Here is a 57,671-nt window from a genome sequence, read left to right as displayed (position 1 = left end):
AAATCATCCAAGCAGCCTCGCAAAGTCCACTTGGGATTGTCGCACTAACTATTTTAGTGATTGCAGTAATTGGCATCATCTTTTTCAGAAAAGATGGGGTGCGAGTAAGAGTTTCGATTTTTGTTCTCCTGCTCGTAGGTCTTGGTCTTCTTGTTTGGGCGGTCTTGGGAACAGAGAGATCGTCAAGAAAGGAAGAATCAAAAGCCTCACCCATTCCTGTAAATTCCCCGCTTTCGATTCCGACAGAAACGCCAGCGCCGTTACTGAAACAAACGCCTTCTGCAAGGTTAATTCCGCGTGGAATAAAGCGACTGCTTGATGAATCGAAAAGTACGCCCACTCCACCACCAACGTCTAAAAGCATAACGAACTCCCCAATTATCAGCTCGCCTGGGTCGGTTCAAAACACTGGCGACAATGTGACGATCAATCAGACGCCACCGGCACGAAGTTTTACACCCACACAAAGACAAAGATTACTTCAACGATTGAGGCAATGGCCACCAATTAACTTCCACTTGTCTGCTGTACAAGGCGATAAGGAAGCCAATAGTTTTGCACTTCAAATAAAAAGTCTTCTTGAAGAAGTAGGATGGACGCAAAAATCTTTCGGGCAGTTCATACCTGGAGGGAGTAGTCCAATAGGAGTGCTCATCATAGCAAGAGACCAAGCAAGCGCACCAAAGGCTGGAGCGGCGTTACAAGAAGAACTAACAGCATTAGGCGTCGAATCCCCCGGAAGTTTGGACGCTGGAATGCCTGATAACACCATAAGGATTATCGTTGGGCACCGGCCAAACTAATAATATAACGGCGACTATGGCTGCACCGCGTGCACGCCAATCACTTCCCCAACCTCTTTCCTGCCCTTCGGCTCCTCCCACCGAATCAACTTCAAATCCAACACAAAAATCGCATACAGGGCCGGCACCAAAAGCTTCGTCACATAATTCGCCAGAATCAGCCCGCCGATTTGCGCATAACACAGGCCTTCCCACAGCGGCCCGCCATTCAACGCCAGCGGGAACAGGCCGAAGACCGTCGCGCCGACCGTGATGAAGACCGGGCGCAAACGCGCGATGCCTGCGTCTAGCAAGGCCTCGCGCAACGGTTCGCCTTCTTCGCGCCGCTCTTCGACAAAATCGAAGAGGACGATGACGTGCGAGACGATGACGCCGATGAGCGAGGCGATGCCTAAAAACGCCATGAAACCGAACGGCGTGCGCATCACGACCAGCGCGCCCAGTGCGCCAACCAGACCGAACGGAATCGCCGAAAAGACCAGCAGCGGTTTGATTGCGTTTTTGAATTGCACCGTCAGCGCCAGAAAGATCGCCAGCACCGAAATGCCCATCACCGTGCCCAGCGATTTGAAGCCTTTGACGCGCTGTTCCTGCACGCCGCCGATTTCCAGCTTGTAACCGGGCGGCAAGTTGCGCGCGAATTCGTCGAGCTTTTCCTGCGCGGCCTTGTTGATTTCGCCGGGCAGCGCGCCGGGCACGGGCAGGCAGGCGACGGTGATCGTGCGGAATTGATTGCGGCGGATCAGCTTGGCCGTTTCGAGTTTGTAAGCCAGCTTGGAAATTTGCCGCAACGGCACGCGGTTCGCGCTCATCATCGAATAAACATAGAGGTTTTGCAGGTCGGACAGCCGCGCGCGTTCGTCGGTGCGCAAACGCGCGACCACCGGGATCGTCTGTTCGCCTTCGCGCAATGACGTGACTTGCAGGCCGTTGATGCCGCCTGCCGAAGAGACGGCGACATCCAGGTTGGTGACGTTGGCGAGGTTGGCCTTGTCGGCATCCACCTGCAAATCGGCGACGAAGCTTTCGGCGCCCCAATCGTCGCGCACGCGGTCGGCGCTGGGGATGGCGCGGAAGATGTCTTTGACCTGTTCGGCGTAGGCGCGCAGCGTTGGGATGTCTTCGCCGGAGATGCGCACCTGAACGGGTTGCGCGATGGAGCGCCCGATTTCGAGTTGGCGCACGTCAATGCGCGCGCCGGGGATGTTTGCCGCGAGCGCCCGTTGCAGCGGGGCGACCAGCCGCGCCGTGTCGCGCTTGTCTTTGGCCTGGATGATGATTTGCGAGTAGTTGAGTTGCGGCTGTTCGGGCGCGACCGAGTACCAGAAACGCGGCCCGCCCCCGCCCACAAAGGTCGTCAGCGATTCCAGCACGTCGCGTGGTTGTTTGTTTTTGTCGGGATTGTCTTTGCCGAACTGCTCTGCCGTTTGGCGAATGATCGCTTCGGCGCGTGCGGCGATACGGTCGGTCGAGGCCAGCGGCGCGTCTTCGGGCAGGTACACGTCTAGGTACGACAGATACGACAAATCCTTCGGGAAGAAATCCAGCCGCAGTTGTTTGAAGAGCACGCCGCCAGACAGCAGGAACGCGAACGAGAGGCCGAGCACCAGCCAGCGATGTTCGAGCGACCAGAGGCCGACGCGGTAATAGAGGCCAGTGAAGCCACGCTGTTTCTGTTCGGCCAAACTGCGTTCGGGTTTCGTGCTCGGTTTCAATAAGTAAAACGCGAGCAGCGGCACAAAGGTCATCGAGACGATGCGCGAGGCGACCAGCGAACAGGCAATGACGACGGGCAAGCTGTAAATGAATTCGCCCAGCAACCCTTCGACCAACAGCAAGGGCAGGTAGGCGACGATGTTGGTGATCGTCGCGTAGAAGATCGCCTTCGCCAGTTTGGTTGGCCCCAGCCAGGCGGCGATGCGCGACGGCGTGCCTGTTGCCAATTCGCGTTTGATCGCATCGTTCGCCACGACGGGATCATCCACCAGCAAGCCCAGCGCGATGATGAGCGAGGCGACCGAGACTTGCTGAATGTCCAAGCCCAGCAGCCGCATCATCCCAAACGTCATTGCCAGCGTCAGCGGAATCGAGGCCGCCACCAACGCCGCCGAACGCCATTCGCGGAAGCCGATCAGGCAGATCATCACCACCAGCACGACCGCTTCCCAGAGGCTGCGCGTAAAGAGGCCGACGTTTTCTTTCACCTGCAAGGGCTGGTCGGAAGTGCGCGCCAGCACCAGATCGCCGGGCAAGCGTAGTTGCAGCGTCGCCAGCGTTTCATCAATGGCCTGACCGAATGCGGCAATCTGTTCGCCCTTGCGCATCGAAACGGCCAGCGTGATGGCGCGCGTGCGTTGCCATTGGCCGCTGCTGGCATCGCGCGCCGTGTAGTAGTTCAGATAGCGCGGCGGGTCTTCGTAACCGCGCGTGATTTCAAACAGGTCGCGCGCGTAAACGGGCGCGCCTTCCGCCGTGGCGGTGATGATCGTGTTGCCGATTTCCTGTTCGCTTTTGAATTCGCCCGAAGGTTTGATCCCTAAGTTTTTGTCGCCGATTTCGAGCACGCCGCCGGAGGTCGTGATGTTGCGTGCGCCCAGCAGTTGTTGCAGCACGTTGGTCTGAATGCCGTAAGCGGCGAGGCGGTCTTGCGAATAGTCAAGAAAGACGCGCTCTTTCAGCGTGCCCGCGCGGCGCACTTTCGAGACCAGCGGGATGGCTTGCAGCGTGCGCGCGATCAGGTCGGTGTAATCGTCCAGTTCGCGGTAGCTGTATTTATCCGCCGCGCCTTGCTGCAATTTCGCTTCGATGTCTTTCACATCACGCCAATCGCGAATGATGACGGGTTGCCAGACTTCAGGTTGAAAGCCAGCGATGGGCAAGCTCTCGCGCAGGAACTTGCCGGTCTGCTCGAGCAACTCTTCGTCGTCATGAAAACCATCGAAGTCTGCGCCGATAAAGCCTGAGCCATTAAAGCCGCGCACGTTGTCGGCCACGCCGGATTCTTTGAGGAAGCGCGCCAGTTCATCTTGCGCCGCTTGCACACGGCGCGGCGGAATCGTCGTTGGCAAACCGATGACCAGCGCGGCGCGGTCGCCGGCTTTCGGGCGTGCGCGTTCGATAGCGGCGCGCACGGCTTGCGCGCGTTGTGTCAGCAACACGCGGTCGGCGCGCGGGCTGGCGACGGTCAGCATCAACGCGGCGGTGTCGCCGAAATCCTTTTGGAATTCAATCGGCCCCGCGCCCGGCGGCAGGTCGCGGATGCTGTTGAGTTTCAAATTGAGGTCGTCAAATTCTTTGCCGATGTCTTTGAGGCCTTCGAGCAGCGTGACGTAAACGACCGCGACACCATTGCGCGAGATGGATTCGACCTTTTCGACGCGCGCGTTCTGCGCGAGCTTCTCTTCGAGCTTGCGCGTGACTTGCTGTTCGATCTTCTCTGCGCCCGCGCCCGGCCAGGGGCAAATGGCGACGGCGACGTTGATTTGAAACTCCGGGTCTTTGCGCTTCGGCATTGCCGAGTAGCTGTACACGCCCCAGACCAGCGTGAGCACGAGGAAGACCCAAGCGAGTTGGCGCTGCTCGGTAAAGAAGCGCGCGGTGTTGCGCGTGTTTTGCAGATCGTTGTTGGGTTGCATGAATCTTGCTCCAAATCCTGAAAGCGCGAACCACTCAAATTCAACCGAACCGCGCGGCAGCGGGCGTTCAGAGTTCCGCCTTTAGGCGGCGGCGTGCCGCAGGCGCGTTTTCGGCGCTACGCGCCGCCGCCGCCTAAAGGCGGAACTCTGAACACCCGCGCGCCAGTGCGTACCTTTCAGCCATTGTTCCGAACTCGGCTATTCCGTCACTTTCACTTGCTCGCCTTCTTTGATCAGCGTGGCGCCGACGATGACGACTTGATCGCCGGGTTGGATGCCTTCGGTGACGGCGACGAGATTGCCATAGGCCTCGCCGAGTTTGACCACGCGGCGATGCGCGATGCTTTTGCCGTCGCGCGGCGTCACGACGACGACGGTGTAGCTGCCCGGTTTGCTCGGATCGCTGACGATGGCGTTGAGCGGGACGATCGTGACGGCGGGCTGTGTTTCAGCCTGAGTGTCCGGCACTAACAAAGACGCGATCATGCCAGCGCGCAGTTGCGAGGGCGGGCGCGGGATCGTCAATTCGACCTCGAACACGCGCGTGCGCGCATCGGCGGCGGCGGCGATGCGCGTGATCCAACCGCGAAATTCGTGGCCGGGCAAGGCTTCGGTCGTCAGCGTCAGCGCGGTGCCTTGTTTGAGTTTGGCGACGGTCACATCGGGCACGCCGAAGACGGCTTTGACCGAGGCCGATTCGGTGAGCGTGATGAGTGGCGCGCCAGGGGCGATGAGCGCGCCCGCTTCGGCATTGCGTTTGAGCACGAAGCAATCAAAGGGCGTGCGAATCACCGCGTCGTTCTTGGCGAGTTGCGCTTCGGCCAGCACGGTTTTGGCGCTGTTGATGCGGGCGTTGATGACTTGGGTTTGGGCGCGCGCGGCCTCGACTTTGGCCTGGGCGGTTTCGTGGCGCGTCTTGGCCGCGTCGAATTCGGGGCGCGTCAGGCTGTTGGCTTCGAGCAGCGCGGTCGCGCGGTCGAGATCGCGTTGCGTTTGTCTGAGCGCGGCTTCGGCTTCGTTGAGTTGGGCCTGCGCGGTGTTGAGCGTGGCGCTGGCTTCGGCGACTTGGGACTCGGCGGCTTTGATTTTGTTGGCGAATTCGTCTTCGCGCAAACGGGCGAGCACGACGCCTTTGGCGACCCAATCGCCTTCCTGCACGCTGCGCTGACGGCCATCGGCGCCGCGCACTTGCAGTAACTCGCGCAAATAACCGCCGGTTTTGAACGCCAGATCAAGCTGCGCCGCCGGGCGAATCGTCGCGGAATAGCGCGTGCCCTCGCCTGCGCTGCCGCTGGGCTGAAACTTTTGCGCGCCGGTCACACGCACGGGCGTGAGCGGTTTTTCGTAGGCGGTGGCTTTGTTGCAAGCCGTATTGGCGGCAGTGAGCAGCAAGAGTATGACAAATTGGAATCGCATTTTGCTTCTCCCAAAACCTCTCCCACGAAGACACACGAAGGAACACAAAGAGTCTTGGGTCGTTCTTCGTGCTTATTCGTGTGCCTTCGTGGGAGGGTTCTTTAGGGTTCTCCCAAAGCTTTTTCAAAGTCGGCGCGCGCGGTCAAAAACGCCAGCAGCGCCTGTTGGTATTGATGATTCGCGTCGGCGACGGCGGCTTGGGTTTGCAGCACGTCGCGGAACAGCGCGCTTTCCTGTTTGAACTTGTTCGTCGCCACGCGCAGCTTTTCAATCGTTGCCGTTTGCGCGGCTTGCGCGACGCGCAACAAGGCGCGCGCTTCGGTCAGCTTGCGGAAGCGCGTATTCACATCAAGCAGGATTTGCGTTTCGGCTTCGCGCGTCAGGTTGGCGGTTTGTTCGATGGTGCGGCTGGCCAGCGCGAGTTCGCGTTTGCGGCGGCCCCAATCAAAGGGTTCCCATTTCAGCGACACGCCGATGCCGGTGATGGTGCGCGGGACGAATTCCAAACCGAGCGGGGCGAAGGTGCCCGCCGTCAAACTGACTTCGGGTAAGTCTTCGGCCTGTTTCAAACGGCGCGCGACGGCGGCTTGTTGCTGTTTCAAACGCGCTTCCTGCAATTCGGCGCGATGTTCGAGCGCGCGTGTTTGCGCAGCTTTCAGATCGAATTCAGCCAGCGTTAGTTCGGCGGCGGGCGCGACTTCAAACTCGGCGAGCAACTCGCTGCCGCGCAATTGATTGAGTTGTTCCTTTTGTGCGGCCAGCGTGTTGCGCAAGCGCAGCGTTTCGTATTCGTCGTTGGCGAGTTGCGTTTTCACGTCTAAACCATCGGCGGCAAGTACGACTTTTTGCACGACGTATTCGCCCACGACGCGGTCGAGTTCGCGGTGCAGCTTCAACGATTCTTCCAAGGCGGCCAGCGCGCTTTGCGTTTGCAGCACGGCGTAATAAGCGCGTTTGACCTGGTTGGTGACGTTGCGGCGCTGGGCTTCGAGCTTGGTTTCGGCCAGGCGTTGATTGAGCGTTTCGAGTTCGATGCCCAGGTTGATGCGGCGCAATTGCGTGATGGGTTGCGAGGCGCGCGCGGTGATAAAGGCCGTGGGCCGAAAGCCGCTGCCGACTGTCGTGTCGCGTGTGGGGAAAGCCGTGCCACCGGGCAACAGGCCAAGACTGCCGCGACCAAACCGGAAATCAATCGGTGCGAAGGGTTGCAGGCCGAGCGCGCTGATTTCGAATTCGGGCAGGCGGCGCGTGCGGGCAATCTCGATGCGTTCGACGGCTTTGGCGATTTCAAGCTCGTCGTTTTTGATGAGGCGGTTGTGTTGTAGTGCTTGCGTGGTTGCCTGGTCGAGCGTGAGCGCGTCTTGGGCGAAAGTAGACGTGGCGAGTAACAAGAGCGCCAGCGCCAGCCAACGTAGGGGCAGACCTGTGTGTCTGCCCCGGTCGAGTTTGACGCCTACGAAGAGTTTGAGACCATCAACAGGTTTGTCATCGCCAATAGGTCTGAGGCCACCGGGGCAGACACACAGGTCTGCCCCTACGCTTTTCTCTAAACGCATCATTCCTCCCTCCTCGTCTCTGCAAAGCTGCGAATCGCTGACAGGATCGCTTCTTTGTTATGCGCGACGGCCTCTGCGCCTTTGGCGAGCACGGCTTCGAGCGCGTTGGTGGCGCGGAAGCTGATCGGCTGGTCGAAATTGACTTCGATGTTGATGATTTCGTGGTGGTGCAGTTCGATGGATAGAAACATCTGGCTGCGTTTGAGCGTGGTCATCTGCGTGTCAATGTAACGATAGAAGCAATCGAAAAAGCCTTCGGGTTCGACCGTCGAGCGTTCGGCGAAATCCATCGCGATGATGACGTCCATGTTGCGTTTGACGGCTTCGATGACGGGCACGGGCGCGCTGTATGCGCCATCGCTCAGCCAGCGCCCTTCGAGCTGTTGCGGCGGCAGCACGGGGAAGAACGCGCCGGAGGCGTAAACGGCGTCCACGACGGAACCGCGCGTGAGCACGACGCCTTCGCCGGTGAGCATGTCGGTGGTTTGAATGAGCGTGCGTGGGCGCAGGTTTTCAAGCTGCTTGTCGCCCCAGAGGTAGCGGTAAATCTCGCGCATCTTATCGGGTTTGATGATGCTCGATGTCTTGGTGAACTTGCCGAAGCGCGCGTTGAGGATGCTCAGCAGCGAGCGGTAATCGAAGTTGCCGAAAATCTTCGAGTTCAAAATGTCGGGCGCGATCTGGCGAATGCCGGCGGGCGTCAGGCCTGAACCGATGGCCGCGCACATGATCGCGCCGCCGCTGCAACCGACCAGCAAATCCACGGCGATGCCGGCCTGATCCAGAAATTCAAACAGCGGAATGGCCGCGAAGGCTTTCATCCCGCCGCTGCCCAGCACGACGCCGACTTTGGGGCGTGGCGGTTTGGGCTTGCGCTTGGGCTTCACCAAGGGCGGCGGCGTGGGGGGGATGGTTTTGGTCAAACGGGGATCGTCGGTCGTCATAGCGATGGTGAATTGGTTTGCCACAGAGGCACAGAGACACAGAGAAAGAGCGTTGTTGATGGAGATGTTGCACGCCCCTCCTTTTCGTCTCCCATGCTTAGGTTCGTTTTTTCCTTCTCACTTAGTTTCTTTCTCTGCCTCTTCCTAGTCTCTTCCTCTGTGTCTCCGTGCCACCTTGTATTCAGGCCGGGTCGGCGTTGAGCAGCGCTTGTGGCGGCAGCATTCCAGTCAGCGCCAAACCTTGCAGCGCTTCGCCCGGCGTGTCGTAGATGCGGAAGACTTGCGTCAGTCCGGCAATCTCAAACACGTGTTTGACGCGCGGATTGAGCGAATGGAAGACGATGCGCCCATTCACCGCCGTCATCGTTTTGAACACGTGCAGCAGGATGCGAATGCCCGAACTGGTCAGGTAATCCACCTGTGCGAAATCGAAGACCAGTTGCCGTTCACCGCTGGCGATGAAGCCGAGCAATTCGCTCTCAAAGCTGCGCGGGACGCTGGTGTCGAGCTGACCTTGCAGCACGACTTCGCGCAAAGCGCCGCGTTGCTGGTACGAATAGTTCATAGCGATTACGGGGCTTTCCCGCGAAGGCACACGAAGCGAACACGAAGATACTGGCCTTACTTCGCGCCTCTTCGTGTGCCTTCGTGGGAAGAGAGTTACAGGTTGAAAATGCGCTGGCCGATACCGGTGATGATGACGCCGGGCGTGGTGATGATGATCTTCAGGCCGTTGCCGTCGTTGTCCACCACCAAATCTGCCGAGGTGCCGGTGCTGAATTGCGCCGTCGCGGTGCAATCGGGCTTGAGTTGATACGTTCCGGTGAAGGTGCGGCGAAGGATCTGGCCGCCGATGCTTTGCGTATCCTGAAAGCTCAGCGTGCCGTCCGCACCGACCGTCAGTACGCCAACCGCCTTGGTTACGCCGACGTTGACGATGGAACCATCAAAGATGTAACTGAAGCGGCCCGCCAGCGCGCCCTGAATGCATTCGGGTTTTTTGGCGCGGTCAAAGGCGTCATTCGCATTGGCCTTCGCTTCTTTGTCCTGCTTGTCCTGCAACTCCTGCGCGTGCGTCGCGGGATTGAAGCTGGTTGTGCTGGCGGCAAAAACGAAGAGCAGCAGCGTCAACAGGGCCGCGAAACTGGCGGACAGTGTGCGCTTTAAGATCGCGTTTTTCATTGATTTCCCTCTCTAGTCAAACAATTGTTGTTGGCAAATGTTGTTCGCCAAAAAAATAGAGGCCGACAGACAGGCAAAGCGCGAACCGCGAAACCGGTTCCGCTTGCCCCAGGCGTCCTCGTTGTTGCTGGATCGCGCGTCGCTTCTGCACGCGCCGTCTGTGGTTTTCATTGGCTGTTACGGAGTGATCGAAAAATTTGGATTGATGGCCGAAAGAAAAAAATTGCAGCGCCAGAGCCGGGCTTGTGACCTGCCTGGGACTGGCCTATTGTTTCCGGCCAAACGCAGCACGCGCCATGCTGGCTCAATCGTCTAATAATGCCAGACAGGGAATACCGGACAGGGAATGCCAGACAGGGAAAGGTAGGCTGATGGATACCTTAGAAACCAAATACACACGCGTCGAATATGAACGCAGGTTCTTTGTTTCGCCGCAGGCTGATTGGCGAAGCCTCGTTGAGCCATATTCAAAGACGCTTGAGGACAGATACCTGCACAACTCAAGACTGCGGCTGAGAGTGCTGACGGACTCAGACACCGGGCGCCAAGTCATTAAGTTGACTAAGAAGTTCGCGTCGGACTCGCCGTATTTTCAAACGATTGGCCGCCTGCTGCTCTCGCCGGACGAGTACAAGCTCTTCGACAGCATCGCGGGAGAGTGGCTCAGGAAGACGCGTTATTATCATCACCACTTGGGCCAGGTGTTTTCGATAGATGTGTTCGAGGGCGAGTTGGCAGGCTTGGTGCTCTGTGAGACAGAAGCCGCCAGCCTGCCCGATCTATTGCGCATCGAACCGCCCGCCTACGCGCGGCAGGAAGTTACCGAAGACCCCTTTTTCACGGGCGGGAATTTGTGCCGCACGACACGGGCAGAGTTATTGCAAAAGCTGTCAACGTTGCGCTGACAGCGCAATCCGGGCTGCGCTAAGCGCGGTCAATACAATTAAGTAAGTGGCATAAAATTCTTTGACAACCACGAAGAAACGAAGGACACGAAGAAGGGAAGAAGGGAAGAAGGAAGAAGGGAAATACCTGTCAACATTGGCGTTTCTTCGCTGTCCTTCGTGCTCTTCGTTACTTCGTGGTGAGAAGTTTTTGTCAAAGAATTTTTTGCGCCTTACTTAGTCGTAACGCCAGTTGCGTTGTCATCGTCGTAAGGCTCAGCGCAACCAATCCCACACGCAAACACCCAATCAGGAGGACTCCACTTATGCAGCTTCGACACGCATTTTCGCCGCGCCTGCAACGCGCGTTTGTACTCGTCTTTTGTTTTTGTTTGATCGTCACCCCCGCCGTTTCGTTCGCACAGGAGGCGGCAAAACCCGCGCCGGACAATCGCGTGCGCAAGGCTAATTACGACCTGGCCTCACGCTGGACGGCGGCCAAGGTCGGCAAGATGGTCTTTGACACCGCCGTCGCGCCGCATTGGCTGGAGAGTGGAGAGCGGTTCTGGTACAGCTACGAAACCAATCAGGGCAAGAAATGGTGGCTGGTGGATCCGCTCAAAAAAGCCAAGACGCCGCTGTTTGACAACGCCAAGCTGGCGGCGCTGCTGACCAATCTGACGCGCATTCCGTATGACGCCCAGCATCTGCCGATCCAGACCATCAAGTTCATCAAAGGCGACACGGCCTTTCAATTCGACGCCAATGTGCCGCGCGACGCCGAGATTCCCGGCTTGAAAAAAGAGGAGGCGGTTATGTCCGGACGCGGCGAGGCCGGGCGTGGCCCGCAAGGCGGTGGAGCGCAACAGCAAGGCCAACGCGCTACGCCGTCGCCCACACCTGCGCCGCGCACACGCCCGATTTATTTTGAATACGAATTGGCGAGCGGCAAACTGACGCTGCTGCCCGATTTCAAACCGCCGCAAAAACCGCGCTGGGCTTCAGTTTCGCCCGACGAGAAAACGATCATCTTCGCGCGCGGCCACAACCTGTTCATGATGGACGCGGCCAATTACGAGAAAGCCAAAGTCAAAGAAGACGACGCGACCATTGTCGAAACCCAACTCACCACCGACGGCGAAGAGAACTACGGTTTCGAGCGCCGCTTGCAAGAAGAAGAAAAACGCAACTACAAATTCAGCGACAAAAACAAAACGCCGCGCGTGCCGGCGGGCCGCATCTTCTGGGCAAAGGACTCCAAGAAATTCGCCGTTCAGCGCGACGATGCGCGCAAGGTCGCCGATCTCTGGGTCATCAATTCGCTGGCGAATCCGCGCCCGACGCTCGAAACCTACCGCTACGGCATGCCGGGCGAAGAGAATCAGCCGCAAGCCGAACTCGAAGTCTTCGAACCGGCCACCAAGGGCCGCGTCAAAATCAAATCCGACCAGTTCAAAGACCAGCAAATCGGCGTTTACACCGCGCCCGTCAGCAACGCCGACCGTGAGCGCGCGCGCACTTTCCAAGTGGATCGCGGCGAACAGGATCAGCAAGTACAGCAAGGCCCGCCCGGCGGCGGTCAGGGCCTCGAACCCAAATGGCTGAGCGATTCATCAGACAAACTCTATTTCAACCGCACCAGCCGCGACCTGAAAAAGATTGATGTGTGCGTGGCTGATACGACGACCGGCGAAGTCAAGACATTGATTGAAGAGCGCCTAAACACTTACGTCGAGATCAAACCGCTGCGCTTGCTCAGCACGGGCGAACTGATTCATTGGTCGGAACGCGACGGTTGGGGGCATTACTATTTGTTTGACGCGAACGGCACGTTGAAAAATCAGATCACGACAGGCGAGTTTGTTTGCGACGACATCGAGGGCGTGGATGAACGGACACGCACGCTCTATTTCAACGCCAACGGGCGCGAGGCTGACGAAGACCCCTATTACGAGCACGTCTACAGTGTGAACCTCAACGGCAGCGGCTTGAAATTGCTCGCGCCCGGCAATGCCTCGCACGCCGCCGCGACCGCTGATTCAAACAAGTATTTCATTGATACTTGCTCGCGTGTGAACACCGCGCCCGAATCCGTGCTGTACGATCAATCCGGCAACACGGTGATGAAGTTGGAAGCGACCGACATGACCGCGATGGCCGAAGCCGGTTTCAAGTACCCCGAACCCTTCAAGGTCAAGGCCGACGACGGCATCACCGATTTGTTCGGCGTGATGTATAAGCCTTTCGATTTCGACGCGAATAAACGCTATCCGATCATCGCGTATGTTTATCCGGGGCCGCAGACTGAGAGCGTGACGAAGACGTTTACGCCACGCAATGATCGCATCGCGCTCGCGCAATTTGGCTTCATCGTCATCGAAGTCGGCAATCGCGGCGGCAACCCGCAACGCTCGAAGTGGTATCACACCTTCGGCTACGGCAACCTGCGCGATTATGGGCTGGCCGACAAAAAGGCCGCGATTGAGCAACTGTCGCGGCGGAATGCCTACATTGACATTGACCGCGTCGGCATCTTCGGACATTCGGGCGGCGGCTTTATGTCCACTGCGGCGATGCTGGTCTATCCAGACTTTTTCAAAGTGGCCGTGTCCTCATCGGGCAATCACGAGAACAACATTTACAACCGCTGGTGGAGCGAGAAACACCACGGCGTCAAAGAGGTCACCGACAACGAGGGCAATATCAAGTTTGAATACCAGATCGAGAAGAATTCCGAGTTGGCAAAAAACTTGAAAGGTCATCTGATGCTGGCGACGGGCGACATTGACAACAATGTGCATCCGGCGAATACGCTGCGGATGGCGGATGCGCTGATCAAGGCGAACAAGCGTTTCGATTTCGTCATCCTGCCCGGCAAGCGCCACGGTTATGCCGACGCGACGAATTATTTCTTCTGGGTGCGCGCCGACTATTTCTGCAAACACCTGTTGGGCGACATGACCGACAGCGTGGATATGGTCGAATTGAATCGCGAACGCGAACAGACCGGCGACCGCAATCAACAGCGCGGACGCGGGCCGGATGAGCCGTAACTTGTAAACCTGGGTACGCACCGCGGCTTTGCACAAACCGCTCAGTTTGCATAAATCGAATTGCATAAATCGAATTGGAATTGCACAAATCGGTTGGCTTTGCCCTTTTGTTTTGCATTGTGATACGAGTCAGCGGTTTGTGCAGAAATTTCATTTGCACAAATCGCCCGCCTTTTTCAGGACGGTTTGTGCAAAGCCACGCACCGCTTCCAGCGTGCAGTCCTGGCAACAGACGGAATAATGCCGGAGGGGTTTCCTTTCAGCAGATGTGCGTCCGTTGCCACGCTTGCACGCTGGAAGCGGTGCGTACCCAGGTGCTTTCATTGACACGCTGCATCGGAGCGGGGTATAACCGCGCTCACTTTTCAATCGCACTGTGCGATGAAACAATCAGATCATTAATTTACAGGCAAAACCTGAAAGGAAATTGCAATGACTCTCGCATTTACGAGTACAAGTTGGTCAAGTAGTGGTAGCTCACCGACGCGCCGTGCTGTTGGTTCTACCGTGTCCGTCCTGTCCGCCACGCCCGCCTTGCTTGCCTTCCACAAACGTACATTTCCCTGTTGTTGTTGTTGTTGTCGCTAAAGCTGCGAATCCGCTCACGTAGCCGTATGCCAGCGTGACCCGGAGTTGGGCCGAGGTGTAGCTCGCCTGTTTGGCGTGTAGCTCCCTTGCCACAAAGTCGGATCAATCTGCCGTCTACTTGGCAGCAAGTGTTGCCCGTGTAACCGCAGGTCAGCCAGGTGTACAGCGCCGTGTGTCGCCCAACCGTATGAGCGGTGTCGTGCGTGTCATCACATCGCGCCGCAAGTTTTCAAGATCATTGCCTAAGCAGCCACCAAACAGGCGACAGGCAATAGCGAAACAAGAAGAAGGCACAACATGAGTTTGAAATTCAGCATTGCAAGTTGGAGCGTCGAAATAGATTGGGAAGGCTTGACCGTCACGCCGCTGCCGGATGACGAAGTGCGCCGCCGCAAAGAAGCCGAGCGTGAACGCAAAGCGGCGTTGAAACTGAGCGCGCCGCCATCGCCTGACAAGGGAGAAAAACAAGCTTGGGCTTGAGCCGCAGCGGCAAAGTTTATCTCGTCGGCGCGGGGCCGGGCGATCCCGGCTTGCTGACGGTCAAAGGGCGCGATTTGCTGGCAGGGGCCGATTGCGTGATCTACGATTACTTGGTCAACCCTGAGATCGTAGGGCTGGCGCGCGCCGGGGCCGAATTGCTTTTCGTCGGCAAACGCGGCGGGCAGCATTGCATCGCGCAAGACGAAATCAACCGCTTGTTGCTGACCAAAGCCGCCCAGCATGGCGTGGTCGTGCGGTTGAAAGGCGGCGACCCATTTGTTTTCGGACGCGGCGGCGAAGAGGCCGAGGCGCTGGCTGCCGCGGGCATCGCCTGGGAAGTCGTCCCCGGCGTCAGCGCGGGCATTGCCGTACCGGCTTATGCGGGTATTCCCGTGACGCAGCGCGGCATCAGCAGTTCGGTCGCCTTCATCACCGCGCACGACGATCCCGCACAAGAGAGCGCCGCATCCCGCCGGGCGCAACTCAGCGCTGACACGCTGGTCTTTTTCATGGGCGTCGCGCGGATTGAGCAGTTGGTCAATGAACTGCTCGCGCATGGCCGCGCTCCCACCACGCCCGTGGCCGTGATTCGCTGGGGCACGCGCGCCGAGCAAGAAGTTTACACCAGCGACTTGCGCAACATCGCCGCCTTGTTGGCGAATCACCCAATCAAACCGCCCGCCCTGATCGTCGTCGGCGAAGTCGTGCGCCTGCGTGAACGCCTACGCTGGTTTGCCGAATCAGCCCCGCAAAGTTCGCCATCCAACAATGCCTAATGCGTTACTACCCAATCCATCTTGATCTGCAAGGTCGGCCTGTCTTGATGGTGGGCGGCGGTGTCATTGCCGAAGGCAAAACCGAACAACTGCTGGCCGCCGGTGCGCAGGTGCGCATCGTCAGTCCAACTCTCACTGCGCGGTTGGCTGAATTGGTGGTGCAAGGCACATTGACCTGGCGCGCAGGCGAATTTCAAGCCGATGATCTGGCAGGCATCTTTCTGGTGTTCAGCGCGACCGATGATCAGTCTGTCAATGAAGCCGTCGCCCGCGCCGCTGCTGAACGCCAGTTGCTCTGCAATGTCGTAGACCAACCGGCGCTTTGTAATTTCATCACGCCCGCATTGGTCACGCGCGGCGCGTTGCAAATCAGCATTTCCACGGCGGGCGGCAGCCCAACGGTTGCGCAACTGGTCAAACGCCACATCGCCGCGACGATTGGCGAAGAGTACGGCGCGTTGCTGGAACTGGCTGCGCAGTTGCGCACGGAACTGAAAGCGCGCGGCGTCGGTTATGCCGCGCGGCGCGATCTGTTGAATCAATTTGTCGAATCGGAAGCACTGGCGCTGTTGCGCGCGGGACGCCGGGCAGAGGCTGAGCAGTTGGCGCGCGCGCTTGGGCAAGCTGCCAAATTACAGAACAATCAAACCACGGGGGACACAGGGAACACGGGGGAGGCCAAAGGTATTTAGCTTTCCCCGGACGCCCCGTGTCCCCCGTGGTTGGAACTGTTCCTGGGTCTGATGCTCCGTGTGGGTCAGGGCTGATCCGCCGCGATGTAATGCGTCAGCGTCAGGTCGTTGTAGCTGGGGTACAAGCCCTCATCAAAATCTTTCAAAAACACAGTCATCCGCTGTAACACAGTCGTCAGGCGATGTCCGGCAATGCGCGCCGGATGTGTGCCGCGCCCGGCAATGGCGCGGATGAACAGGCTCTTTTCCGTCAGCGGCAACTTGCGCACGTTATTGGCCCAGTCACCGAAAATGCCATCCATAAACAGATACTGCTCGACATTCGAGGTGTAAAAGGCCGAGACCGTTAAGTCATGTTTGCGTAAGTAATCGCCGATGGCGCCCAGCGCTTTGGGACCGGCGAAATTGCCGACGACAGGGATGATCAGGTTCTTGCGGTGCATCTCGCGCACGAATTCATAATCGTCCGTGCTGGCCAGAAAATTGCCCAGTTGCCCTTTCAAATCTGTGCCTAGCAGGATTTCTTTCAGCGTCGGGAAATAACTGCTGCCCCACTGGCTTTCGACGCGATACTGGATGCCCAACCCGTCGTCGTGAAAGTTTTGGTACACATACGCCAGACTTTTTTGATCGGCCTCAGACAAGGGAAATTCAAAGTCGTCCTCAATTGTCTTGCGGATGGTAGTCAAATTGGTTTCGTAAGCCTTGTCATCCGTCGGTGTCTTTTCAAGGAAAGCCAGCAGATCGTTCAATGGCGCGGCGGCAGCCGGAGCTTTGTCTTTGGGCAAGGGCTTGCTCAGCAGGCGCGCCAGAAATTCGCCGCGCGTGGGTGACAGAAGAAAGATCGCCTTATACATCAGGTGCTGAATGATGGCTTGGCGGCGGATGTCAATCAGGAACGCCAGGCGTGGGCGGACCTTGGCAATGTAGGTGTAATTCTGTTCAGGCCCGACGCCGATATACGCGCCGCCAATCGCGCCCAATTCGCGCATTTTCTGGACGATGTGCAAATACGAAGTTTCATTCGAGGTGAAATTGTCCGAGCGAAAGTGGCCACCGGGTTCGGAAAGTTCGCGGCTTAGCCGGGCGAATTCAGCAGCCGTGAGTTTTTCGGGTGCGGGTGCGGACGCTTTGGCGGGCGCGACTGGCTCAGGCGCTTTCTGAGGTTGCGCCGCCGTTTGGCCCACAACGGAGAGCGGGGCGCTCAACCACAAAAACAGCAGACAGATTATCGTTGGCCAACCAGAAACACGCACCGGATACTTCATCACAGATTCTCCCTTTGCAATTGGAATTTGGGAACGCAGCGGAAGCTACGCTGGTCATTCGCGAGCACGGCGAATTCTTTCATCATTCCCCGCTAAAGCAAAGTCTGTCCGCGCGGGCGTTAAGTCTATTTGCTGAAATCTCTCACTGGCACTGTTGTACGCTTGCATCAACCGCCTGTGTGCATACAATCGCGGCGGCATTCCGCCACATCAACATCCACTCGCAGGGAGGCATTTGAAATGAAAATTGGACTGGGCCGTAGTCTGGCCAGTGTCTTGGCAGTCATCTTGTCCACAGGCTTGCTGGCCTGTAGCAGCGCGAAGGACAACGCCGGCAGCGGTGCGGGCGGCGGCAAGAAATTGCGGCTCGCCTTTGTCACCAACAACCCATCGGATTTCTGGACGATTGCGCGCAAGGGCACCGAAAAGGCGGCGAGCGAATTGCCCAATGTCAGCGTCGAATTCCAAATGCCGGGCGATGGCACTGCCGCCGGGCAACAACGCATCGTGGACGACCTGGTCGCCAAAGGCATTGACGGCATGGCGATCAGCCCGGTGGATCCCAAAAACCAAACCGGCATGCTCAATCGCGTCGCCAGCCAGGCGCTGGTTGTGACGCAAGACAGCGACGCTCCGGCCAGCAATCGCATCTGCTACATCGGCACTGACAACGTCGCGGCGGGCGAACAGGCGGGCAAACTCGTCAAAGAAGCCTTGCCCCAGGGCGGCAGCATCATGGTTTTCGTCGGCATGCTCGACGCCCAGAATGCCAAAGAGCGTTACGAAGGGCTGCAAAAAGCGCTGGCCGGTTCGAACATCAAAATCATTGACGTCCGCCAGGACAGCACCGACCGTGTGCGAGCCAAATCAAACCCGGCTGACGCCTTAGTGCAACACGCCGATCTGGCCGGCATGGTCGGCCTCTGGTCTTACAACGGCCCGGCCATTTTGAATGCGGTGAAAGAGGCGGGCAAAGTCGGCAAGGTCAAAATCATCGCCTTTGACGAAGAGGACGAAACGCTCGCCGGCATCAAAGACGGCGCGATCTTTGCGACCGTGGTGCAACAGCCGTTCGAATTCGGCTATCAATCCATCAAGCTGATGGCGGCCTATGTGGGCGGTGACAAGTCGGGCGTGCCAGCCAGTAAGCAGATATTCGTGCCGACGCTGGCGATCAAGAAGGAAGAGGTCGCCGCGTTTACCGAAAAGATCAACAAATTGCGCGGACGGAACTAGGTAAGCGCCTTAGCGCACCACGATGAGCGCAAGATTGTTGCTACCAATCCACGCGGCACTAAACTGTTCGTGCGTAAGCCTCCGTTCGCCGATGCGCGGATCAAGCACAGAAACATGCTGAGCAGCAAGCCCGGTCACAACCATTGCGTGGATGTCGGGCCGCTTATCCAACGGCAGCAATGACACAAAGACGATGGGATAGTAGCCATCCGCCAGACAGTCTGCGAGTTCAGTCAGGTTGAGTGTGTATTTGCGGCTGTTGTGAAAGCCGAGTTGCCGGACGGCGTTCAACCCCTGCAATGCAGTTGAGCCAAAACGGTGCAATCACAAAGCCTGCGCAAGTTGGCTTCTTGAACGTCAGTGCCGAGGCTGAGTAACACCATGCGTAAACAAGCGGGGGTAGTGGTAAAAATGTAAGGCTCATCAGTTTTTGTCGCGTAGCGACAGTTGAGTTTAGCCGTGGTTTTCAAACCACGGTAGCGGTGCGCAGCAGTTCCGCGTCGCGTCAGCGACGCTTGAATTCAGGCGTCGCTGACGCGACGCGGAACTGTTGCCAAGCTTTCCCGGCGTTGAAACGCCGGGCTAAAATCGGGTCGCCGCTACGCGGCTGCAAAACCACAGCCTTACATTTTTACCACTACCCAAGCGGGCACGCAGGAAAACTCTTTTTCTTGTCTATGGAACGGCGGCTTCGATGGCATCACGGTAAGGTTCGACCAAAAGTTTGGCTGCGGCAATCATCTCAGCATCTGGCGTAGCTGAGAGAATATCTTCGTTCAACGCGCTCACGACAACTTGACCAACCTGGCCCAGGACGCCAAAGGTCGGATAGGTCAGAATGACAGGCACGCGCCAAACGTGCGCCTTTTCATCATAACGCGGTTGATCGGCGGTCAACCGGTCAGGCACATGATCCAGCAAATATAAGTTGGCCGCCGCGAATGCTTCCAAGGCTGTCGTTACTGGTGCTTTCATCGTCATCATAGCGGCGCGATTATGGCATAGGTAACTTGAGAAACGCATGGCAAACCCATTGCTCGAAATGCAAGGCATCAGCAAACGCTTCCCCGGCGTGGTGGCGTTGCAAGACGTGTCTCTCACTGTCAACGCAGGTGCGGGCAACGCGGGCGAAATCGTCGCGCTGGTGGGTGAGAACGGCGCAGGCAAGTCTACGCTGATGAAAACACTGGGCGGCATCGTGCAACCCGATGCGGGTACGATCCGCTTCAATGGCCAACCGGTAACGTTCAACGCCGTCAGCGATTCGTTGGGGTTGGGCATCGGCTTTATTCACCAGGAACTCAACGTCTTTCCCAATCTGGATGTCGCGGCCAATGTCTTCCTCGGACGCGAACCGCGCCGGGGCGGCTGGCTCAGCCTGATTGATCGCGCCACGCTGGAAGCCGAGACTGCCAAGCTACTCAACCGACTTGGCGTAGAAGTCGCGCCCAGTACCTTGCTGGGGGAACTTTCGATTGCCCAGCAACAGATGGTCGAAATCGCCAAGGCGCTCTCGCTCAACGCCAAGCTGCTGATTATGGATGAGCCGACATCGAGCCTGACGCTGACCGAGACCAATCGTTTGCTGGAAGTCGCCAAAGATTTGCGCGCCCACGGCGTCAGCATCATTTACATCTCGCATCGCTTGGGCGAAGTGGTTGAACTGGCCGACCGCGTGGTTGTGCTGCGTGATGGCAAGAATGCGGGCACGCTCACACGTGAAGAGCTGACGCACGACCGCATCGTGCAATTGATGGTCGGACGCGATTTGGCGCACGTCCACAAAGTGCAGGAAGTCCCCGCCCAGGCCGATTACTTCCGCGTCGAAAACCTGCGCACACGCCGCTATCCCGCCCAGGCTGTTTCGTTCAGCGTCGGCCAAGGCGAAGTGCTCGGCGTCGCCGGCCTCATCGGCGCGGGCCGCAGCGAAGTCGCCCAAGCCATTTTCGGCGTCGAACCGCCGCTCGCGGGCAGCGTCACGCTCGCTGGCACGACGCTGACGATTCATTCAGCGCAAGACGCCATGCGCCACGGCATCGCACTGATTCCCGAAGACCGGCGCGGGCTGGGCTTGTTGACCGAGTGGCGGGTTCAAGAGAACATCACGCTGGCGACACTGCCGCGTTATGCCAAACTGAATTTGTTGCAACCGGCTGCGGAAAACAAAGTCGCCGTCGAGATGGCCACCAAGTTACGGGTCAAAGCGCCTTCGGTCGCGGCTAAGGTTTCGGAACTCAGCGGTGGCAATCAACAAAAAGTCGTGCTGGCGAAATGGCTGTTGCAAAAGCTCAACCTCATCATCTTTGACGAACCCACGCGCGGCATAGACATCGGCGCCAAGAGCGAAATTTACGAACTGATCAATCAACTCGCCGCTGACGGTGCGGCGGTCATCGTCATCAGCAGCGACCTGGAAGAAATCCTGCGCATCAGCGACCGCGTCGCCGTCATGCACGAAGGCAAGCTGACCGGCATCTTGCCGCGCGGGGAATGCAGCGAAGAAGCGATTATGAAGTTGGCAGTGGGTCACAGATGAGTTGATAGTTGATAGTTGATAGATTTTGGCAGCCAGTTGCCCCGACAAACCCAACCTATCAACTATCAATTGTCAACTATCAACTATCAACTATTTAACCTATGAAAAAAGAGATCGGCATCCTCATTCTCCTCGTTGTCCTCTGCGCCATCACCGCGATTCTAAACCCGCGCTTTCTGGCGCCCGCAAATTTGCAAAACACGACGCGGCTGATCGGCGCGTATGGCTTGCTGGGTCTGGGCCTGGGCACCGTCATCATTACGGGCGGCATTGATCTGTCGGTCGGTTCGGTAATGGCGCTGCTGGGCGTGCTGCTTTCCATCGCCATTCAACAATGGCATCTGCCGGGGCTGGCGGCGATCTTGTTGATCGTGCTGGCGGCGATGGCCTTGGGTTGGCTGCATGGGTTTTTGATCGCGCGGGTGCGCCTGCAACCCTTCATCGTGACGCTGTGCGGCTTGCTGTTTTATCGCGGGCTGGCGCGCTTCATCGCGAATGACGAGACCAAAGGCTTCGGCGAGGCGGTGGGCATCGAACGCTGGCAGAGCCTGGCGACCGGCAATCTGTTCGGTGTGCCGACGCCCTTTGTGTTGCTGCTGGTCGTCAGCGCGTTGATGTGGGTCTTGATTCACCGCTCGGTGTACGGTCGTTATCTGTTCGCCGTCGGCAACAACGAAGACGCCGCGCGCTATTCGGGCATCAACTCACAACGGATGCTGGCGAGCGCGTATATCATTTGCGGCGCGCTGACGGGGCTGGCCGCTGTCGTCTTTGCCTTTTACACCAACTCGATTTCGCCTTCTTCGCACGGCAATTTCTTTGAGTTATACGGCATCGCGGCAGCGGTGCTCGGCGGTTGTAGCTTGCGCGGCGGCGAAGGCTCGGTCATCGGCATCTTGCTGGGCACGGCGCTATTGCAGGTGTTGCAAAATTTGGTCAACCTGCTGGGCATCCCATCGTCTTTGAATTTTGCGGTGATGGGCGCGGTAATTTTGTTGGGTGTGTTGGCCGATCAATTGTTGAAACGGAAGAAGGCGTAAACCTGGGTACGCAGCGCTTCCAGCGTGCAGGCTTGGCGGCAAACAGAACAAGGCCGGAGGAATTTCCTTTCAGCATCAAACTGTCTCACGCCGAGTCTGCACGCTGGAAGCGCTGCGTACCCAGGTTTACACTTTGAATTATGCATAGGCTGCGATGATCTAAGCGTTAGGCTTAAAGCACGGGAGAGAAGGAATGCCGTCAACCGATCAAGCCCCTCACCAACCTGCTCAAAACATCACGCCTGAAGCGGTCAGTGAATTGGTGCGCCGCCGCGCGTTCCCTGAATTGCGCGAGCAAATGCTGGCGCACTCGCCGCCCGATTTGGCCGAAATCATCGGTGCGCTGCCCGTCGAAGAGCAGGTCATCGTCTTTCGCGTACTGCCACGCGATCTCGAAGCCGAAGTGTTCGAGTATCTGGAACTCAACGATCAGGAGCAGTTACTCAAAGCGATGGGCCATGAGGAGGTCGCCAAAATCCTCAACGAGATGGCCCCCGATGATCGCACGCTGCTGCTGGAAGAACTCTCGGCCAACGTCACACGGCAGATGCTGGCCCTGCTCACGCCCACCGAACGCAACGTCGCCGTCAATTTGCTGGGTTACCCGGAAAACAGCGTCGGACGCTTGATGACGCCCGATTACATCAGCGTCCGGCGAGAATGGACGGTGCAGCAGGTGCTCGATTTCATTCGCACACACGGCCAGGATTCAGAGACGCTGAGCATGATTTACGTCGTGGATGAGCGCGGTGTGTTGATTGATGACATTCGCAATCGCAGCTTCCTGCTGGCGCCCCTCGACGCGCGCGTGGCCGATCTGATGGACAACCGGTTTGTCGCCTTGCAAGCGGCGGACGATCAGGAAACCGCCGTCAAGGTCATCAAACGCGAAGATCGTTACGCCCTGCCGGTGACCGATTCCGAAGGCGTCCTGCTCGGCATTGTTACCATTGACGACGTGCTGGATGTGGCCGAAGCCGAAGCGACCGAAGACATCCAAAAGATCGGCGGTTTGGAAGCGCTCGACGAACCGTACATGCAGATTGGCCTACGCAGCATGATCAAAAAGCGCGCCGGTTGGTTGATTATTCTCTTCCTCAGCGAAATGCTGACGGCGACGGCGATGACTTTCTTTCAAGATGAAATCGCCAAGGCGGTCGTGTTGGCGACCTTTGTGCCGCTGATTATTTCCAGCGGCGGTAATTCCGGTTCGCAAGCCTCCACGCTGGTGATTCGGGCGCTGGCGTTGGAAGAGGTAGCGTTAAAGGATTGGTGGCGCGTGATGCGGCGCGAAGTATTTTCCGGTCTTGCGCTCGGCTCGATTCTGGGCAGCATCGGTTTTTTGCGCATCGCCCTCTGGTCGGCTTTCTCGAATATCTATGGCCCGCATTGGTTTTTGGTAGCATTGACGGTAGGTTTATCGCTCGTGGGCATCGTGTTGTGGGGCACGCTTTCAGGTTCGATGCTGCCCTTTCTTTTACGCCGCCTGGGTTTTGATCCGGCGACCTCGTCGGCCCCGTTTGTCGCCACGCTCGTGGATGTCACGGGCCTCGTGATTTACTTTACTGTGGCCGCGCTGATTTTGCGCGGGACGCTGCTGTGACCTGGGTACGCACCGCTTCCAGCGTGCAGGCTTGGGAGCAGAAACAACCATGCTGGAAGGAAGCCCCTCCGGCATTCGCGCGCCTATTGCCGAGACTGCACGCTGGAAGCGGTGCGTACCCAGGTTTACCCAGGCTTACAGCTTCAACAATTGCTCGCGCAAAATTCGGCCTTGCAAACGACTCACATTTAACTGCTGCCCATTCGCCAGCGTCGCCACATACGTCCCGCCAGGCAGTGCGCTGACACGACGCAACATGTCCAGATTCGCCAGCACGCCGCGTCCTAATCGAATGAACTTGGCCGGGTCCAGGCGCGCCTCCAAATCTTTCAAACGATAGGTCAAGGTGTAACTCTCGTTTTTGACCGTGGTCAGGTGCAGCAACTCGCCTTCGGCGACAATGGAAGCGACCTCTTTGACCGGGACAATGACGATCTCGTCGCGTTGGCGTACTGGGATGCGTTCAAGCAGCGGCGGGCGTGTGGCTTGGTCGTATTCCTCAGCAGCGGCCTGCAAGCGTTGGGTTTCTGCGCCGCGCCAGTCGCTTTGCTCCAGGCGTTCCTGCGCGCGTTGAATGGTGGCGCGCAAACGCGCGCGCTCCACCGGTTTGAGCAGATAATCCACCGCGTTGAGTTCAAATGCCTTGACCGCATATTCGTCATAGGCCGTGACAAAGGCGATCAGCGGCACACAGTTTTTGTGCAGCATACGCACGACACCCAAGCCATCCAACTCGGGCATTTGCAAATCGAGGAAGGCCAGGTCTGGGCGATTGGCTTCGATCAAGGCGACGGCTTCCGTGCCGGTTTCGGCTTCGCCGATCAACTCGACGTCTTCAAACCCACGCAACAGCGCCGCGAGAAAGGAGCGCGCCGGGCGTTCGTCGTCGGCAATGATCACGCGCAAGGCTTGGCTCATCCGGCTTTCCTTTCAAACGGAACGACGTTGTTAGTGCTGACGGCGGCGGCAGGTATGAACAGTTCGACTGTTGTGCCTACGCCGGGCGCGCTGCGCAAACTGAAGCTGGCGCTGTCGGCGAAATGCCGTTGCAAGCGCTGTTCGACATTCGCTAGGCCGACGCCGCGCGTGCGTCCGTGCGCCAGCGCCTGTTCGCCCACGCCTTGGCCGGTGTCGGTGACGCGGATGTGCAAGCGCTCAGTGTTGTCTTTGCTTGCTTCCCGCCGCGCCCAGACGACGACTTCGCCGCCCGCGCGCAAGGGTGTGATGCCATGTTTGATGGCGTTTTCGACCAGGGGCTGCAACAGCAACGCCGGGATGCGCACATTGTGCAATTCCGTTGGCACGTCCAACACCACGCGCAAGCGATCTTCAAAGCGCGCGCGCTCGATGTCCAAATACGCCTCGATCAATTCCAACTCTTCGCCGAGCGTGCAAAATTCGCCTTCGCCTTTGCGCAAGACGGCGCGCAACAACGCGGTCAGCCGCAAAAGCGTTTGCACAGCGGCGGCGGGCGCGGTTTGAATCAAATACCCAATCGTCGTCAGAGCATTGAAGAGGAAGTGCGGGTTGATCTGCGCCCGCAAGGCGCGCAACTCAGCTTCGGTGGCGAGCTTCTGCATTTCCTGTTCGTGCAAATCGCGCATACAACGTTCGTGCACGACCCGCACCGCGTCAATGCGCCGTGCCGCCAGCAGCGCCACGGTTTCAAGCATGGTTTGATCGTCCGAAAGCAAGCGGCGGCCACCCGCCAAAGCGCCCACGTGCAAACGGTATTGCGGGGCTTCGCTCGTCGGCACCAGCACGTTGGTTAGCGCGGGAGCGGATTCGCGCGTGCGCCGTTGCAACTCGATACGTGGCAACAACGGGCCAGTCGTCTTTTTGGTAGAGAAATCCTCGGTGTGCGCCGTCCAGGAAATTTCGTGCGCCGTCAATGCGTCAGCAAGTTGTTGGCAGACGGTGGCGAGCACGGCATCGGCAGATTCGCAATCCGCCAGGGTTTGCGCCAACTCGTGTTGCAGCGTGTCGTAATCGGCGCGGCGCAAGATGACGGCGTCCACCAGCCACACCACGGCGCGTTTCAACCACGGATACACCAGCGCCGTGAGCACCCACAAGGCCAACATCAACCCGACTGCCCAGGGATGCAATTCTGTGGCAGGTTGCCAACGGTGAAACAGCGGGGCGGCCACCGTGAGATACAACCCGAACGACACCGCCACCAACAGCATCAAGGCCAGCGCCCGTTTCAAAAACAGGTCGGCCAGCGCAAACCGGTAATCCTGGTAGAGGATCACCGCGATCAAGGCCAAAGAGGCATGATGGCCGATCAATTCCACCCACCACGAATAGTCAGCGCCTTCGTGATGGCTCAAATGCGCCGCCGAAACGGCGAACACCGCCAGCGCGGCCACTCCCGCTTTGGGCCAGCCCGGACGTTGCGCCGCGCCACGCGCGGCGAACAGCAAGGCGACAATCAGCAGTGCAAAGCCGCCCGTCAATAGATGCAAGGCCCAATGCGACGGCGCATCCCCCAGCGCCAGCGCTTGTTGAAAATGCAGCACCGAAGCCGCCGTGCTCAGGCAATAGGCCGCGACGCTCATGCCCCACGCCGATGAACGCCCCTGCCAGGTTTCGCCCGTGCGCAAGACCGAATGCACGACAACCGCCGGCAAAAAACCCAAGGCCGTAAAGGCCGCCGCGACCAGCAAGGGAAAGAACCAGGCATCGCGCACATGGCTGACTGGTGACAAGCCGAATGTCAGCAAACCGCCCACATTCCAGGCCAATCCCAGCAAGGCCGTCAGCAACGGCAACCCATCTTTGGCTTGGCGTGCGCTGGCACGCGGCTGCCGCAACACCATCCACAGCAACATGCCGTATAACGCCGCCCCGGTGATGAAGCCTAATAGATTGGTTAAAACTGCCGGTGTGGTCATAACGGTGATGTTAGGGCGCCCATGAATTGCCCTTGAAGGATGTTCGAGCCTACAGTCAACGCCACCTCATCCTAAATTCAATTCGCCGGAAAAACCAATCGCTACTAAACAGGTGGTGTGCTGTGCCGTATGAATGGTCGGCTGTGTCCGGTTGATGGTTTCGGACGAATAACGCCGACTGAAAATCGCTGGGAATAATCGGCGCTGGTAACGGCATTTTTACGGCGTGAACGAAGAGGGGGCAATAACACGATGTTACTAGACGCGCTGAAAAGACACTGGCCTGAATATCTGATGGAGGCGGCCTTGCTGGGGATTTTCATGGTGTCGGCTTGCAGCTTCGGCGTGTTGCTGGAACATCCGGCTTCACCCGTGCGGCAAGCGTTGGCCGACGGCTTTACGCGCCGCGTCATGATGGGATTGGCAATGGGATTGACGGCGATCTGTTTGATTTATTCGCCATGGGGTCAACAGTCAGGCGCACATTTCAACCCGGCGGTGACGCTGACGTTTTGGCGCCTGGGCAAAATCAGCGGTGCGGATGCGCTCGGCTATGTGCTGTTTCAATTTATCGGCGGTGCGGCGGGTGTATTGCTAGCTTCAGTTATCTGGCAAAGTAACTTAAGTCACCCGGCGGTGAATTGTGTGGCTACCTTGCCGGGTAACTACGGGGTGCAAGTTGCGTTTGCCGCCGAAGTTGTCATTACCTTTATTCTGATGACGATGGTACTTAATGTTTCTAACACGAGTAACATCGCCCGCTACACAGGAGTATTTGCTGGCTTGTTGGTCGCGTTGTACATCAGCTTTGAAACACCGCTGTCGGGTATGAGCATGAATCCGGCGCGGACGTTCGGTTCGGCTGCGGGCGGGAATATCTGGACGGCGTGGTGGCTTTATTTCACGGCACCGCCGTTGGGAATGCTGGCGGCGGCGCAAGTTCACGTGTGGCAGAAACGGCAGGTCGCGTGCGCGAAACTGCATCACCAAAATAACAAGCGTTGTATCCACTGCGGCGCGCCTGGTGCATCTGTGTCGCTGGGCCTTGCCGCAATTGAACAATCACCCAATTGAGAATGAGGAGAGGATCAAATATGAAACGTGCTTTTTTCTTTAGTCTGCTGGCGGTGGTCGCGTTGGGCGTGACGGCTTTTGCCCAACACGGCGGCAAAGGCGAAACCAAATTCACCGTGCGCATCGAAAACATCTCGCAAGAACAAACGGCCAAGGACGGCACCAAATGGCCCTTTGCGTTGTCGCCCGGCCTATTCGTGTTGCACGAGCGCGAGGTGCGCCTGTTCCGCGAAGGCCTGCCCGCTGTCAATGGCTTGGAAGCTTTGGCCGAGACCGGCAACCCGGGCGAGATCGTGAAGGTGCTGGAAGGCCGCGAACACATGGGCCACGGTGTCTTCAACACACCCGCCGGCGCTGACAAGCCGGGGCCGATTGGGCCGGGCGGCGCTTACGAATTCAGCTTCTCGGCCAAACCGGGTATGCGCTTGTCGCTGGCAATGATGTTCGGCCAATCGAACGATTGGTTCTATGCACCGAAACGCCAGGGCATTGACTTGTTCAACAACGGCAAGCCATTGAGCGGCGACATCACGGCAGACTTGATGCTTTACGACGCGGGCACCGAAGTGGATGAGGAACCCGGTGTCGGCCCCAACCAAGGCCCGCGTCAGAAAACGCTGGATGCGGGCGTGCCAGAGCACGGCAAGGTTCACGCGGCAAAGACTTCGTCCTTCTTCACGCGCAACGGCGAGTTGTTCAGGATCACCATTACGCCGGACACGCTGGCGAAGATGTAACAACCGCGCGGTTTGAACCACAGGCACAGGTTTCCGGCTGGCGGCAGGCGAGTTGGAGCCTGTGCCTTTTTCTTATCAGTGAGGGAGGGAAAATGAAAGCATACTTGAAAAACGTTATGTTATTAGCGCTGTTGCTCAGCTTAGGTAACATCGCTCTGGCCCAAGTTATCGAGAAGAAAACCCTGACGCTCGATGGCGCAAAAAAAGTAATAGACGCCGCCAAGGCTGAAGCCAGGCGCGTCAAGGCCCCCGGCGGCGTGATCGCCGTCGTGGATGACGGCGGCAATCTGATGGCGCTCGAACGCCTGGACGGCACGTTTGCCGCCGGCGCGCAAATTTCCATCGGCAAAGCGCGCACGTCGGCACTTTTCAAAAAGCCGACCAAGGTTTTCGAGGACATTATCAAAAACGGGCGCACTGCGATGGTCGCCTTGCCTGACAGCCTGTTCACGCCTTTGCAAGGCGGCGTGCCGGTCGTGGTGGATGGTCAAATTGTCGGCGCGGTCGGCGTCAGCGGCGCGGCTTCGGCGCAACAGGACGAAGAGTTGGCGATTGCCGGAGCGAGCGCACTCGCAAATCCCGAAGCAGGCAAGGCGCGAGTAAGTTACTTCGAGAAAGAAAAAGTAACAGCCGCCTTTGCCAAAGGCGCGGTGTTATTCGATCAAAGCGACAAGTACATGGTGCACGCCAGCCATCGCGACAAAGCCGGCATGGTCGAGGTCCACGAACAGGACGCCGACATCATTTACGTGCTCGAAGGCACGGCGACGTTTGTTACCGGCGGGCAACTCGTGGACGGCAAAACCATCGCGCCGGGCGAACTGCGCGGCACGGATGTGAAAGGCGGCGAGACGCGCACGATCAGCAAAGGCGATGTGATCATCGTTCCGGCAGGCACGCCGCACTGGTTCAAGGAAGTGCCGGGGCCGCTGAATTACTACGTCGTGAAGGCACGTTAAAGCAGTCAGCAAAAGTGCATGGAGTTCAGCCTTTAGGCTGTCTGCGGCGCGCGGCGCGCGCCAAACAAGCTAAAGCTTGAACTCCATGCTCTTTTGCGGGAGGAAGCAAATGAGCAGGAGAGGATTGCAATGGATGGCGGCGGCTTTCGTCTTGATGATTGCTGCTGCGTTGTATCAAGGGATTTCTGAAATCGTTTCCCAGGCGCAGCAAATGGTGCCTGGCGTGCCCAACGGTAAGCCGTTGGCAACGATTGATCTGGCGACGGACGAAGGCGCACGCCTGGTCAACGGACAGTGGCGTTACAGCGACACGCGCATCATCGAGACCGACTTTCGCGCGCCAGGGCCGGACAAACAGCCGACTGGCAAGGCGCTCAAGACTTATGACTACGAACCGAAAGCGGGCGTGGCCGAGTTCGATGACGCACAGTGGGAAGCGATTCCCGCGTCATCGTTGAGTGAGCGGCGTTCGACCGGGCGGCTGTGTTTCAACTGGTATCGCATCCGGCTGACGGTGCCTGAACGCATCGGCGCATTCGACACCAAAGGCGCGACGATTGTCTTTCAAACGGCGCTGGATGATTACGCCGAGGTCTGGGTGAATGGTGAGCTGCCGCGGCACTTGGGCCAGATGGGCGGCTCGGTGATCGGCGGCTGGAACGCGCCGAACCGTTTGGTGATTGGGCGCGACGTGCAACCGGGGCAGCAGATTCAACTGGCAATTTTCGGCATCAACGGGCCGCTCTCGAATCCGCCGACCAATTTCATCTGGGTGCGCGAGGCCAAGCTGGAATTTCATGCCACCGAAAACCCAGGGCCGTTCGCTATCGTTCCTAGCGAAGTCAATGTGCAGATCGTCAAACACGATGCCGCCGCCATCGAAAGAATCGTCGGGCCGAATCCGAAGATTTTCAAACTGGCGGAAGGCTTCAAATTTACCGAAGGGCCGATTTGGACAGGCGCCGCGTTGCTCTTCAGCGATCCGAACAGCAACACGATCTGGCAGTTCACGCCACAAGGTGCGAACCCGGGCAAGCTCGCAGTCTTTCGCAGGCCCAGCGGTTACAGCGGCGCGGACATCGCCGCCTACAAACAGCCCGGCTCGAACGGGCTGACGCTTGATCCGCAAGGTCGCTTGACGATCAATCAGCACGGCAATCGCCGCGTCGTGCGCTTGGAAAAAGACGGCGGCGAGACAGTGCTGGCCGACAAGTTTGAAGGCCAGCGGCTGAACAGTCCGAACGATCTGGTCTATCGTTCGGATGGCACGCTGTTCTTTACCGATCCGCCGTTTGGCTTGCCAACGTTTGGGGACGATCCGCGCAAGGAATTGCCCTTCAGCGGCGTCTATGCGTTGCAGCGGGGCAAACTGCAATTGCTGACCAAGGAATTCAGCGGGCCGAATGGCATCGCGTTGTCGCCCGATGAAAAGCTGCTTTACGTTGGCAACTGGGACGAGCACAAAAAGGTCGTGATGTGTTACGAGGTGCAAGCGGATGGCACGTTGCGCAACGGCAAAGTCTTTTTTGATCTAACCAACGCCCCAGGCGAAGACGCGATTGACGGCGTGAAGGTAGACCAGGCGGGCAACGTGTATGTCTCCGGCCCCGGCGGCTTGTGGGTGCTCTCGTCGCAAGGCGAACACTTGGGCACGATCATTGCGCCGCAACACGTGCACAACATGGCGTGGGGCGATGCGGATGGTAAGACGCTTTATTTGTGCGCGCGGATGGGCTTGTATTCCATGCGGCTGAATATAGCAGGTGTGCGGCCAAAGGATGTCGCGATGCGTTGAGGGGGAGAGCGGTTAATGCTTGGGAGCGTGGACGGTACGATACCGTTGGCGAATGCGCCAAGTTGTCCGACAAGCTGCCAGCTTGTCGTGGTCGTGGCTGGCGAACACTGGGTTTAACGGCCAGGCGTCCGACAAGCTGGCAGCTTGTCGGACATTCGCCAGCAGTATCGGCACATCCGCACTCCCAGCGAGACTTCACGATTCAGCCCACCCTGTCTTACAGTTCACACCACACTTAACCGGGAGGGCTTATGCTCAAAGATTTTCTGGACGAATACGAACGCTACAAAGTGCTGGGCGAACGCGCGCTGCAACAGATTCCCGACGCTGAGTTGAATCGCATTCTGTACGCCGATGGCAATTCCGCCGCGATGTTGGTACGACATATCAGCGGAAATTTTCGTTCGCGCTTCACCGACTTTCTGATGACGGATGGCGAGAAGCCGTGGCGTGACCGTGAGGCCGAATTCGCAGCGGTTGAATACGCCCGGCAGCAGATGGATGAGTTGTGGGCGCAAGGTTGGGAAGTGTTGTTGCGTGAGCTGTCAGCGTTGCGCCCTGCGGATTTGTCGTTGTCGGTGACGATTCGCGGCCAGGCGTTCACCGTACACGAAGCGCTTTGCCGTTCGTTGGCGCATGTGGCCATGCACGTCGGCCAGTTGATTTTGCTGGCGCGCCTGCTGCATCAGGGTGAATGGCAATGGATCAGCATTCCGAAAGGACAGTCAGCGGCCTACGACCTGAACCCCACAATGGAAAAACGGATGTCGTGACCCGGGCACGCACGCATCCCTGCGCGCTGCTTGGAAGGGGATTGAGAAAGGTCAAAGAATTTCCTTTCAGCACGAGCCCGCCTGACACAACGAAGCACGCAAGGAGGCGTGCGTACCCGGGTCACGGCCGCTTAATGCCAAGCTTTTTCATGCGGCTGCGCAAGGTGTTGGGATGCAGATTGAGTTGACTGGCCGCGCCTTTGGCCCCTTCGATGACCCAGCCGGTTTGTTCCAACACGGCCAGGATGTGTTGGCGGGCGACCTCGTCCATGCTGGCCGTTGACGGGGTGGCTATTGTTGGTGGCGGCGTTGCCGGCATTGTTGTCTGCGCGGGCGGGCGTTCGCTTGGCGTTGTGACCGGTAAAAGTTCGCGTGACATGCTTAAGGTGGAGCCAGTTGCCAGCACCACACCGCGTTCGATCAGGTTTTGCAATTCGCGCACGTTGCCCGGCCAGCCGTAATTGATGAGCGCCTCCATCGTCTCTTGGGCGATCCCATTCACCATTTTGCCGAAGCGTTTGGCGTAACGCGCCAGAAAGAACATCGCCAGTTGCGGGATGTCTGCGTGGCGTTCGCGCAGGGCGGGATTGTGCAGCGGCAGCACGTTCAACCGATAGTACAAATCAGCGCGAAAGCGTCCGGCTTTGACTTCGGCGGCGAGGTCGCGGTTGGTGGCGGCGATGATGCGCACGTCCACGGTGACGGTGCGATTGCTGCCGACCGGTTCGAATTCGCCTTCCTGCAAGACGCGCAGCAGTTTGACCTGGGTGTCAGGCGGCAATTCGCCGACTTCGTCCAGAAAGAGCGTGCCGCCGTGAGCGAGTTCAAAGCGGCCCGTGCGTTTGTCGAGCGCGCCCGTGAACGCGCCTTTGACGTGGCCGAAGAGTTCGCTCTCGACCAACCCGGCGGAGATGGCGCCGCAATTGACTTTGACCAGCGGACGGTCGCGGCGCGCGCTGCGATTGTGGATGGCGCGCGCGATCAATTCTTTGCCGGTGCCGGTTTCGCCCAGAATCAGCACGGTCGCATCGGTGGGCGCGGCCAATTCGATTTGTTGCAAGACGGTCAAGAGCGCCGGACTGCTGCCGATGATTTCATCGAAGTTGTGTTCGTGGCGAATCTCTTCCTGCAAATAAACGTTCTCGGCGTGCAATTGATTTTTGAGCGTTTCGATCTCGGCCAGCGCCTGCCGCAATTCGGCTTCGGCTTTGGTGCGTTCCAACTCGACGCTGGCGCGGGCGGCAAAAATTTGCAACACGTCCTGCATTTGCGCGCCGCGCGTTTCGGTCAACGGTTGATCGTCAATCACGGCCAGGTGGCCGATCAATTCGCCAGTTTTGCCGCACAAGGGCAAGCCGATGTAACTCTGCCCGTCGAGTTCGACCAGCACTTCTTCTTTGGGGAAAAGTTGCTGGAGATGGGCCGGGTAATAACAAGGCCGGCCTTGATAAACGAATTCGCAGGTCGTGTCTTTCACCTCATATTCGTGATCGGTGATAACGCCCTCGCCGTTCCAGAAAGCCAGCATGCGCGCGCGCGTTTTGCTGACGTTGGCGCATTCGGTGACAAAGGCGAGTTTGACCGGCAAGGCGGCAGCCAGATGCGTGACCATCGAACGGAAGAAATCACCGCCCGTGACCGCCGCCGTGCCCGCCGTGATCGAACGCAGGGTTGCCTCGGCGCGCCGCCGTTGTTCCATTTCGATTTTGGTTTCAGCGTAAAGCCGCGCATTTTCGAGCGAGATGGCGGCCTGCGCGGCGAGGATCTGCATCACCTGCAAGCGCGCCGGGGTGAACGCGTCGGTGACTTGATTGTTTTCCAGATAGAGCACGCCGCCGAGCGCGCCCTGTTGCAGCACCGGCAGGCACAGCACCGAACGCGGCTGGCGTTGTTGAATGTCGGCATCGGCGCTGAACTGACTGGCGGTTTGCGCATCGGCCAGCACGACGCTTTGTTGTGTGTGGCGGACGTAATTGATGACGCTGTGCGGCAATTTCGGGGTCGCTTCGAGGGGTGTGGCTGCGTGTACCGTGACGTGTTCGAGCGTGCCTTCGGCGTGTACAAATGCTTGGCCGCGTTCTTCCAGCAACAACACGACGCGCTCGGCCCCGGCGTTTTCCAGCACGATGCGCAAGAGCGTGGCCAGCAATTGCTCGCGTTCCATTTCGCCCGCGATGGCCTGAGCGGCTTTGGTGACGCTCAGCAAATCAAACGCGACAGTGGTGTCGGCCAGCAGCGTGCGCCCCGCTTCGGCTGGCGCAGCGGCGCGGCTGAAACGTTTGAACAGCGGCGCATAACGGCGCTCCAACTCGGCCACTTTGGTTTGTGCGCCCCATTGCGCATAACAGGCGCGGGCTTCGATCATAAAGGCGGCGGCGGCGGCGGGTTGTTCGCGTTGTAACCAAAAGCGGCCGAGCAATTCGTGCGTCAGCGCGCGGTGCTGAATCATGTGCGTCTCTTCGGCGAATTGCAGCGCGTGTTCATACAGGTCGAGCGCGGCCAGTTGGCGTCCGCTCACGCGCGCCATCTCGGCTGCCAGCAACAAGGCCTGACAGCGGTAATTCACCGCGCAATTGTCCGCCAGCACGGCCAGCGCCGCGTGCCTGCGTTCCATTTCAGCCAGCATGGCTGGGCGTTCATCCGGCGCGGCGGCGGCGTAATTGGCCGCCAGCGTCAGACCAATCCAGAAATCACAGACGGGCGTCCAGATGGTGCCAGCCTGTTGCGTCGCCAGTGCGCCCGCTTGCCGCGCATAGCTCAGCGCTTGTGCGTGTTCGCCCAGCAGATAAGCCAGTTGCAGCTTGGCGGCGGCATAAAAGAGCGAGAAGAACGGATTGCCGCGATAGGTTTCGACATAGGCCTCTTCGTCAAAACAATCATCCGTCAACGATAGCGGCGCGCGCGCTTCGCCCGGCAATTCACCCAGGAGTGCCCGCGCGAAATTCAGCATCACCTGTTGGCCGTCAGCAACAGCAACAGCTTTCAGCTTTTTGAAGAGCGGCAGATCGGGCGCGTATGCGCGCACGTATTGCGCCAGGTCTTGCGTGATGACGATGGCTGTCCAGGTTTCGGTGAACGCGCCGTAAATGCCGTAGGTAAAATCGCCGTTCTCAAAGCCGCTTTGCCGGGCTTCGCGCGCGTAATCGAGGCAGGTTTGCAAGGGCCGCCGCCAGAGCGTGACGTGCGCCTGAAACTGCTGGCAGATTTTGGCGCGCAGGCGCGCATCGTTGAACCGCTCGTTGACGCGCAAGGCGAGCACCCCGAATTCGTAACAGGCCGCATAATCGCCGCGCAGTGGGCCGACGGTGATGGCGTGCGTGACGTAACCATAAGCCGACTCTTCGGCATTGCCGTGTTGCAGCGAGAGGCGCACCATCGTCACCGAAATCAGCCGCGTCAACGCCTGTGCGCCAGCGATGTAAGCCGATGACCAGATCAGCGTCAGCACTTGTAACACCATGCGAATGGCGGGATCGCGCAGCACCGGCAATTCGAGCAAAGCGGCAATGGGTCGTCCGTCGAGCAAGGTTTGAATCGCGGCAATCTCACTTTCCAACACGGCCTCTTGTTCAGCAGCGGTCGCGGGGAATTCGACGCCGAACAGCGCCAGGCAGGTGCGCGCGGTGGCCAGCGCGGCGGCGTAATGCGCCTGGTTTTCGTGCTGCAAAATCCACTGGCCGTACACGCGCGCTTGCTCCAGCTTGGTGCGCGCGCGTGGCAGCAAGGTTGCGTAAGCCTGTTCCGCGGCGGCGAATTCACCGCCCAGCCGCTGACATTCCGCAGCCTCAAGCCGCAAGGCAAAGGCGAGATCGTAATCACTCTGCCAATTTTCTTCGGTCAGCAACTGCGCGCCCGCTTGAAAATAGTCCAGCGCGGCGGTGTGCGCGGTGGCCGCTTTGGCTTTCTGGCCTGCTTGTAAATTGAGTTGCGCGAGCGTCACGCGTTCGGCGGCGTCCGTGATCAAGCCGCTGCCCAGATTCAAATGCTGCACGGCTGCCAGCAAACGTTCCTCGCTGTGTTCGGCTGTGGCGCGCGCGCGCAACAAACGGCCCACTGCCAGATGCACGGACTGTTTGCGTTCCGCCGGGATCAGCGCGTAAGCGGCCTGTTGCACGCGGTCGTGGAGAAAAGCATAGGATGGCGGATGGCGGAATGCGGATGGCGGATTTTCATCAGCAACGATAACGGATTCAACCATTGCTTCGACATTCGACGAATCCGCCATCCGCATTCCGCCATCCGCCATCTCTAAGATCAGCCCTTCAGCCAGCGCCGCTTGCAAATCCGCCGCGACTGCTGCCGGCGATTGTTCGCTGACCAGGGCGAGCGTGGCTTGGTCAAAGGTGTTGCCGATGCAGGCGGCGAGCGTCAGTACGTGTTGGGTCGCGGCGGGCAACCGTTGCAGCTTGCGCGTCAACAGCTCAATCACGTTGTCGGTCAGCGGGGCGGCGGCGATGGCAGTCAAGTCGTAAGCCCAGCGGCCCCGCGCGTGCTCAAAGCGGAGATAGCCTTCCTGTTTGAGCGTGCGCAAAAACTGCGTGACAAAGAACGGATTGCCGCCGGTTTTGGCCAGCACCAGTTCGGCCAGGGGCGCGGCTTCGGCCAGTTCGCCGTGCAAGACAGCGCAAATCAATTGCGCCAGTTCGCTCAGGCCCAGCGGCCCCAGCGTCAAACGTTGCATCTGTCCGCCCGCCGTTTCGACCGTCTTCAACGTGCGCAATAGCGGATGCGCGGCGTCTACTTCGTTATCGCGATAAGCGCCCAACAACAACAGACTTTGAATGTCTTTGGTGGTTAATAACGGTTGCAACAAGCCGAGCGTCGCGGCATCGGCCCATTGCAGGTCATCCAGAAAGAGCACCAGCGGATGCTCAGGTTGCGCGAGAGCCGCGAAGAAATTCTGGAAGACCAATTGAAAGCGGTTTTGCGCTTCGGCTGGGGCGAGCGTGGGCGGCGCGGGTTGCGGCCCAATGATCAACTCGATTTCGGGGATGACCTCGGCCAGCACGCCGCCATTGACGCCCAAGGCCGTGCTCAAGCGTTTGCGCCAAGCTGCCAGTTGCGCTTCGCTTTCGCCCAACAGTTGCCGCAACAGCCCGCGCAAGGCCTGGATCAAGGCGCTGAACGGTTGGTTGCGCAACACCTGCTCGAATTTGCCCGCGCAGAAATAACCGTGGCGTTGCACGATGGGCCGCTGCAATTCTTCGATCAGCGACGTCTTGCCGATGCCTGAATAACCCGCGACCAGCAACAACGAAGTCTGCCCAGCACAGGCGCGTTCAAACGCACCCAGCAAGGCCGCGCTTTCACCGCTGCGCCCGTAAAGCTTGTGCGGGATGATGAAGCGATCAGCGACATCGTGTTGCCCCAGCGGGAACGCTTCAATGCGCCGTTGTGTAGCCCAGGCGCGCGCGCAAATTTCCAGATCGGCCTGCAACCCCACCGCGCTCTGATAGCGGTCTTCGGCATTTTTGGCTAAGAGCTTCAATACGATTTGATTCAGGGGCGCGGGCAGGTTGGGATTCAATTCGGTGAGCGGTTGCGGGGGCTTGGCGATGTGCCAGTGCATCAATTCAAGCGGGTCATCCGATTCGAACGGCACGCGGCCCGTCAGCAATTCATAAAAGACCACGCCCAGCGCATAAAAATCGCTGCGATAATCTACCGCGCGTTTCATGCGGCCCGTTTGTTCGGGCGCGAAGTAGGCAAGATAGGCCAACGATCCGCGCACGGCCTGCGGCGGGCGTTCGGCAGCGCCGCGCACGGCCAGACTGAAATCGGTTAGCGTCAGCGCGCCGGTCACCGGATGCCGCAAGAGCGCGCGCGGATTCAAATGGTTGTGCGTGATCTCGCGGCGCTGCAATTCGGCCAGCAGCGCGGTCAGTTGCAACGCCAAGTCGAAAAATTCCTGCAAGCCTAATCCAGTCGCGGGCGTCAACGTCGCGCCGCCTTCATCGGCCAACAGCAGCCAGGCCTGTTGTTCGTGGCGCACGAAATCCAAGACGCGCGGCACGCCAGGGATGTCCAATTCTTTGAGGAGCGTGAATTCGCGGGCGAGCAGTTCGAGGTCGGCAGCACTCGGTTGCGCGGCGCGCGGCGTTTTGAGCAGGCACGTGCCCGGATAGTCAGGATGCCGCACGCGCCGCAGCGTCTGCCATTCGTTATAGGCAAATTCGTGGAGAGTGGCGTAGTCGGGGATCATCGGGCGGGAATCATAGTATGCGGCTGAGGGCCTCACAAGTTCTTCCATCCGCAGTGGGACAACTGAGATAGTGGGTCAGCGCGTTTGTAGCTCCGCGTTTAGGTGGTTGATAAAGACTTCAAGAAGAAGAATTTCCGTAGCAAGCTCCAACGGAGCGTTAGCCAACAGCCTGGGGGGCAGTCCCAGGAAGCGCATTGAGTCGTTGTGCGAAGCCCTGAAAGGGCGGCGGCAGCCCTAGGCTTGGCTGCCGCCCTTTCAGGGCTGGCCGAACCATTTGCACGACCCCCAGGGCTTCACCCTGGGCTGTTGGCTGGTCGTCCCTTTGGGACTTTTCGGAAATTCGTTTTCTTTAAAACTATAACACTAGCGCCGCGCCGACCACCTGAAAGCGGGACTACAAACGCGCTGGCCACGCTTTCAAACCGATCTAAATGACAAACGACTACTGAACTGTTTATGCCGCCGCCGCCGCCAAGTAATACGGATCAATGCGCAAGTGATCGTGAACCGTGTGCACACCCGGCGTGTGACTGACGGCGCCGATGATGGCGCGGCGTTCCGCCCAATTGCGCACGACGCCCGCGAGCGTCACGGTGCCATCGGCAACCGTCACTTTGATACGTCTGGCTTCGCGGTCGGCGCGGCGTTCGAGCGCTTCTTCGATGACAGTGCGCACCTCTTCGGGTTCGAGCTCTTTTTCGGCAATCGCGATTTGATTGATGACGCCTTTGACGCCGCGCAAATGACGCACGGCGCGCTCGGCGTCTTCGCGTTCGCCTAAGTATTCGACCGTGCCGGTGAGCGTGATCCAGCCGTCGGCCACAGTGGATTGAATTTTATCGGCGGGCACCAAGACGTCCCATTCCAGCGCGCGCCGCACCGCTTGTGCAATATCGGCATCGGTGTGCGCAAACAGGCCGGGCCACTTCACCTGCACATCGTTGGCGACATCCAGGACGCCCGCGACCCGATGCGCGGCATCCTGGGCCGCCAGCTTCTTGCCATAACTGTCTACCGTACCGGTCAGCGTCACCACACCCAGGTGGACGATGACGCCGATTTCCGTTTCATTGACGCGCGTGTCCCAACGTAACTCGCGCAACACTTCTTGTTTGATTTGTTCGTCACTCTTGTAGGTCGTCATAACAGTTCCTCCTTATCCGAATCAATCTCAGGCAACGATTACGCTGCGAAATGTGCAGCGCAGTCTTATGCTTCCTGACGGCAACCGATATGCCAGACGCGCACTGCTATACACGTGCGGGAGATTTACGACAAAGCGCGCAAAGATGCTCAACCTGCGCGAGAAACCCCGCAATCCAAGCCGTTCAGCCAGTCAAAACCGGCAGGCCACGCGCGGCACGCACTTTGCACCCGGCAAAAAGCGAAGCTGAAAAGGTGATGAAAGCGCCGCCGCACATTGTGTGTGGCCCTTTCAGTGCGATTAACAGCAGTTTCAAAGAAGGAGGTATTTATGTTCAAAGCAACCGCAGTGGCCCCGGCCAAAGAGACGCGCGGGGTCGTGACCAACCCGTTTCGTGATTTTGAACGCCGCATTAACCGGCTCTTCGGAGAGAATTTCGGTTATGCACCGGAAGGCGAAGAGAATTTCTCACTGGCCACTTGGGCGCCAGCCTGTGACATTTTTGAAACGGACAATGAGATTGTCGTCAAGGCCGAATTGCCCGAAGTGAAACGCGAAGACGTCAAGGTGAGCATTGAAGACAACGTGCTCACGGTGCGTGGCGAACGCAAATTCGAAGGCGAAACCAAACGCGAGAATTATCACCGTGTCGAACGCAGCTATGGTGAATTCATGCGCAGCTTCACCTTGCCGAATTACGTGGACGCCAGCAAGGTGGGCGCGGATTTCAAAGATGGCATGTTGAATGTCACTTTGCCCAAACGGGCGGAATCAAAACCGAAACAGATTGAGATCGCCGTCAAATAACAACCTCACATAGCATACCCTTACACAAGCAAGGTCCAGCCGGGCCGCCGTTGTGATTACACAATGGCGGCCCGTATTTTTCCCACCGCGCGGTTTGAACAACTGTCGCATCTAGCCGCCCACTTGCCCATTGCCGAGGTGCAAAGCCAGCATTACTCTGTGTGCGGTCAATGCTGCCGCCAAAGAATGCTTGCGCACTGCCGTCAGCAAGCAACGCTGGCGCGGCGCTTTCATTGGCTGCCGAATCCTATGCAACCCGCACTTGAAACCGAATGTTTGGGAAGGAACCAAAATGAAAACTGTTACTTGTCTTTGGCAAACCTGCTTGGGGATCGTGCTGGCGCTGGGTTGCTTGAATGGTCACGCAGTGCAGGCGCAAACCCCTAGCGCGGCGCTGACGAACGCCAGCCAAACGAAATCCAAAACCGCTGTCAGCGCACAGGAAGTGGCGCGCTTGACGGGTGTGGCGTCATTGCTCGAACGCTATCAACAACTGCCGGAAGCCGCGCGCCAGCCGGGCAACGGCCTGAGTTTGGAAGCGCTGGCGCTGCGCCAGCAGATCACGGAAACCGTGCTGAGCGCCACGCTCGAAGCGGATGGCGTGGTCGCGGAAATCGATAGCGAGTTGGAAAAGATCGCGGAAGTCAGCAACTATCTGGCCGCGCAACGTGACCGGCGACTGTTGCTGAACGGCATCGCCAATGCCGTGAGTGGTGGCGCAACAGGCATCATCGGCACGGCGCTTCAGTTCAATGAACGCACGGCCAATCTGGGGAATGCCTTGGGCATCAGCGGCGGTGCAGCTTCGTTGCTGTTATCGCTGATTGGTATTCGGCAAGCGGCGGGCAGCAAGCTGGCGTTGCGCGATGCGCCGAATATGCTGGCGCAAATCTTCGACCGCCCCAACGAATTCCACGCGGGCTATCCTGAAAACTTTTGGCGCTACCTGAATGCGCCTGTGCCGACGCAACCGGAGTTGGGCACACGGCGCGAACGGCTCTTGCGCGCCTGGCAGCAGGGCGATTTGCTGCCCGCGCCGGCTTCGCGGCAGCGCGCGGCCAAGATCGAATTGCTGACCAGCCGCAACAGCGAACAGCGCCGCGTCACGCTGGCCTTGCTGAATGATCGTGCCTTGATGCTGGCGGGCGTGCGCGTCTGGGCCGAGTTGATGAAACGCGATTTGTGGAAGCTGATGGTGACGGTTCGGACGCTTTGAGGCGGGCCAGCGCTTTGGCGCTTTTCATTCTCAACTCTCCATTCTCAATTCTCTCGCAGTGAGCAACTGGTTGGCGCGCCTTCCTGCTATAGTTTTCAAGAAAAAGAATTTCCGAAAAGTCCCAAAGGGACGACCAGCCAACAGCCCAGGGTGAAGCCCTGGGGAGTCGTGCAAATGGTTCGGCCAGCCCTGAAAGGGCGGCAGCCAAACCTCTGGCTGCCGCCCTTTCAGGGCTTCGCGCCAAGACTCAATGTGCTGCCTGGGGCTGCACCCCAGTGCACCCCAGGCTGTTGGCTGACGCTCCGTTGGAGCTGGCTACGGCGATTCTTTTTCTTGAAGTCCATAGGAGTTGAGAATGGAGAGTTGAGAATTAAGAACGCCTGCCGTTCACACGTTGACCAACTCGCGCTCTGCTTCGTGCGACGGTATTTCAGCGAGCACCGCTGGCGGCTGCGGGCGCGGGTCTGCACGCTCAAACAACAGATAGAGCGCGGGCAGCACGAACAGCGTCAGCAGCGTCGCCGAAACCAAGCCACCGATAATCACGACCGCCAACGGTTTCTGCACTTCCGAACCGATGCCGTGCGAGAGCGCCATCGGCAGCAAGCCCAGCATCGCCAGCAGCGCCGTCATCAGCACCGTGCGCAAACGTGTTTGCGCGCCACGCTTCACCGCTTCGAGCGGACTCAGCCCGGCTTCGCGCAGTTGATTGAAGTAACTCACCATCACGACGCCGTTGAGCACGGCCTGACCAAAGAGCGCAATGAAGCCGATGGCGGCGGAAACGCTCAGGTGGATGCCAGTGAAAAGCAACGCGAAGATGCCGCCGATCAAAGCGAACGGCACATTGAGCAGGATCAGCAGCGCACTCTTGGCCGAACCGAAGGCGTTGAAGAGCAGCGCGAAAATCAGCAGCACGCTCACCGGCACGATCAGCGCCAGTTGCTTCATCGCGCGTTGCTGGTTCTCGAATTCGCCGCCCCAGGTGACGTTATAACCGTTTGGCAGCTTGATCGCCTTGTCCACCTTGTCCTGCATCTCGGCGACGAGGCTGCCCATGTCGCGGTCGCGTATGAAGACGCCGATGGCCATCACGCGTGTGCCGAGTTCGCGGCTGATATTCATCGAACCGTTCTTGATCGAGATGTCGGTGAGTTGTTCCAGCGGGATGCGCAAGCCGTCGGGCGTGTCCACCAGAATGTTTTTGATGCGATCCATGCGGCGCTCGGCTTCGTCCAGCCGCACGACGACCGGGAACTTGCGTTCGCCTTCCCAGATTTCGGTGGTCTTCTTGCCGCCCAGCGCGGTTTCGATCACGTCCTGCACGTCGGCGATGTTCAGGCCGTAACGGGCGGCCTGGTCGCGGTTGATTTCGATTTGCAACTGCGGCACCTGGCCGAAGCGGTCAATGAAGGCGCGCGCCACGCCTTTGATCGGCGTGATCGCGGCCAGAATCTTGTCAGTCTGTTCGCGCAATACGTCGCCGTCCGGCCCGAAGACTTTGACGACGATCTGGCCGTCAATCTGCGAGATGCTTTCCAGCACATTGTCGCGGATGGGTTGCGAGAAACTCGGCTCGATGCCCGGTACTTCGTCGAGCGCCTTGTCCATTTCTTCGACCAACTTTTCGTGCGTCAGCCCGGCGGGCCATTCTTCGGGCGGTTTCAAGTCCACGAAGAATTCCGCCATGTTGATCGGCTTCGGATCGGTACCATCTTCGGGCCGGCCCGCTTTCGAGACGACCGAACGCACGACCGGATATTTGCCCAGAATCTCGCGCACACGTTTCGCCAGCCGCATCGTCTCGCTGACCGAGATGCCGGGCGGGTAATAGATGTTGACCCAGAGCGTGCCTTCGTTGAGTTCGGGCAGGAATTCGCTGCCGAGCTTGGGGACGGTGGCAATGCTGACGGCCAACATGATGACCGCCAGCCCGATCACGATCAGCCGATGTTTGAGCGCAAACGCCAGCACGGGCGCATAGAGGCGGTGGCAGAAGCGGACAATGAAATTCTCTTTTTCAGAGATGCCGCGCCGCAGCAGGAAGTAGCAGAGCAACGGCACCAGCGTGAGTGAGAAGATCAGCGAACCGACCAGCGCCGACGTGACCGTCCAGGCCATCGGCGCGAAGATGCGGCCCTCGTGGCGTTGCAAGGTGAAGATCGGAATGTGCGCTGTGATGATGATGAGCATCGAGAAAAACGTGGGCCGTCCGACTTCGTTGGTGGCTTTTTGAATCGCGGCTTTGAAAACGTTGTGGTCGCGCGAGAAGTCGTGTTGATGCGCGTGTTCAGACAACTCGCGGAAAATGTTTTCGACCACGATCACCGCGCCATCCACGATGATGCCGAAATCCATCGCGCCCAGGCTGAGCAGGTTCGCCGGAATGCCGCGCCACGTCAGGCCCAGGAAGGTCGCCATCAACGAGAGCGGAATCATAATCGCCACGATCAAGGCCGCGCGCACATTGCCCAGGAAGAGCAGCAGCACCAGCGCCACCAGCGTCGCGCCTTCGGCCAGGTTTTTGAAGACGGTGCGCAGCGTCGTGCCGATCAACCAGGTGCGGTCGTAAATCGGCACGACCGCCACGCCCTTCGGCAAAATCGTGGCGTTGAGCTTGTCTATTTTCTCCTTGAGCGTTTGCAGCACGGCGGACGGGTTTTCGCCTTTGCGCATCAGCACGATGCCCGTGACGATGTCGTCTTCCTTGTCCTGCCCGGTCACGCCCTGACGCGGCACGGCGCCCACCTTGACCTCGGCGATTTCGCGCACCAGCAACGGCGTGCCTTTGCGCGCCTTGACGACGATCTTGCCGATGTCTTCGGCGGAGCGCAGCAGACCGAGGCCGCGAATCAAATACTGCTGTTCGCCTTTCTCGATATAACTGCCGCCGGCGTTGGTGCTGCCGCGATCCAGCGCGGTCAGCAATTGTTGCAGCGTGATGTCATACGAACGCATCTTCGCCAGATCGGGCTGCACCTGATACTGTTTGACGAAGCCGCCATAGGTCACCACATCGGCCACGCCGGGCACGGTTTTTAACTGGCGCTCGACCACCCAATCCTGCAAGGTGCGCAACTCGGTCGGCGAAAAGCCGTCGCTGCCTTTCAACCGGTAGCGGTAAATCTCGCCGATAGGCGTCGCCAGCGCGCCCAATTCCGCTTCGACGCCCGGCGGCAAATCCACATCGCGCAAGCGTTCGAGCACCTGTTGGCGCGAGAAGTAAGCGTCCACCGCGTCGTCGAAGGTCACGACGACATACGAGAGGCCGAATTGCGTGTGCGAAAACAGGCGCACCGCATGCGGGATGCCGCTCAAGCCGATTTCGACGGGGATGGTGACCTGCTTTTCGACCTCTTCGGCCGCGCGTCCCTGATAGAGCGTGATGACCTGCACCTGTGTATCGGTCACGTCGGGGAAGGCCTCGACCGGCAGGTTGCGGTACGCCGCCACGCCCGCCGCCGCGAACAGCAACGTCAAGAGGATCATGAAAAACGGCTGGTGTAATGCGAAGGAGACGAGTTTATTGATCATAACGAATACCGGGTTGAAGAAAGGTGATAAAGAATGACAGCGGTGGCGCGCGCTTTGTCAGTGGAGTTGCGCGAGAAAGCTTGCAGAGCATTTTCCATTGGAGATTGGAGATTTGTCAGCACCAGCAGCCAGTGCAGTAAATGCTCAAGCGCTATTGAACAGCACTCAGGCACTGACCAATCTTCAATCTCCAATCAATCTCCAATCTCCAATCAATCTCCAATCTCCAATGGAAAATGAATCCCCACGCCTCTTTCGTAATCCACTGCTTATGACGCGGGCTATTTCACCATGCCATTCAGCAATAGCACGCCGTGGGTGGCGACGCGCTCGCCGGTGCGCAGACCGCTCTCGACCAGGATGTGATCGTCCACCTGCCGCCCGACTTTGACCGGACGTTTATGAAACTGGCGCGGCGTTTCTTCGACAAAGGCGAAGGCATCGGTGCCCTGCGTGAAGATGGCGCTGGTGGGCACCGCCGGGAAGGGTTGCGGCGTGGCGGCACCAATGCTGATGCGCGCGAACATTTCCGGTTTGAGCATCAGGTTCGGGTTCTGCACGACGCACCGCACGCGCACCGTGCGCGTTTCGGGATCAACCGTCGGATTGATGAAAGAGATGCGCGCCGGGAACTTGCGTTCAGGATAAGCCGCGACGCTGATCATCACCGGCGCGCCGATGTGAATGCGCGAGAGGAAGCTTTCGTAAACTTCGGCCAGCACCCACAGGCTCGACAGGTCTGAAAGCAGCACCAACGGTTCGCTGGCTTCCTGGCGCACGTACTGCCCCTGCCCGACCTTGCGGTCAACGATGGTGCCCGAAAGCGGCGCGCGAATGATCACGCGGTTGTCCACTTGGCCGACGTTCTTGCGGCCCAGATCGCCGAGCGTTGCGACCTCTTCGGGCGTCTTGCCGTACAACCCCAACCGCGCTTCGGCGACGCGGACAGCGGCGCGCGTGCGATGTTGCTCATCTTTGGCGCGGTCATAAGCGGCCTGCGCTTCCTGCAATTCTCTGGTCGAGAGAGCCTCGCGTTCGTGCAGTCCCTGCGCGCGTTCCAGTGTCTTGCGCGCGACATCTTGCGCCGTAGCCGCCGAGCTTTCCGCCGTGATGGCAGCCGCCAATTCGCTTTCCGCCGCGACCACCTCCGGCGATTCCAGCACCAGCAGCGGTTGCCCGGCCTTGACGTAATCGCCTTTTTTGACCAGCACCTCAGTGACGCGTCCGCCGCAATTGGGAAAAACGGGCGTGATGCGGTCTTCGTTGAAACCGACCTTGCCCGTGGTTTCGCGTTCGAGGTCGAGTTGGCGTTCGATTACCGGCTCGACCGAGATCTGGTTCATCTCCAGTTCGCTGGCCTGCGCCACACCGGGCGGGGCGGCGGCTTCGGGCGCGGCGGCGGCTGCCGGTGCGGGTTTGGCTACGCTTTGTGCCGCCGCAGTCGCCGTGGGCTGATTGTTGTAGCGGTACCACAACACGCTACCGGCGCCCAGCAGCAGCAGCAGCAGCACGGCCAGCCCACGCGAACGCAGCCGCACCGCGCTCGGTGGGGCTGCATTTTCGGAGTGATGCTCTTCAAAACGATTGTTTGGTTGGTTCATAACATTCCTGTCTGATATGAGCGGTGCGGTACCGGGAGCGGTAGCGACCGGGTGCTTACGAGTGCGCGCGCTGCGTAGACACTCGGTCGCTATTGCTCCCGATGCCGCACCGCGCGCCAGACTGCCACGCTAGCGCAACGGTTTGCCGATGGCCTGTTCGAGTTGCCAGAGCGCAAGCTGATAATCGGCGCGCGCCTGGTTGTACGAAGTGAGCGTTTGGTTGTAGTAGCGTTGCGCGTCGAGCAACTCAAAGAGCGTCAACGCGCCTTGTTTGAAGGTGTAATCGGTGATGTCGCGCAGCTTGGCCACCTGCGCCAGATTCTGCGTGCTGTACAGTTCCAGAATGCGGTGCGCCGAGAGATAGGCCTGATATGCCTTTTCGACATCGGTGACGGCCTGCGTTTCAGCTTGTTTGAGTTGAGCTTCGGCGGACTTCTGTTGCGCCTCGGCTTGTGTGATGCCCGCGCGCTGGTTGTTGTATACGAAAAGCGGCACCGACATGACCACGCCCAGCGAATGGTCACTGCCCGCGCGCTGATATTCCCAACCGAACGCCACGTCGCGCGTGCGCTGGGCTTGGGCCAATGCCAGATTGCTACCCGCCGCTTCGGCGAGGCGGCGCGCGGCCAGGACATCTGGCCGTGCCTCCAATGCCAGACGGCGCAATTCAGGCAATGTTTGCGGCAGGGGGCGGTCATCGAATTGATAACTGATTTCCAACGGCGCGGCGCGCAACGCTTCAATCACCTGCGCCTCCGGTTCAATCGCGTTGGCGGAGACTTTGCCGGCGGCACTTAAGCCAGCCCCCGCATTCGTCCCCACACCCGTCAACGACGCTGTTAAAGTCACGGCCTCACCCGGCCCGGCGTTTGGTTGGGCTGGGGGCGGTTCCGTGGTCAAACCTGCGCGCTGCCCCGTGACTTGATCGGACGGTAGCGGCTCAATTTCTTCGACGCGCGCGCCCAACACATTCAACACGTCGCGGGTCGCCTGTTCATAAGCGGTGCGGGCTTGCACTACGGCTTGCTGATATTGCAGCAGCCCGGCGCGAATGCGATATACCTGCACGCCCGCCAGGTCGCCCAATTCCACTTTGGCGACGGTCAAGCGCTCGGTCTGTTCGTATTGCTGTTGCGTGCTTTCGGCCAGCCGCAGATTTTCGCGCGCGAGCGCTGCTTGTGTGAACGCTTGCCGCAACTGGTAAAGCTGCACGCGCATGGCATCGAGCATCTGCGCTTCATTCGCTTTGAGTTGCGCGTCAGCCTGCGCCAACCGCAATTCACGCTTGCTGCCGCGTTCCCAGACCTTGTCCAGGCGCACGGTGTAAACGGGGTTGGCGCCTGCATCGGAATTGGTTTTGAAGAAGCGCGGAAAGCTGCCCGCCAGCGGCGAATAAAACGGCACCTGCTCCAAGCCGACGGTCAGCACCGGGTTGGGTTTGTAACCGGCCAGCAAGCGGCCCGCGCGGCCAGCCTCAATTTGATATTTGGCCGCGAGGACAGCCAGGTTGCGTTGGACGAGCAGGTTTTCCGCGTCAGCCAAATTCAACTTTCTGGGAATTGAACTGGCAGGCGCAGGTGGCGGCGCGGGCGTTTGTGCCTGCCCACGCGCCTGCAAAAGAATGCCTGCCAACAACACGCCCATGCCAAAGGCCAAGGCGTTGCAATGCACACCGAATCTTTTCACGGGATTTCTTCTCCTCGCGGCGGCCTGAGAAGGCGCGTCGCCTGGTATCAAAACAGCAAAGCCTGCGCCGAAAAATCTGCGGAACGGCCCACAGCTTCGGCTTGATTACGTTTAGAAAATTGATGGACGGAAATTGCGGCGCGCTTCTGTGTCACACGCCGCTGATGATTGATTGGGAATCCTTAGACGGCGGTCAGTGGCGGCCCGCGTTTGCGTGCGTGGCTGGCGAATTGCTGAAGCGCCAGACAGGCTTGGTTGTTTGAGAGCGGATTGAGAGTTGTAGCCGGACGGGAAAAGGGTTGATGGAGAGTCGCTGAAAACCGAAATTGTGCTGAACAAAGCGCAGACAGCGTTGTGGTCGTGCCGAATGAAAGTTTGGTTTCGGCTGCGCCTGCGTTTAGTTGAGCCAGGGCCGATTGATAAGCCTCAGTGCTTTTGGCCAGTTCGAATTGTCCCCGGCCATTGCCCAGCCAAATGACCGCTTGGCTGAGTTGCTGTTGCGGCACCCAGATGAGATCGGCATCGCGGTCAAGGTCTAAATCGCTGGTAAAGAGTTGGCCCTGATTGCTGGCCGAAGATTTGAAATGAAGATGGCTGGTTTGGGCGTTGCCGAAGGCGATGCGAATGCTTTTGAAATTGCCGTGCGACGAAACCTGCGCTTCATCAGGGCGCTGGTCTTGATCGAAATCCGCGAAAGCATGGTCGGCCAGCAGGGAGACGGGCGACCGGAGCGCCGTCGCTGGCAGGGCAACCCGGTCAGGGGTCAGCAGCGCCGGCAACAACGCCGTCCCTTGCACCGCTAAAAGTACCAAGAGCAGGAACTGATTCAACCGGGTTGTCCAGGCAGAAGCTCGCATAAGCGGGTGGGAAAATAGCACGGCGAATTTTCAGGAGCAAGCTGACCGATTCCCACTGTTGGGGTTCATCACAACCTGCCAGGCAAGCCCAAGAAAAGCGCGCGATTAGAGTAACGGTTTAATGGCAGCTTCAAACTCAGCCAAGGTTTTGCCGCCCGTCAGTGTGGCTTTCAGCTTGCCCGCGCGATCCAACACATAATTAGTCGGCATAATCTCCGCCCAGGCCGGATCAACGACGCTCACGAATTTATCGCTGCTGGCTTCGGTTTGCAGATAGGCCGCCAACCCCGGCGCGCGTTCGCGCCAAAGACGTTTGACGCGGGTTTCCAAAATATCCGGTTCGTCCAGGGTCACAGCGAGTACCTGTAAGCCCTGGGCTTTGTATTGCTCCTGTAACTTCGCCAGTTCGGGCAATTCTTTCAAACAAGGCGCGCACCAAGTGGCCCATAAATTCACCAGTACGACCTGGCCTTTGTAATGCGCGAGCAATTGGCGGAATTCGGCGGCGCTGAGGGGTTCGACGGTTTTGGGCGCGAGCAGTTCGGGACGCAGTTTGGTTCCTTGCCCGATCAATCCCGTGCAGAAAAGGGCTGACAGCGCCAAAGCGAAAAGAAACGTGTTACGGAAGTGAATCATAGATACCTGCCATCTCGGATTGGCGAAGCCTTTGGAGTGCGTGCGGATTGGGCGGCTTGCCATTGATACTGGTTCAACATCCTTAACAGAGTCGCCACACCGTCCACTTCACCGACTACCTGAGATACCGAGACCTATACACCCGGAGTCGGCTCACCAAACGTCATCCAGAACCTGTTCATATCGCGAATGATGAACTCCCGCATTCCGTAGAACGTGTCGTGCAGACCCTCGACGATCTCCACGCTACCCTTGAGTCGCTCGTGGCATTCACTGACATCGTCCGTGTGAACGTACAGGTCTACCTCGCGACGATCGTCAGTGGTCACGCGCCCACCCTCGCTGAACATCACTGCGCCGTCGCCGAAGGTCAACAGTGCCCAGTCCATCTCGCCGTTGTCCTCGTTCGTTGTTACCAACGTGAAGCCGATTGCCGCATACCATTCGACGGTCGCGCGAACATCAGGCACGTGGATCATTGGGACTATGCTTTTCACAGCCGCAGCCTCCTCGGTGTTTTAAGGGGTGTGACTCGCAGTGGTGTGTGTAGGACGCCATGTTTTTGCTGGGTCAGTACCACGGACTGGGATGCCGCCCAACAATTACTTTTGCGCCACCAAGTCATTCATTGCCTGAAAAACGATGCGGCCATTGAGTTGCCACGCCAGATAGGTCTTGCCTTTGACGGCGGCCACGACCGGATATTCAGACGCACCGGCAGGCATTTCGACTTCCTGCACCGTGCCGAAGGTTTTGCCGAAATCAGTGGAGGTGCGCGTGTAAACGCGTTTGTCTGCGCCGACCTTGGCATCCCATACCACGCGCACTGCGCCTTCATTGGTGGCAATGACGTTGGAGTGATCAGAGACCAACGCCGCATCGTGCAGGCGCAGGGGCTTGCTGAACGTTTGGCCTTTGTCGGTCGAGACGGCGAAAAACACACCTGGCGGCGTTTCTTCACCGGCGAACCACGTCGCATAGACGCGGCCTTTGTTATCGGCGGTCATTGCCAACGGCTTTAATGGGCAGGCACTGATCTTCCATTTCTTGTCCGACACGGCGACGCTGGCGCTGAAGGTTTGCCCGCGATCCGCCGACAGCTTCAAGGCAGCGTTGCGCGAGCCGTCCGCGCCGACACTGCGCAACGAGAGATAGACTTTGCTGTCCGGCGTAAAGGCGATGTTCAACTGGCAGCAGGGGCAAGCTTCGGCTTGTACGATCATTTTTTCAGGGCCGAAGGTTTTGCCCTCGTTGCGCGAGACGACGCCGTATATCGCGCCGTTGTCTTCGGCGGAGTTCATGTGGCGCGTGTCAATCCAGTAAGCGTGCACATCGCCATTCGGCGCGACACCCAGCGTGCCGAAACAATGCGCTTCGTCGAGTTCGCCATCGTCCATGCCTTTGCCTTCGACATTCAGCGTGTGTGCCGTTTCAAAGGTTTTGCCGCCATCCAGCGAACGCGTGTAGCGCGCATCCACGGCTTGACGCGGGGCCGACGGGTCGCGGCGATTGCCGTGATAGAAAACGTGGATGATGCCTGATTTGCTGACCGCGACGCGCGGGCGGCTGGTGGCAAAGCCCCAGAGTTCGCCCGGTTTGGAATTGACGCGCACCGGCGCAGAGAAGGTGCGCCCGCCATCGGTCGAACGCGCAAAAAACAAATCGTAATACGCTTTGTGCGTATGGCTGGGTGGCGCGGCTTTAGCGGCGGCGGCAGGCGGCGCGTTGTGTTGGTTGTGATCGCCGCCTGTTGCTGGCGCTGCGGGTGGCGCTGCCGCTGGCGGCGGCCCCGCCGGACGCGGCGCGCCCTTGTCTACCCAAAGCAAATTGATGCTGCCATCGGGGCCAACGGCGAGATCAGGGCTGGCGGTGTTACGGCCTGCCGGACTGATTTCTTGCCAAGCTGCGGCGGCATCCATGACGGGCAGCCAAACACGGCTCGCGGCACAAAGCGTCAGCAAACATACGGCCAAAACAAAATGAATGGGTTTGATGTTCATGGTTTGCTCCAATGAAGCGTGGCAGGCGGCTACTGCCCAAACCGGCTCGCCGCCAGATACGCCGGGATTGCCAACAACAATGCTACGACAGCCGAAATCACGCCCAGGCGTTCGCTACGTTCGGCGGGCCAAAGCGTGCCGTGGCGTTTGCGAATGACGTTGAGCGTCGCCAGCGCCACGCCCGCGACCAGCGCGATGAGCGCCTTGACCAACAGAATTTGCAACGGTGACGGACTCATCGTGTCTCAGCTTTATTCGGCCAGCTTGCGCACAAAAACCGCCATCGCCTTGATTTGCTCTTCGCTCAGCTTGTCTTTCCACGGCGGCATCGCGCCTTTACCCTTGGTGATGGCATCCACGATCTGTTGATCGGTGCGGCGCTGCTGCCATTTGCTGTCTTTGAAATTGGGAATGTTCAGCGCGCTTTCGCCGCCTGTGCCATCTGCGCCGTGACAGCCCGCGCAGCTCTTGTCATAAAACGCTTTGGCCGCAAACACCGGCGCAGTGGGTTGACCAGCGTTCGGCCCACTCGCAAAGGCATTCGCCGCCTGTTTGCGCACTTTGTCGTTGATGACATAGCCATTCTCGGCGAAGGCCTTGCCCAGCGCATTCAACGGCCCGTAGCCTTCTTCGCGCGTGTGACAGATGCCGCATTTGCCTTTCAATTCGGGCTTGGCAAACTGGTCGGCGTCATAACGTTCCATAAACTTCGGCATGGCGTGAAAGATGGGGCAGTAGAGACAGGCCGCAAACAGCAGCGCGCTCGTGAGACTCAATAGGAATTTCATTCGTTTCATAATCAGACCTCAGACCTCAGACCTCAGACCTCAGACCTCAGACCTCAGGATTCACACCGCCAGACTTGCTGCAACCGTTGCGATTAGAAAAGGTCTGAGGTCTGAAGTCTGATCCCTGAGGTCTGACAAAGCTATTTCAAATACTCCAATTTGGTGATGTCTACTTCGACCAGCGACGGGCGGCCCTTCATCGCAATTTTATGCGTGCGGCCTTTGGGCACCCAGTAATTGCCTTGCTTGACGTAGGTGTCATTGACCCATTCGCGCCCGACTTCTTCTTTGGTACCGACTTTGTAATAGATCGCTTCATACTCAAGCGCGATGTAGCGGCCATCTTCGACGTTCATCAGTTTGCGTTGAAAGATGGTGAAATCCATGCGCCCGATATTGCGGCCCAGTTGGCGCACCTGTTTGTTGCCAATGACGTAATTCGAGCCCATCGAATCGCCTTCGATAAAGACCTCGCGGCCTTCGGGCGTTTCCTTGCCGAGTTTGAACTTGGCTTTGTCGGGGCCGTACCAGGCGTCAAACGGTTTGCGCGGCTGACGGTGTGTGACGAATTGGCTCATCTCTTCGTGCACGTAAGCTTTTGTCGTCGGGTCTGGCGCGTCAATCTCGACATCGAGTGTCGGCGAGACATGCACCTTGACGGGCAGCGGCGCGCCGCCGTCAATCTTGACCGTCATGTCAGCAGTAAAGCCACGGAAGCCCAAGTCGGCGTCCCAGACGTAGCGATTCAGACTGGCCTCTTTGAAGAGATTGCGCGCGACCGGATTGTCTTCGGTGGCAGCCATCTCGGCGGCCATTTTATCCCACAGCTTTTTGCCTTCTTCGGCGGTCGTGACGTTGTTGTTGTTGATCGTCGCGGCCTTCAGGCGGCCCGTCAGCGCGATCTGCTGGGTGTTGGTGTTCTTGGTGACGACTTCATAATCATAGGCGACCATGCCTACGCCACGCGCATAGAAATACATATTCTTGACGCGCGCCGTCGAGGTTTCCCATTCGACGCGTGTGCGCAGGCAGTTTTCGTATTGGCCCATCGGCGTCACAACGGTCTCGAAACCTTCGAGCGTGGTGGAAAACTGCATCAGGTATTTGCCGTCCGCTTCGGGCTGGCTCCAACGATAGGTGCGGCCCAGCACCATGTCATCGCGGCCCAGCAACAACGCCGGTTCGTAATAAAACTTCACGCCTTGGGCGCGTTGGCCTTTCTCGCCCGATTCCATAATGCGTAGGCCATTTTTGTCGAGCACATAGAATTGATAATCCTCGTCGCCGGTATTCTGGACGAGTTTGAACGACGCGCCGGCGTTGGTGAATTTGGTGCCCTCGAACCAGCGTTTGCGTTCGCTGGTGCGCGCCTGGCCGTTGGCGAATTTATACGTCCAGTCATACGTCCAACTGTCGCCCTGATGGTAGGGGAAGTATTCGGCGATCTTGACGGTTTGGGCCGCTTCGCCGCCGAGTTTCTTGCCGCCCACGACGGCGTGCAGCAATTCGATCTCGTTGCGCAGCGTCTGTTCGGCGGCGGGCGAGAAGAACTCATACGTCTCTTTGACGATGCCGAGGCCTTTGGCCAGATAACTGGTGATCGTCATCGTTGCGCCGGACGGACGGACTTGTTGAAAGCGCACCTTCAAGCAGTCTTTGAACGCGCCCGCCGGTGTGCTGACGCTCTCGACGCCATAAAACGTAGCTTCGGACGAAACGTTGTTGCCATCGCTGACGGTGTGCGGCGTCGCGTAAGCCTTGCCCGGCGTATAAGCCGTATCGAGCACAGTGTAGGCCGGGCTGTATTTGACTTCGCCCTTGCCGTCGTTTTCGCCAAAGACGCGGAAGCGGCGTTCATCTACGGCGATGAGGTAATACTTGCCGCGGTCGTCCATCAGTTTTTTGGCGACGGTCTTGTCGTCGAGTTTGACTTCACCCTCGACGCTTTGGGTGCGCAGCCGGTACGCGATCTGTCCATCGGCGCGGTACTGTTTGACCTGGTACGTCCACGCATTGCCCGTGGCGAGTGGATAGTACGCGGCCATGTTCAGGCTGGCGCGGTCTTGTTGAGCAAATGAGCCGAACGCCAACAGCGTGGCGGCGACAGCAAGGGCCAGCGCGAGCAGCAAAGCGATGCGAGAGCTTTTCATAGCTTTCTCCTTGTGATAACGACTTTAAAGAAACAAGTTCGGAAAGAGGGAACAAGTAATTCAACTAACTCGCCTGGCGCTCAAGCCAGGCAATATCAGTAAGGTCTTTGAGGCGACCCGAAGCCCTCTTGGTTTCCAAGAGTTGTGCGCGCCCAATGATTGAAAGCAACAGGTCGTCAATCTCGACCAGGTAATGAACAGCCGTGTGTAATGCTGGTAAAAGCGCGAGCCAGCTACGGACTGGCCACTGCAACGCTGGCCAATAATTGAGTAATTCGCCGAGTTCATCATCCTTCACCTATTGTGGGGAGGGGCAACAATTTTCCTACTCACACGATCAACCTGTAAGCCCTCAAGCCGCGCGCTCCAAACGGTTGAGGCGTTGATTTAGCTGATCTAGTTCGCGCCGCAACTCGCCGTCAAATTTCTTATCGAGTGTCGTAATCTGAAATTGCAATGTATCAAGCCGCGCGTCGAGCGCATCGAACTTGCCGGTCATCTTGGCGTCGAGCGTTTCAATCTTTGCGAGTAGCTTTTCATCTCGCTCGTTCATACGCTTCTCGAATTGTTCGATCAGGCGCGTCGTAGTGCTGTTGCTGATCGCCCACAACGCGCCGATGAAACTGATGGCGACAGTGATAGAGGCAAAGAAGACTTGGGTGTTGGTCATTGGTTCCCTGTTTTTTTGTCGAGCGTTTCTTCGTTGTCTTCTTCTTGCCCCGCCAGCTTGTGCCCGCGCACGGCTACAGTCCTGGTCATCGTTCATCCTGCCAGTTCTTACTTGAGATAGCGCACATTGCTTAAACTCAATTCGAGCGCATCCGTTTTGTCCTTGGCGGTTTCGCTTTTCACGCGGCCCAGCGGCAACCAATAACCGCCGACCTTTTCATAACGATCCCGATAATTACTTTGCCCGGCGACCGCGCCAGACTCGTTGGAATAATAAGTCAATTCGGCTTCGTTGGCGATGAAACGACCGTCATCTGTCTTAAAATTTTTGACCTGATTGACGAAGCGTACCCGCCCATACGAACGCGTAACCCGGACGATCTCACGGTCGCGCAGCAGAAAACTCGAACCGGCAGCCTCTTCATTACTGACAATGATCTCGGTTGTGTCCCCGCTGGTTTCGCCCAGACCAATCTTGGCCTTGTCCGTGCCGTACTGCTCATCGAAGTTTTTGCTTTGGCGATACGTCACGAATTGGCTCAACTCGGCGTGCACCTGCGCCTTGGCCTTGGCGTCGGCGCATTGCACTTCGACCTGCGCCGCTTTGGTGACGTGCACCGTGCCGGTCACGTCGGGCGCGCCCGCGCGTTTTAACGTAAACGCAGCCTCGAAGCCAGGGAATTTTTTATCCCACACGTAGGTCGCTTCGTGAGCTTTGCGGAAGAGGGCGCGCGCCTTGGCGTTTTCGGCGCTCGCGGTTTTGCTATTGGTGAAAAGCTCCAGGTCAGAAAGCTTGGCGAAAGTCTTGCCTTGCAACTGCGCCAACCGCAACCGCGCGTCCACGTTCAACTCAAAACTGCCGTCCTTTTTGGCTTTGACTTCAATGGCATAGGCGACGATGCCGACGCCTTTGGCGAGATAGTAAGTGGTTTTCTGATGAGCCGTTTCGTCGTCCATCATCCACGAAACTTTGAGGCAATCCTCGAATTTGCCGAGCGGGGTTTCTATCGCCGTTTTGCCTTCGAGCAGCGAGGTGAACCGGCGCGGTGTCTTGCCATCTTCGGCCATTTGCGTGTTGACGAGCGGTTGGCCGACTTCCATTTGCGGTGTCAGCACCGTCACCGGCGGATCGAAAATAAAACGCACATCGCGGCCATATTCCGCCGCGCCGTGCAACAACAGACCGCGTTCATCCAGCGAAAACAAGGCGTAATCGCCATTCTCGCTGGCCAGCTTGTCAACGTTGCCGGTGTTGACGAATTCGCGCCCTTCAAAGGCGCGCGTGCGTTTGACCGTTTGCGGCGGCGCTTGACCCGCCCGCAATTGCCAGTCATACGTCCAGACATCGCCTTGCCGAATGGGAAAGTAAGCCGCGAGGTCAAGGCCGTTGGCATTGGCAGGCACGAGCCTGGCCGATTGCGCCGTCACAACCGTCAGCAGGCTGGTGAGCAAGAAAGTAACAGACCAAAAAAAACGCATCATGCTAAAACTTTGAAAGTGGCAAGCTGAACAGCGGCGCACAGGCATTCAAAACGCCTGCCGCCGCCACTCAGCTTGCCGCTGAACAGCTAATGGGTTTTCAAAATCAACCCCAGCGTGAACGAGCGGCCACGCGCCGGGGCGAATTGGAATTGCTCCCGGTAAAACTCGTTGGTGAAATTTTCCAGGCCCAGGGTCAACGTCACGCGCCCGTGTTCGCGGTTGAAATTGTAGCCGCCGCGCCAGGTGTGAATACCGAAGCCGCGCAGGCCCAGCAAATCCTGCACGATCAAAAACGGCGAATCGCTCAGCAGCGGCGAAACGCGTTCGACGTGCGCCTGGGCGCGGATGTTGTACTCCGTCCACCAGCGGTCGCTGTTCGTCATCCAGCGAAAGCCGACGACGGCCTTGAGCGGCGAGATGTTATCCGCCGGGACATCGTTGAGGCGCTGGCCGGTGAAAGGCGAAACCGCCTCTTTGATGTCGCCGTGCAGATAGGCCAGCGACAGGAACGGCGTCGCCGTCGTGTTGCCGAAGCGATGACTGTATTCGCCATCCAACTCGAAGCCCTGAATCTTCACCTTGGCAAAATTGATCGCCTGCGCCGTTAAACCCGTGGGCTGCCCGGCGCGCGTGATGAATTCGGTCGAGATGAAATTCTTGTAGTTGTTGTTGAAGTAGCTGAACGAGGCCGCGTAATTGGACTTCCGCAGCTTGGCGCTCAGGTCAACGTTGATGCCGGTTTCGGGTTTGACCGTAATGTTGGGGATGATGCTGCCAACCGTGGCCGGCCCGGCGAAAAACAACTCTTCCAAATTCGGATGGCGATAGCTGCGCCCGACGCGGCCCGACAGCGAGAAATCGTCGGTGACGCGAATGACCGCGCCGATGTCGCCCGTGACGGTCGTGCGATTGATCTGCGTGCCATTCACGCTCGGCAACTTCGACAGGTCAACCGCGGGCACCGCCGTGTCC

The 57,671-nt window shown here is 58.6% G+C and carries 44 protein-coding genes (1 of these 44 running past the window's edge); 18 read left to right on the top strand and 26 right to left on the bottom strand.

The genetic code is table 11. The features are described 5' to 3' along the window. Positions 1 to 803, top strand: partial view of a hypothetical protein gene (locus HY011_16685; protein ID MBI3424572.1) — the 3' portion only. Its footprint begins 28 nt before the window's first position; the window shows 803 of its 831 coding nt (coding positions 29–831); its start codon lies beyond the left edge, outside the window; it ends in the stop codon at positions 801 to 803. Positions 804 to 817: 14 nt separating this feature from the next. Here HY011_16685 and HY011_16680 read toward each other — a convergent pair whose 3' ends face one another. The 6 genes from HY011_16680 to HY011_16655 form a co-directional block, all read right to left on the bottom strand. Further along, positions 818 to 4,438, bottom strand: coding sequence for an efflux RND transporter permease subunit (locus tag HY011_16680; protein ID MBI3424571.1), 3,621 nt, complete (start codon positions 4,436 to 4,438; stop codon positions 818 to 820). A 198-nt stretch (positions 4,439 to 4,636) separates the two neighbouring features. After that, positions 4,637 to 5,854: an efflux RND transporter periplasmic adaptor subunit gene (locus HY011_16675; protein MBI3424570.1), complete on the bottom strand. Its 1,218-nt coding sequence runs from the start codon at positions 5,852 to 5,854 to the stop codon at positions 4,637 to 4,639. A gap of 101 nt (positions 5,855 to 5,955) precedes the next feature. Next, complete coding sequence (locus tag HY011_16670; protein MBI3424569.1) at positions 5,956 to 7,413, bottom strand: TolC family protein; 1,458 nt, start codon at positions 7,411 to 7,413, stop codon at positions 5,956 to 5,958. Then, positions 7,410 to 8,378: a patatin-like phospholipase family protein gene (locus HY011_16665; protein MBI3424568.1), complete on the bottom strand. Its 969-nt coding sequence runs from the start codon at positions 8,376 to 8,378 to the stop codon at positions 7,410 to 7,412. The genes HY011_16670 and HY011_16665 overlap by 4 nt, the downstream gene beginning before the upstream one ends. A gap of 157 nt (positions 8,379 to 8,535) precedes the next feature. Next, on the bottom strand, positions 8,536 to 8,919 hold the full coding sequence (locus HY011_16660; protein MBI3424567.1) for an STAS domain-containing protein: 384 nt from the start codon (positions 8,917 to 8,919) through the stop codon (positions 8,536 to 8,538). Positions 8,920 to 9,014: 95 nt separating this feature from the next. Then, the gene (locus HY011_16655; protein MBI3424566.1) at positions 9,015 to 9,536 is read right to left on the bottom strand and encodes a hypothetical protein; all 522 of its coding nucleotides are present in this window, start codon (positions 9,534 to 9,536) and stop codon (positions 9,015 to 9,017) included. Between the two features lie 37 nt (positions 9,537 to 9,573). Between HY011_16655 and HY011_16650 the strand changes: the two genes are divergently transcribed. The 6 genes from HY011_16650 (at position 9,574) to HY011_16625 (ending at position 16,009) form a co-directional block, all read left to right on the top strand. Beyond that, on the top strand, positions 9,574 to 9,852 hold the full coding sequence (locus HY011_16650; GenBank protein ID MBI3424565.1) for a hypothetical protein: 279 nt from the start codon (positions 9,574 to 9,576) through the stop codon (positions 9,850 to 9,852). Positions 9,853 to 10,093: 241 nt separating this feature from the next. Beyond that, on the top strand, positions 10,094 to 10,441 hold the full coding sequence (locus HY011_16645; GenBank protein MBI3424564.1) for a hypothetical protein: 348 nt from the start codon (positions 10,094 to 10,096) through the stop codon (positions 10,439 to 10,441). 491 nt (positions 10,442 to 10,932) lie between these two features. Further along, positions 10,933 to 13,473 carry a DPP IV N-terminal domain-containing protein gene (locus tag HY011_16640; GenBank protein MBI3424563.1) on the top strand — a complete coding sequence of 847 codons (2,541 nt, stop codon included), beginning with the start codon at positions 10,933 to 10,935 and terminating at the stop codon, positions 13,471 to 13,473. 885 nt (positions 13,474 to 14,358) lie between these two features. Beyond that, entirely contained in the window at positions 14,359 to 14,541 is a 183-nt protein-coding gene (locus HY011_16635; GenBank protein MBI3424562.1) for a hypothetical protein, read from the top strand. Continuing rightward, a complete protein-coding gene (gene cobA, locus HY011_16630) occupies positions 14,538 to 15,317 on the top strand; it encodes a uroporphyrinogen-III C-methyltransferase (GenBank protein MBI3424561.1) in 780 nt (259 codons plus the stop codon). The genes HY011_16635 and cobA overlap by 4 nt, the downstream gene beginning before the upstream one ends. Further along, positions 15,317 to 16,009: a bifunctional precorrin-2 dehydrogenase/sirohydrochlorin ferrochelatase gene (locus tag HY011_16625; protein ID MBI3424560.1), complete on the top strand. Its 693-nt coding sequence runs from the start codon at positions 15,317 to 15,319 to the stop codon at positions 16,007 to 16,009. The genes cobA and HY011_16625 overlap by 1 nt, the downstream gene beginning before the upstream one ends. Before the next feature lie 65 nt (positions 16,010 to 16,074). On the opposite strand, the gene HY011_16620 is transcribed toward HY011_16625, so the two are convergent. Further along, positions 16,075 to 17,280 (bottom strand): hypothetical protein, encoded by a 1,206-nt coding sequence (locus HY011_16620; protein MBI3424559.1) that lies wholly within the window; start codon positions 17,278 to 17,280, stop codon positions 16,075 to 16,077. Positions 17,281 to 17,517: 237 nt separating this feature from the next. Here HY011_16620 and HY011_16615 point away from each other — a divergent pair, with 237 nt between their 5' ends. Continuing rightward, complete coding sequence (locus HY011_16615; protein ID MBI3424558.1) at positions 17,518 to 18,513, top strand: sugar-binding protein; 996 nt, start codon at positions 17,518 to 17,520, stop codon at positions 18,511 to 18,513. A gap of 9 nt (positions 18,514 to 18,522) precedes the next feature. On the opposite strand, the gene HY011_16610 is transcribed toward HY011_16615, so the two are convergent. Beyond that, positions 18,523 to 18,837, bottom strand: coding sequence for a hypothetical protein (locus HY011_16610; GenBank protein MBI3424557.1), 315 nt, complete (start codon positions 18,835 to 18,837; stop codon positions 18,523 to 18,525). A gap of 351 nt (positions 18,838 to 19,188) precedes the next feature. Continuing rightward, positions 19,189 to 19,488, bottom strand: coding sequence for a hypothetical protein (locus tag HY011_16605; GenBank protein MBI3424556.1), 300 nt, complete (start codon positions 19,486 to 19,488; stop codon positions 19,189 to 19,191). A gap of 46 nt (positions 19,489 to 19,534) precedes the next feature. Between HY011_16605 and HY011_16600 the strand changes: the two genes are divergently transcribed. The 3 genes from HY011_16600 to mgtE all read left to right on the top strand — a co-directional run bounded on the left by HY011_16600 (position 19,535) and on the right by mgtE (position 23,692). Then, positions 19,535 to 21,049: a sugar ABC transporter ATP-binding protein gene (locus HY011_16600; GenBank protein ID MBI3424555.1), complete on the top strand. Its 1,515-nt coding sequence runs from the start codon at positions 19,535 to 19,537 to the stop codon at positions 21,047 to 21,049. 101 nt (positions 21,050 to 21,150) lie between these two features. Beyond that, positions 21,151 to 22,089, top strand: coding sequence for an ABC transporter permease (locus tag HY011_16595; protein MBI3424554.1), 939 nt, complete (start codon positions 21,151 to 21,153; stop codon positions 22,087 to 22,089). A gap of 193 nt (positions 22,090 to 22,282) precedes the next feature. Next, positions 22,283 to 23,692 carry a magnesium transporter gene (gene mgtE / locus HY011_16590; GenBank protein ID MBI3424553.1) on the top strand — a complete coding sequence of 470 codons (1,410 nt, stop codon included), beginning with the start codon at positions 22,283 to 22,285 and terminating at the stop codon, positions 23,690 to 23,692. A 135-nt stretch (positions 23,693 to 23,827) separates the two neighbouring features. Here the strand turns inward: mgtE and HY011_16585 are convergent, their stop codons facing one another. After that, positions 23,828 to 24,610: a response regulator gene (locus HY011_16585; protein ID MBI3424552.1), complete on the bottom strand. Its 783-nt coding sequence runs from the start codon at positions 24,608 to 24,610 to the stop codon at positions 23,828 to 23,830. Next, entirely contained in the window at positions 24,607 to 26,589 is a 1,983-nt protein-coding gene (locus HY011_16580; GenBank protein ID MBI3424551.1) for a histidine kinase, read from the bottom strand. The genes HY011_16585 and HY011_16580 overlap by 4 nt, the downstream gene beginning before the upstream one ends. A gap of 294 nt (positions 26,590 to 26,883) precedes the next feature. On the opposite strand from HY011_16580, the gene HY011_16575 reads away from it, so the two are divergent. The 5 genes from HY011_16575 to HY011_16555 all read left to right on the top strand — a co-directional run bounded on the left by HY011_16575 (position 26,884) and on the right by HY011_16555 (position 31,927). Next, entirely contained in the window at positions 26,884 to 27,663 is a 780-nt protein-coding gene (locus HY011_16575) for an aquaporin (GenBank protein MBI3424550.1), read from the top strand. A gap of 20 nt (positions 27,664 to 27,683) precedes the next feature. Continuing rightward, the gene (locus HY011_16570) at positions 27,684 to 28,400 is read left to right on the top strand and encodes a spondin domain-containing protein (protein ID MBI3424549.1); all 717 of its coding nucleotides are present in this window, start codon (positions 27,684 to 27,686) and stop codon (positions 28,398 to 28,400) included. 92 nt (positions 28,401 to 28,492) lie between these two features. Beyond that, on the top strand, positions 28,493 to 29,359 hold the full coding sequence (locus HY011_16565) for a heme-binding protein (GenBank protein MBI3424548.1): 867 nt from the start codon (positions 28,493 to 28,495) through the stop codon (positions 29,357 to 29,359). A gap of 631 nt (positions 29,360 to 29,990) precedes the next feature. Further along, complete coding sequence (locus tag HY011_16560) at positions 29,991 to 31,154, top strand: SMP-30/gluconolactonase/LRE family protein (GenBank protein ID MBI3424547.1); 1,164 nt, start codon at positions 29,991 to 29,993, stop codon at positions 31,152 to 31,154. A 251-nt stretch (positions 31,155 to 31,405) separates the two neighbouring features. Then, entirely contained in the window at positions 31,406 to 31,927 is a 522-nt protein-coding gene (locus tag HY011_16555; GenBank protein ID MBI3424546.1) for a DUF1572 family protein, read from the top strand. Positions 31,928 to 32,048: 121 nt separating this feature from the next. On the opposite strand, the gene HY011_16550 is transcribed toward HY011_16555, so the two are convergent. Both HY011_16550 and HY011_16545 read right to left on the bottom strand, forming a co-directional pair. Further along, positions 32,049 to 38,129, bottom strand: a complete 6,081-nt coding sequence (locus HY011_16550) for a sigma 54-interacting transcriptional regulator (protein ID MBI3424545.1) — start codon at positions 38,127 to 38,129, stop codon at positions 32,049 to 32,051. 454 nt (positions 38,130 to 38,583) lie between these two features. Next, positions 38,584 to 39,273: a BON domain-containing protein gene (locus HY011_16545; GenBank protein ID MBI3424544.1), complete on the bottom strand. Its 690-nt coding sequence runs from the start codon at positions 39,271 to 39,273 to the stop codon at positions 38,584 to 38,586. Between the two features lie 330 nt (positions 39,274 to 39,603). On the opposite strand from HY011_16545, the gene HY011_16540 reads away from it, so the two are divergent. Both HY011_16540 and HY011_16535 read left to right on the top strand, forming a co-directional pair. Beyond that, complete coding sequence (locus HY011_16540; protein MBI3424543.1) at positions 39,604 to 40,080, top strand: Hsp20/alpha crystallin family protein; 477 nt, start codon at positions 39,604 to 39,606, stop codon at positions 40,078 to 40,080. Between the two features lie 292 nt (positions 40,081 to 40,372). Beyond that, positions 40,373 to 41,296: a hypothetical protein gene (locus HY011_16535; protein ID MBI3424542.1), complete on the top strand. Its 924-nt coding sequence runs from the start codon at positions 40,373 to 40,375 to the stop codon at positions 41,294 to 41,296. A 387-nt stretch (positions 41,297 to 41,683) separates the two neighbouring features. On the opposite strand, the gene HY011_16530 is transcribed toward HY011_16535, so the two are convergent. The 13 genes from HY011_16530 to HY011_16470 form a co-directional block, all read right to left on the bottom strand. Beyond that, a complete protein-coding gene (locus HY011_16530) occupies positions 41,684 to 44,830 on the bottom strand; it encodes an efflux RND transporter permease subunit (protein MBI3424541.1) in 3,147 nt (1,048 codons plus the stop codon). A gap of 281 nt (positions 44,831 to 45,111) precedes the next feature. Then, positions 45,112 to 46,431, bottom strand: coding sequence for an efflux RND transporter periplasmic adaptor subunit (locus HY011_16525; GenBank protein MBI3424540.1), 1,320 nt, complete (start codon positions 46,429 to 46,431; stop codon positions 45,112 to 45,114). Positions 46,432 to 46,560: 129 nt separating this feature from the next. Continuing rightward, positions 46,561 to 48,117, bottom strand: coding sequence for a TolC family protein (locus HY011_16520; protein MBI3424539.1), 1,557 nt, complete (start codon positions 48,115 to 48,117; stop codon positions 46,561 to 46,563). Between the two features lie 182 nt (positions 48,118 to 48,299). Beyond that, positions 48,300 to 48,929 carry a hypothetical protein gene (locus tag HY011_16515; protein MBI3424538.1) on the bottom strand — a complete coding sequence of 210 codons (630 nt, stop codon included), beginning with the start codon at positions 48,927 to 48,929 and terminating at the stop codon, positions 48,300 to 48,302. 150 nt (positions 48,930 to 49,079) lie between these two features. After that, positions 49,080 to 49,610 (bottom strand): TlpA family protein disulfide reductase, encoded by a 531-nt coding sequence (locus HY011_16510; GenBank protein ID MBI3424537.1) that lies wholly within the window; start codon positions 49,608 to 49,610, stop codon positions 49,080 to 49,082. Between the two features lie 134 nt (positions 49,611 to 49,744). After that, positions 49,745 to 50,107 carry a hypothetical protein gene (locus tag HY011_16505; GenBank protein ID MBI3424536.1) on the bottom strand — a complete coding sequence of 121 codons (363 nt, stop codon included), beginning with the start codon at positions 50,105 to 50,107 and terminating at the stop codon, positions 49,745 to 49,747. Between the two features lie 105 nt (positions 50,108 to 50,212). Next, positions 50,213 to 51,610: an exo-alpha-sialidase gene (locus tag HY011_16500; GenBank protein ID MBI3424535.1), complete on the bottom strand. Its 1,398-nt coding sequence runs from the start codon at positions 51,608 to 51,610 to the stop codon at positions 50,213 to 50,215. A 29-nt stretch (positions 51,611 to 51,639) separates the two neighbouring features. Next, positions 51,640 to 51,849: a hypothetical protein gene (locus tag HY011_16495; GenBank protein ID MBI3424534.1), complete on the bottom strand. Its 210-nt coding sequence runs from the start codon at positions 51,847 to 51,849 to the stop codon at positions 51,640 to 51,642. Positions 51,850 to 51,861: 12 nt separating this feature from the next. Then, entirely contained in the window at positions 51,862 to 52,407 is a 546-nt protein-coding gene (locus tag HY011_16490) for a cytochrome c (protein ID MBI3424533.1), read from the bottom strand. A gap of 131 nt (positions 52,408 to 52,538) precedes the next feature. Then, positions 52,539 to 54,548, bottom strand: a complete 2,010-nt coding sequence (locus HY011_16485; GenBank protein MBI3424532.1) for a DUF3386 family protein — start codon at positions 54,546 to 54,548, stop codon at positions 52,539 to 52,541. Positions 54,549 to 54,900: 352 nt separating this feature from the next. Beyond that, positions 54,901 to 55,218, bottom strand: coding sequence for a hypothetical protein (locus tag HY011_16480; GenBank protein MBI3424531.1), 318 nt, complete (start codon positions 55,216 to 55,218; stop codon positions 54,901 to 54,903). 107 nt (positions 55,219 to 55,325) lie between these two features. Then, the gene (locus HY011_16475; protein MBI3424530.1) at positions 55,326 to 56,699 is read right to left on the bottom strand and encodes a DUF3386 family protein; all 1,374 of its coding nucleotides are present in this window, start codon (positions 56,697 to 56,699) and stop codon (positions 55,326 to 55,328) included. Positions 56,700 to 56,785: 86 nt separating this feature from the next. Further along, on the bottom strand, positions 56,786 to 57,671 hold an 886-nt coding region (locus HY011_16470; protein MBI3424529.1), incomplete at its 5' end, for a TonB-dependent receptor.

Source organism: Acidobacteriota bacterium, from assembly GCA_016196035.1.
Taxonomy (GTDB): domain Bacteria; phylum Acidobacteriota; class Blastocatellia; order RBC074; family RBC074; genus JACPYM01.
Note: the sequence above shows the minus strand (reverse complement) of the source record. Positions and strands in the feature narration are given on the sequence as shown.

Bases quoted from the DNA above. Each gene is read 5' to 3' on its own strand.
- HY011_16680 (MBI3424571.1), bottom strand. From the start codon at position 4,438: ATGCAACCCAACAACGATCTGCAAAACACGCGCAACACCGCGCGCTTC.
- HY011_16675 (MBI3424570.1), bottom strand. From the start codon at position 5,854: ATGCGATTCCAATTTGTCATACTCTTGCTGCTCACTGCCGCCAATACG.
- HY011_16670 (MBI3424569.1), bottom strand. From the start codon at position 7,413: ATGATGCGTTTAGAGAAAAGCGTAGGGGCAGACCTGTGTGTCTGCCCC.
- HY011_16660 (MBI3424567.1), bottom strand. From the start codon at position 8,919: ATGAACTATTCGTACCAGCAACGCGGCGCTTTGCGCGAAGTCGTGCTG.
- HY011_16655 (MBI3424566.1), bottom strand. From the start codon at position 9,536: ATGAAAAACGCGATCTTAAAGCGCACACTGTCCGCCAGTTTCGCGGCC.
- HY011_16650 (MBI3424565.1), top strand. From the start codon at position 9,574: ATGTTGTTCGCCAAAAAAATAGAGGCCGACAGACAGGCAAAGCGCGAA.
- HY011_16640 (MBI3424563.1), top strand. From the start codon at position 10,933: ATGGTCTTTGACACCGCCGTCGCGCCGCATTGGCTGGAGAGTGGAGAG.
- HY011_16635 (MBI3424562.1), top strand. From the start codon at position 14,359: ATGAGTTTGAAATTCAGCATTGCAAGTTGGAGCGTCGAAATAGATTGG.
- HY011_16625 (MBI3424560.1), top strand. From the start codon at position 15,317: ATGCGTTACTACCCAATCCATCTTGATCTGCAAGGTCGGCCTGTCTTG.
- HY011_16615 (MBI3424558.1), top strand. From the start codon at position 17,518: ATGAAAATTGGACTGGGCCGTAGTCTGGCCAGTGTCTTGGCAGTCATC.
- HY011_16605 (MBI3424556.1), bottom strand. From the start codon at position 19,488: ATGAAAGCACCAGTAACGACAGCCTTGGAAGCATTCGCGGCGGCCAAC.
- HY011_16600 (MBI3424555.1), top strand. From the start codon at position 19,535: ATGGCAAACCCATTGCTCGAAATGCAAGGCATCAGCAAACGCTTCCCC.
- HY011_16595 (MBI3424554.1), top strand. From the start codon at position 21,151: ATGAAAAAAGAGATCGGCATCCTCATTCTCCTCGTTGTCCTCTGCGCC.
- mgtE (MBI3424553.1), top strand. From the start codon at position 22,283: ATGCCGTCAACCGATCAAGCCCCTCACCAACCTGCTCAAAACATCACG.
- HY011_16585 (MBI3424552.1), bottom strand. From the start codon at position 24,610: ATGAGCCAAGCCTTGCGCGTGATCATTGCCGACGACGAACGCCCGGCG.
- HY011_16580 (MBI3424551.1), bottom strand. From the start codon at position 26,589: ATGACCACACCGGCAGTTTTAACCAATCTATTAGGCTTCATCACCGGG.
- HY011_16575 (MBI3424550.1), top strand. From the start codon at position 26,884: ATGGAGGCGGCCTTGCTGGGGATTTTCATGGTGTCGGCTTGCAGCTTC.
- HY011_16570 (MBI3424549.1), top strand. From the start codon at position 27,684: ATGAAACGTGCTTTTTTCTTTAGTCTGCTGGCGGTGGTCGCGTTGGGC.
- HY011_16565 (MBI3424548.1), top strand. From the start codon at position 28,493: ATGAAAGCATACTTGAAAAACGTTATGTTATTAGCGCTGTTGCTCAGC.
- HY011_16560 (MBI3424547.1), top strand. From the start codon at position 29,991: ATGGGCGGCTCGGTGATCGGCGGCTGGAACGCGCCGAACCGTTTGGTG.
- HY011_16555 (MBI3424546.1), top strand. From the start codon at position 31,406: ATGCTCAAAGATTTTCTGGACGAATACGAACGCTACAAAGTGCTGGGC.
- HY011_16550 (MBI3424545.1), bottom strand. From the start codon at position 38,129: ATGATCCCCGACTACGCCACTCTCCACGAATTTGCCTATAACGAATGG.
- HY011_16545 (MBI3424544.1), bottom strand. From the start codon at position 39,273: ATGACGACCTACAAGAGTGACGAACAAATCAAACAAGAAGTGTTGCGC.
- HY011_16540 (MBI3424543.1), top strand. From the start codon at position 39,604: ATGTTCAAAGCAACCGCAGTGGCCCCGGCCAAAGAGACGCGCGGGGTC.
- HY011_16535 (MBI3424542.1), top strand. From the start codon at position 40,373: ATGAAAACTGTTACTTGTCTTTGGCAAACCTGCTTGGGGATCGTGCTG.
- HY011_16530 (MBI3424541.1), bottom strand. From the start codon at position 44,830: ATGATCAATAAACTCGTCTCCTTCGCATTACACCAGCCGTTTTTCATG.
- HY011_16525 (MBI3424540.1), bottom strand. From the start codon at position 46,431: ATGAACCAACCAAACAATCGTTTTGAAGAGCATCACTCCGAAAATGCA.
- HY011_16510 (MBI3424537.1), bottom strand. From the start codon at position 49,610: ATGATTCACTTCCGTAACACGTTTCTTTTCGCTTTGGCGCTGTCAGCC.
- HY011_16500 (MBI3424535.1), bottom strand. From the start codon at position 51,610: ATGAACATCAAACCCATTCATTTTGTTTTGGCCGTATGTTTGCTGACG.
- HY011_16495 (MBI3424534.1), bottom strand. From the start codon at position 51,849: ATGAGTCCGTCACCGTTGCAAATTCTGTTGGTCAAGGCGCTCATCGCG.
- HY011_16490 (MBI3424533.1), bottom strand. From the start codon at position 52,407: ATGAAACGAATGAAATTCCTATTGAGTCTCACGAGCGCGCTGCTGTTT.
- HY011_16485 (MBI3424532.1), bottom strand. From the start codon at position 54,548: ATGAAAAGCTCTCGCATCGCTTTGCTGCTCGCGCTGGCCCTTGCTGTC.
- HY011_16480 (MBI3424531.1), bottom strand. From the start codon at position 55,218: ATGACCAACACCCAAGTCTTCTTTGCCTCTATCACTGTCGCCATCAGT.
- HY011_16475 (MBI3424530.1), bottom strand. From the start codon at position 56,699: ATGATGCGTTTTTTTTGGTCTGTTACTTTCTTGCTCACCAGCCTGCTG.